This is a genomic window from Streptomyces sp. NPDC033270 (genome assembly GCF_055576575.1).
The window spans coordinates 113,805-168,375 of record NZ_JBVIRA010000021.1; the positions used below are offsets into that span (position 1 = coordinate 113,805).

Sequence of the window (54,571 nt, forward strand, 5' to 3'; positions counted from 1 at the left end):
GCAACTTCGAGGCGGGCGCTTGAGGTTGAGGCTATTGTTGCGCTTCGGCCTCGCCGGCAAGCCCGCGCGGGGCCGCCAGTAGGCCGGGGTGCGGGCGGAAGTCTGCGAACTCGGTGAGCAGTCGGTGCCTGTTGGTCAGCCCACGCGCCCGCTCCACCAGACGCTTTCGTCAGGTCCGCTCCACAAGGCCCTTCGGTCCGGGGGCAAGTTCAGGCTCACCTCTACCCCCATCCTTTTCGCTGCGCTCGGAGGCAGGGCGAATCCCTGCGTCATCACCTTCTTCATTCCGGGCGGCAGGAGCGTTTTGTCCAGTCCGCGGGAATGGTCTTCGCCTTCGAAGATGGCTTCGGCCACCCGCCCATTAGCGTCCTTGGCTCCAATGCCGAGGAACTCCTCAAGATCCACCATGTTGGTCGAGCCGTTGCGGATCGTGACCTCCACAGCCAGTGTTCGGTTGCCCGGTGTAAATCCGCTTTGCCAGTCTTCTTCCATCTTGCGGGGGGTATACGGCTTGGGTGCCGAGACCGTCACCTGCACCCCATTCTTGAAGCACCAGGTGGTGTCGAAACCCACCGGGCCATTACCAGGTGCCGCAGCGGTCTTCGGTTTCGGGGAGGGTGAAGTGCTGGCCTTGGCCCCCGATGAGGTCGTTGTTTGCCGCTGGTCGGCCTGGCACGAGACCTGGTGGAAAGGGTCGGTGGCGGCCACGGCGCCATTGGCGCACCACACGGTGGCCAGCCCCCCAAGGACCGCGCCGGTCAAGCACCTGCCCCGGGTGCCGGCGTAACCCTGCTTCGCCCGCCGGGCCCCGAGAATCCCCAGGGCCAGCGCGGTGGTGGTCAAGATCCCCGCCACCCAAAACAGGACCCGGGCAGGGCCGGTCGAGCCGACGACGCCGAGGGTCGCGAGGATGAGGAGGCCGAGGACGGCGAGGGTGAGGGCTGCGACGCCAAGACCGTTGCGGGGCGGCCCGGGACGGGGAGCAGGCGGTCCGGGGGAGTCCGGCTCGGCCGGGCCCCTGGGAGAGTCGGCACCTGTGTGAGACGGCGGTGATATGTCTCCGCAGGAGGGTCCCACCTGCGGCTTCGGGGAATCTGCCATAGCCACTCCGTTCTTGCGACGTCCGGCCACGTGCCTGCTCGGGCACCGTCGCCGGGCGGTTGCGACCTTTCAGGTGCATGCGTTGCCTGGGGAGAGGGGCAGGAGACGCGACGGGTTGCTTCTATCGGTTGGGCTAGGGACTGTTTGGTGGGTCGGTGACGAGACAACCGGCATTCCGTGGCGCGATCCGCCCCCGGTTCGGGAAGTGGCAGACGGCATACGACCGGCACCGTCGATGGTCGGCAGATGGCAGATGGCAGATGGCAGATGGCAGATGGCAGATGGCACGTGACACAGGGTCCTGCGGGCCGTCCAGACCGACGCCGACGCCGACACCGACGCCGAGGACCGTATCGCCGCCGTGCCTTTCACGCCCCGGCGGTTGGCCCGCTGGTTCCGGCGTGGGGGATCGTGTGCCGGACCCGGCCCGCCCTCGCCGCAGGCAGCGCGTGTCGGCCCGAAGAGGGCCTCGATCCGTTCTCAGGAAGTGCCCCACGAGGCGGGGTGCCGGGCTGCCGGGGCGCCGGGGCCGCCACGGCAGCCGGCGCCACGACTGCTGGGCGCTACTGCACGTCGACGTAGTCGCCGGTCGCCTTGACGGCCGGTGTCGTCGAGGTGCCTGCGAAGTTCCAGCGCCAGTAGCCGTCCACGGACGCGGTGGCCGTGGCCTTCAGGTCACCGGTGCTGGAGGTGTTCACCGTCTGCAGGGTGGAGTAGGTGCTGGTGCCCGCCTTGCGGAACTGGAGCTTGACCGGCTGGGCGGTGTAGCCCGCGTAGATGTCGGTGTCCCAGTTGGCGCGGGTCAGCCTCCCGGTGACCGTGAGGGGTTTGCCGGCGGATATCGGCTCCGGGCCCGCGTTGACGGTCAGCTTGGAGAAGCGCTGGAGTCGGACGGTGGTGTAGGTGTCCCGCACCGCCCGGCTGTCGTCGTTCGCCCACACCTCGACGCCGACCTTCCACGTTCCGGCGTCGGCGTTGGTGAGCCACGAGTCCGGCGCGAAGGTGAAGGTCTTCGAGCAGGTGGCGGTGGTCGCGGAGGAGGCGACGCAGTCCGCCGGGGTGGTGTCCTCGTTCGGCTTGATGTAGCCGTCGGGGTTGTCCGGGTCGGTGCCGCGCCAGAGATGGAAGTCGGCGTCCCAGATGCCCGAAGGGTCGGTGGCGGTCACCGACACCGTGACCGTCTTGTCGGCGAGGCCGATCGCGACGTCCTTGCCGCCGCTCACGGTGACAGCGGTGACCTGGACGTCACCGACGGTCTCGTCCGCGTACGCGGCGGTGGACCCGCCCAGCGTGACGGCAGCGCCGAGTACAGCGAAGATTGCGCGCTTGCGCATGAATCTCCCCAGTGTGCAGAGGAGCCCGCCGGTTGCACGGCGGGCGAGTTGAGGCGCCAACTGTAAGCAGACGGCCACACCTTCACAACGGCTGGTCGATCACGCCCAGCCCCGGCAAAACCGGTTCTGCCCTAGGGGATGGCCCGGTTTGCGAACACCAACCACAAATGCACGTCCTCCAGGCTGCGCCCACAATCGTCGCCCTCACCTGATGGGGCGCCTGACTGCTGGGGCGAAAACCCCGTCCGGATTACCTGTCCTCGGTGGAGTGGGAGCACTCGGCGCGCTTGGCTCCTTGTCTGCGCAGGCCGCACCTTCGCAGTGTCGCGCCGACGCGACATACATCCGTGCATGGTCCGTGGTGGCGGCGGTGTGACCAGCGCGGTCTTCCCTTCAAGGGCCAACGTCATGGCGGCTTTCCCTTTGGCCACAGCCGGATCCCGTTGGTGACGGCGGCGGGAAAGGCGGGAATGCAGGCCGTGGTTTCGGAGAAGGTGGCGCAGTTGCCCGGAAATGTTGCACCGTACAGGGGAGCCACCGCCGCTGCGAACGCAAAGCCGAGCGCTTCGTTGCCTTCACCAGCATCGCCTGCACCCCCATCTGCTACCGCAGAATCACCGAATGAGATGCGTCAGGTGAGAGGGGCAGCTCCTCCGGGAGTGAAGCTGTCGCCAGTCAGGAGTGCGAGTCGCGGCTCGGTGTGGGCGGACGGGCCGCGGGTTGTCGGCTACGCCACGGAAGCGATTCGCGCGGCGGGACCGGACCTGAATGCGGAGGCGCGGCACGCAGCAGCAGAAAGGGCCCGTTAACTAAGTCGTGCCAGGAGAAAATCTTGCGCCCGTCGCGTTGGCTGTCGTCCCGGCGCGGCCGGTAGATCAGCCTTGAGCGGTGGCCGGCTCGACCCGGGCGGGCCCCGCTGTCGAAGTGGCACGTTATCTCCCCGTGGCCATCGGCCCGATGTTGCGCCCCTCACGGCGTGTGGTGCAGGCGGCCTGATGCCTTGCGGTCCCGGAGCGGGAACACGTGCGGGTGCCAATTACCGATGAGGCCCTTGCCTTCGGCAGGATGGGCACCATGACCGAGATCCGCACCCCCCGCCTCCTCCTCCGCCGCTGGTATGACGACGACCTCGCGCCAATGGCGGACATCAACGCGGACCCGCGGGTCATGCACTGGATCGACGACGGCTCGGTGCGCGACCTGGACGACACGGCAGAGGCCATCGAGCGGTGGGAGGAAGAGTGGGACGAGGAGGGCTTCGGCCTCTTCGCCGTCGAGCTGCTTGCCTCGGGTGAACTGGCCGGCTTCACGGGTCTGTCCGTGCCCGAGTTCCTGCCGGAGGTGCTGCCCGCCGTGGCGATCAGCTGGCGGCTCGGCTCACAGTTCTGGGGCCAGGGATACGCGTCCGAAGCAGCCCAGGCCACCCTGGAGTTCGCACTCCAGGACCGTGGCCTCGACCGAGTCATCAGCATCAACCGGGTGGGAGACGACGCCTCCGAGAACGTCATCCGCAAGCTCGGCATGGTGCCGGAACGCGAGACGACGCACCCCGTGTACGGCTATCCGCTGCGCGTTCACGCTATCGATCTCACCGAGTTCCAGGCGTGAACCGGCTGAGCCATCGAATCACCATGAGATAGCCGACCGCTGCCCATACGTTCCCGACCGCATTGATCGCCACGAGGTAGCACGCCCCAGGCGGAAGATGTTCTCGTTTGCCTGCGCTTTCACGGAACTGCGGCCAGAGCCTTGAAAGCGGGCTCTGAACGAAGTTCCGTGAAGTGCAGAGCGCGGGTTCGATTCCGTGACTTGCTCCATGGAGAAGTGGCTCGATCGGCCACCGCCTCGAATCGTGCCGGCGGTCCGGCACATGCCCTCCTCGGTGGCTGAAGAGTTGAAGCGTCATGCGGAAAGTCTCCCGCCGGCAGCGGCGGAGCACACCTATGCCTCCGTCTTGCGGGAGGCAGAAAAGTCCGTGGTGACTTTGGCGCGGTGGTTCGGACATTCCTCGCCGGCCGTCACGCTCGGTTACTATGCTCACTTCATGCCGGAGGCCGGAGGCAAAGGGCGCGCCGTCGTTGACGGGCTGCTCGGAAGGGAGGGGATCGGCATGTCATGTCAGTCGACACTCCCAGATTTCCCCCAGGGCTCATTGCGGACGATCCCCTGAGGTGCACCCCCTTGATGGCCGGCCGTGGAAGCTAAGGAAGATGACCAGTGGAGTCTGAGAAATCGTTGAGGGAGGTCGTCGCAACCCGCTATGTCACGCCCTTGCGTGAGGGCGGATCGCTTCCGGGAATCGTCGAGGGCGACGATCTCGGTACCTACATCATGAAGTTCACCGGTGCCGGGCAGGGCCGCAAGACCCTCGTCGCGGAGGTCATCTGCGGGCAGCTGGGCCGTCGGCTCGGGCTGCGGGTGCCGGACCTGGTGCAGATGCAGCTCGATCCCGTCATCGGGCTCGGCGAGCCCGACCAGGAGGTCCAGGAGCTGCTCAAGGCCAGCGGGGGGCTGAACCTGGGCATGGACTACCTCCCCGGGTCGCTGGGCTTCGATCCGCTCGCCTTCGAGGTCGGTTCCCGTGAGGCGGGGCGTGTGGTGTGGTTCGACGCGCTGATCAACAACGTCGACCGGTCCTGGCGCAACCCCAATCTGCTGGTCTGGCACGGCGAACTGTGGCTGATCGACCACGGTGCCGCCATGATCTGGCACCACAACTGGCCGAGCGCGGAGAAGGCCGCGGCCCGGCCCTACAACGCCTCCGACCATGTGCTGGCCACCTTCGGCCCGGACATCGAGGCGGCGGCCGCCGAATTCGCGCCGCAGATCACCGAGGAGCTGCTGACCGAGATCGCGGCGGACGTCCCGGACGAATGGCTGACGGACGAGCCCGGCTTCGACTCGCCGGACGTGCTGCGCCAGGCGTACGTCAAGACGCTGCTGGCCCGCGCGCAGACGATCAGCGACCACATCACCATCGGGGAGCCCACCAAGGACAAGCCCTCGCAGGCCCCGGAATGGCTGGCCGGAAAGTTGCCGCGGAGGGCAGTGAAGTGACCGGTCTGCACAACGGACGCGATGTTTTCGAGTACGCCCTGCTCAAGGTCGTGCCCCGGGTGGAGCGCGGCGAGATGATCAATGCCGGGGTGGTCGTGTACTGCCATGCCCGGCGCTTCGTCGAGGCCAGGACCCATCTGGACGAGGCCCGGCTGCTGGCCCTGGACCCCACGGTCGACGTGGCCGGCGTACGGGCCGCGCTCGGTGCCGTCGAGGGCATCTGCGAGGGCGGCGAACGGGCCGGGCAGGCGGCCGGCGACGACGCGGGGCGGCGTTTCCGCTGGCTCATCGCGCCGCGCAGCACCATCGTCCAGCCCGGACCGGTGCACACCGGCCTGACCGCCGACCCCGCGGCGGAGGCGGAGCGGCTGCTGGAGCTGCTGGTGCGCTGACGTGGCGGACGCCTCGGCACGGGCGCCCGGTCTGCCGTAGGGCGGGCCGGGCGCCTGCTGTGTATGGCAAGAACCCATGTACGTGGCGAGGGCTCGTAGGCATAGCGAGGGCCCGTATCTATGGCGAGAACGCGCCGTGGCCCGGTGCGCGTCGAGGTGAGGTCGGCAACGGCGCGGTGGTGGGGCGTTGACAGCGCGTGGCGGGGCTTCTAGCGTCAGCCCTGCTCAGGCTACTAAGCGGTTGCTCACCTACGGGATCGGTGCGGCGGACCGCTTGTCGAGGTTTCGAGGGTGAGGAGAACCCGCATGTCCACCACCGAGCAGCGCGTCGCCATTGTGACGGGCGCGGCCCGCGGTATCGGCGCGGCCACCGCCGTACGCCTGGCCGCCGAGGGCCGTGCCGTCGCCGTACTCGACCTCGACGAGGCGGCCTGCAAGGACACCGTCGAGAAGATCACCGCGGCCGGCGGCAAGGCCATCGCGGTCGGCTGTGACGTCTCGGACGCGGAGCAGGTGGAGGCGGCGGTCACCCGGGTCGCCTCCGAGCTCGGCGCGCCGACCGTCCTCGTCAACAACGCCGGTGTGCTCCGCGACAACCTGCTGTTCAAGATGAGCGAGACCGACTGGGACACGGTCATGAACGTGCATCTGCGGGGCGCGTTCCTGATGTCCCGCGCCTGCCAGAAGCACATGGTGGACGCCGGGTTCGGCCGGATCGTCAACCTCTCCTCCAGCTCGGCGCTCGGCAACCGCGGCCAGGTCAACTACTCGACGGCCAAGGCCGGTCTGCAGGGCTTCACCAAGACGCTCGCCATCGAGCTCGGCAAGTTCGGCGTCACCGCCAACGCCGTCGCCCCCGGCTTCATCGTCACCGACATGACCGCGGCCACCGCCGAGCGCGTCGGCATGGGCTTCGAGGACTTCCAGGCCGCGGCCGCCACCCAGATCCCGGTGCAGCGGGTCGGCCGGCCCGAGGACATCGCCAACGCGATCGCCTTCTTCACCGGTGACGCGGCCGGCTTCGTGTCCGGCCAGGTCATGTACGTCGCCGGCGGCCCGCTCAACTGACCGCCGCACCACCCACCTCAGGAGCACAGGACATGACCGAGCAGGACAGCGGGCTCCCCGAGCCCTCCGGCAAGGTGGCGCTGGTCACCGGCGCCAGCCGCGGAATCGGCTACGGCATCGCCGAGGCCCTGGTGGCCCGCGGCGACCGGGTCGTCATCACCGGCCGCAACGAGGACGCCCTCAAGGAAGCCGCCGAGAAGCTCGGCGCGGACCGGGTGATCGGCGTCGCCGGCAAGGCGCACGACGAGGCGCACCAGGCCGTCGCCGTCGAGCGCGCGATGGAGGCCTTCGGCCGGGTCGACTACCTCGTCAACAACGCGGGCACGAACCCGGTGTTCGGCCCGATCGCCGACCTCGACCTCAATGTCGCGCGCAAGGTCTTCGAGACCAATGTCATCTCCGCGCTCGGCTTCGCCCAGCGCACCTGGCACGCCTGGCAGAAGGACAACGGCGGGGCGATCGTCAACATCGCCTCGATCGCCGGGCTGAACGCCTCGCCGTTCATCGGCGCGTACGGCATCAGCAAGGCCGCGATGGTGAACCTCACGGTGCAGCTCGCCCATGAGTTCGCGCCCGTGGTGCGGGTCAACTCCATCGCGCCGGCAGTGATCAAGACCAAGTTCGCGGCGGCGCTCTACGAGAACCGCGAGGAGGAGGCGGCGGCCGGCTACCCGATGGCGCGGCTGGGCGTCCCGGAGGACATCGGCGGGGCCGCGGCCTTCCTGCTGTCCGGCGACTCGGGGTGGATCACCGGTCAGACGCTGGTCGTCGACGGCGGTCTGTTCCTCAACGCCGGGGTCTGACGGCCGGGCGGGCCGCGAGGCGGCCTTGCCTTGGTGTGCGCTCCAAGAGGCAGAGTCCGTGGTGCCGGTCCCTTTCGGGGCCGGCACCATCCGCGTCGGCGGACCTGTCAGGGAGGCATGCCATGCACTACCGCACGCTCGGCGGCGATCAAGGGCCCCGGATCAGCGCCGTCTGCCTGGGGACGCTGCCGTTCGGCACCACCGTCGACGAACCGACCTCGTTCGCGATCCTGGACCGCTTCGTGGCGGCCGGTGGCACCTTCATCGACACCGCGAACCACTACGCCTGCTGGGTGCCGGGCGCCACCGGCGACGAGAGCGAGCTGCTGCTCGGCCGCTGGCTGCGCAGCCGTGGCGCGGCCGGCCGCACGGTGCTGGCCACCAAGGTCGGTGCCCGGCCCGATCCGGCCCGCGGTGCCCGGTGGCCCGCCAACGCGGAGGGCCTGTCCGCGGCGGCCGTACGCGCCGCCATCGAGGGCAGTCTGCGCCGGCTGGGCACCGACCGGGTGGACCTGTACTACGCGCACCTCGAGGACCGCGCAGTCCCTCTGGAGGAGACCGTCGAGGCGCTGGCCGGCCTCGTCCAGGACGGCAGGGTGGGCACCCTCGGTGCCGGCGACCACCGGACCTGGCGGCTGGCCGAGGCCCGGCACACCGCAGCCGGGCGCGCCCTGCCCGGCTTCAGGGCCGTACAGCGGCGGCACACCTATCTGCGGCCGCGCCAGGACCTGCCCTCCGGCCACCATGTGGAGACCGACGAGGAGCTGCTCGACTACGCGGCGGCGCACCCCGATCTGACGCCGGTCGGGTATGGGACGCTGATGGGAGGGGCGTACGCGCGTGCCGACCGTCCGCTGCCGGAGGCCTACGACCACCCCGGTTCGGTGGCGCGGCTGCGGGTACTGGCGGAGGTCGCGGCGGAGTGCGGGGCCACCGTGAACCAGGTGGTGCTGGCCTGGCTGATGGGCGGCGAGCTGCCCGTCGTGCCCGTACTGGGCGTGAGCTCGGTGGCGCAGCTGGACGAGGGGCTGGCGGCGCTCGACCTGCGGCTGGACCCCGTCCAGCGGGCCCGGCTCGACACCGCCTGACGCGGGCCGGCCACCGGCCGCGGGCCCGCGCATCGGCCCGCGGACGGCGTTGTCAGTGGTCGCCGGTAGGTTCTGTGACGGAGAACGCAACGCACACCGGAGGTTGTTGACGTGGTGACCGACATGCTGCCCGAGTCCTGGCGCGGGGTACTCGGCGAGGAGTTGGAGAAGCCCTATTTCAAGGAGCTCATCGACTTCGTCGAGCAGGAGCGGGCCAACGGCCCGGTCTACCCGCCCCGCGAGCAGGTCTTCGCGGCGCTGGAGGCGACGCCCTACGACCAGGTGAAGGTGCTCATCCTCGGGCAGGACCCGTACCACGGCGCGGGGCAGGGCCACGGCCTGTGCTTCTCCGTGCAGCCCGGTGTCAAGACGCCGCCGTCGCTGCGGAACATCTACAAGGAGATGAAGGAGGAGCTGGGCCACCCGGTCCCGGACAACGGCTATCTGATGCCCTGGGCCCAGCAGGGCGTGCTGCTGCTGAACGCCGTCCTGACGGTCCGCGAGGCCGAGGCCAATTCCCACAAGGGCAAGGGATGGGAGAAGGTCACCGACGCGGTGATCCGCGCGGTGGCCTCCCGGCCCGACCCGGCGGTCTTCGTGCTCTGGGGGAACTACGCCAAGAAGAAGCTGCCGCTGATCGACGAGGAGCGGCATGCCGTGGTGCAGGGCGCGCACCCCTCCCCGCTGTCGGCGAAGAAGTTCTTCGGCTCCCGCCCCTTCACCCAGATCAACGACGCGATCGCCGCGCAGGGGCACGCCCCGATCGACTGGCGGATCCCTGACCTGGGCTGAGTCCTGGAGGCCCGCGCAGTGCCCGTCCGTGCGGTCCGCCGGGCGGGCCCGGCCACCCGGTGCGTCGCGCACACCGCGCGAAGGTTTCCAGCGGCGGTTAGCGTCGAGGCAACAGCAGTGACGGTGGTGAGCGAACCCCGGGAGTGCGCGGTGATGGACAAGCGGCGGGAGGCGACGCCCGAGGACGGCGTGCTGACCCGGATCGGCCAGGCGATCATGCTGCATCGCGCGGGTGACCGGGAAGAGGCCCGCAACCGCCTCTCGGCGCTGTGGCACGAGATCGGGCCGCACGGAGACGCCTTCCACCGCTGCACCCTCGCCCACTACATGGCCGACACCCAGGACGACCCCAGGGACGAGCTCGACTGGGACCTGAGAGCCCTGGAGGCCGCCGAGGGCTTCGTCACCGAGCGGCCCGACCGGGGCGGCGGATCCGCTCCCGGGGAGTCGAGCGTCGCCGACGGGCCGGGCCCGCGGCACCCCCTCGTCGCGCTGCGCGCGTTCTTCCCCTCGCTGCATCTCAACATCGCGGCCGACTACGCCGCACTGGACCGGACGGCCGACGCCCGCGCCCAGTTGCTGCGCGCCCGGGCGTCGGCCAACGCCCTCGCCGACGGCGAGTACCGCCAGGGGCTCAGGGACGCGATCGAGCGTCTGGAGCTGCGGATCGACCGCGCGGCCGGGCGAACGGCGTAGCGGCCGTCCCGGAGATCTCCGCGGGACCGCGTCGACCTCCGCGGGCCCCGCCCTACGGGCGGACGACGGGACTGTGCGGACACCCCCCAGGGCCTGTCCGACCCTGCCCCATCGGACACCCCCTAGGGTCTGTCCGATGGGTCATGGCCGGGTCCGCGGCGTCTGGCACGGTACCTCGCGGCGTTGCCGAAACGTCCCGAGAGCTCCGCTATCGGGTCGCTCCGGCGCCTTGCGATGCACCGCACCAGACGCCGCGGCCTGTCCGACCCTGCCCCATCGGACACCCCCTAGCCCCGCAGCATCCCGTCGAGGAGCTCCGCGCACGAGGCGCGCAGTGCGGCGCGGGTGGGGACGGCGGCGTGGAACTGCCCCGCCGTGCAGGAGAAGAGCACGCCGTCGCACCAGGCGACCACGCTGAGCGCGTGCCGTTCCGGTTCGCCGGAGCCGGCCGCCGCGAGCATCGCCACCATCGGCTCACGGAAGGCCCGGCCCGCCCGGTCGTAGACCTCCCGCAGTTCGGGCCTGCGGGTGGCCTCCAGGGCCAGTTCGTAACGGGCGATGAGCAGCTGCCGGTGCCGGGAGAGGTAGCGGTGCAGCGCCAGGGACAGGGCGTCGGCGGCCGCACCCGCCGCTGTGCCGTCGCCAGCCCCTTCCGGGGTCTTCGGCATCTCGTCCGGTGCCAGCACCGCCGCCTCCCGCTCGGCCAGCCGGCGTACCGCCGTCTCCAGCAGGGCCGCCCGGGTGCGCGCGAGATTCGACGTCGAGCCCGGTGGCAGCCCGGCCGCCTCGTCCACGGCCCGGTGGGTCAGCCCGCGCATGCCGCGTTCGGCGAGCAGAGCGAGCGCCGCATCGGCGATCAGCTCAAGGCGGGAGGCGGAGCGGGGGGCCGGGACGGGGGAGCTGCGGGCGTTCATGGCAGGTCAGCCTAGCGCTTGGACTACGGGTGTAGTCTCCTGTGTGGAGCGGCCACTACACCTGTAGTCGCGCACTGTGGACCGGGGAGGCGGCATGCGGCAACCCACCGCGATCGTGATCGGCGGCGGCATCGGCGGGCTCACCGCCGCGCTGGCACTGGGCCGCCGCGGCTGGTCGGTCACCGTCCTGGAGCGCGCCGCCGCGGCGGGCTCCGGGTCCGGCCACCAGGCCGCGGGCGCGGCCGGCGCGCGGCGCGACGGCGCGGGCATCGGCCTCGCGCCGAACGCCCAGCGCGCCCTGGACACCCTCGCCGCGGGCGACGCGGTACGCGCGACGGCCGCCCGCCAGGCCTCCGGTGAGCTCCGCCTCCCCAGCGGCCGGCGGCTGGCCCGTACGGACGACGCCGCCGCCGTCCGGCGGTTCGGCGGGCCGGTCCTGGTCGCGCACCGCGCCGACCTGATCGCCCTGCTCACCGCGCGGCTGCCCGACGGAGCGGTGCGCACCGCTTCCCCCGCCGCCCTGGTCGACCCGGGCGACCCGGCCTCGCCCGCCCACCCGGCACGCGTACGTATCGCCGGAGGCGAGGGGCAGGAGCTGACCGCGGACCTCGTCGTCGCCGCCGACGGCATCCACTCCGCCGTCCGCCGCACGCTCTTCCCCGGCCACCCCGCACCCCGCTACGCCGGCTTCACCGCCTGGCGGATGGTCGTCCCCGCCCTCGACCGCCCCTGGACCGCGCACGAAACCTGGGGTCCCGGTGGCCTGTGGGGCACCATGCCGCTGTACGACGGCCGCGTCTACGCGTACGCCACCGCGGCCGTCCCACCCGGTGGCCGGGCCGCCGACGACGAGCGGGCCGAACTGCTGCGCCGCTTCGGCGACTGGCACCACCCCGTCCCCGCCGTGCTCTCCGCCGCCGACCCGGCCGCCGTGCTCCGCAACGACGTCCACACCGTGGCGGCGCCGCCACCCGCCTTCCACCGGGGCCGGGTCGCCCTGCTCGGCGACGCCGTCCACCCCATGACCCCGAACCTCGGGCAGGGCGGCTGCCAGGCCATCGAGGACGCCGTCGTGCTGGCGCACCTGGCCGAACCGGACGGCGATCTCGCCGCCGCGCTCGCCGCCTACACCCGGCAGCGGCTGCCGCGCACCATGGAGGTGGTGCGGCGGGCCGAGCGCATCGGGCGCCTCACCACCTGGCGCTCCCGGCCCGCCTGTGCGCTGCGCGCCGCCCTGCTGGCCGCCACCGCCCTTCCCCAAGGACTCCGACGACTGCGTCCAGGGGGGACCCCCACCGCGCCGGATCTCGCGCTGCGGGCCCTGGACGGCATCGCCGACTGGTCGCCGCCGGCCGCCACGTATGCTGCCGAGGCGCGGGGCACCAGGACCGCGGAGCTACCCAAGGAGCACGAGTGAAGATCGGCTGCATCGGACTCGGCGACATCGCCCAGAAGGCGTACCTGCCCGTACTGGGCGTACAACCGGGCCTTGAGATACATCTGTGCACCCGTAACCCGGCCACCCTCCAACGGGTCGGCGCCGCCCACCGCCTGAGCGGTGAACAGCTCCACACCGACCTGGACTCGCTGCTCGCCACGGGCCTGGACGCGGCCTTCGTACACGCGGCGACCACCGCGCACCCGCAGATCGTGACCCGGCTGATCGAGGCCGGCGTCCCGACCTACGTCGACAAGCCGCTCTCCTACGAACTGGCCGAGTCCCAGCGGATCGTCGCGCTCGCCGAGGACCGCGCGGTGGGCCTCACCGTCGGCTTCAACCGCCGCTTCGCGCCCGCCTACGCCCAGTGCCGCGAGCACGCCCGCGACCTCATCCTGATGCAGAAGAACCGCGTCGGGCTGCCGGAGGACCCGCGCACGCTGGTCCTGGACGACTTCATCCACGTCGTCGACACCCTGCGGTTCCTCGTGCCCGGCGAGATCGACCACATCGACGTGCGGGCCAGGATCCGGGACGGGCTGATGCAGCACGTGGTGCTGCAGCTCTCGGGCGACGGCTTCACCGCCATCGGCACCATGAACCGCCTCAGCGGGTCCGCGGAGGAGGTCCTCGACGTGTCCGGCCACGACACCAAGCGCCAGGTCGTCAATCTCGCCGAGGTCATCGACCACAAGGGTCAGCCGAGTATTCGGCGGCGCGGCGACTGGGTGCCGGTCGCCCGCCAGCGCGGCATCGAGCAGATCGTCCAGGCGTTCCTGGACGACGTACGGGCCGGCCGGACGCCGTCCGCGCAGGACGCGCTGCGCACCCACGAGCTGTGCGAACGGGTGGTCACCGACGCGCTGGCGCAGGCCGTCCGCTGAGCGCGCGGACACCCGCGTACGCGCCGGCCAGCACCAGCGCGCCCACGGCCGTGTACACGGCCCAGTCGCCGTACCGGACATACGGGCTGGTGCCCTCGGCGAGCGGCAGGTCGTAGACCGCCGCCGCACTGCGGTCGACGCCGAGCTGTTCGCCGATCCGCTCGCCCCGTGGGCCGTACACCGCGCTGACGCCGGTGAGCGTGGCATGCACCATCGGCCGCCAGGTCTCGGCCGCGCGCAGCGCACCGAGCGAGGCGTGCTGCAGGGGCGCCCAGCTGCCCTGGAACGTCGACGTCGAGGACTGGGCGACCAGCACCCGCGCACCGTCGCGCGCCAGATGACGGCTCATGTCCGGGAAGGCGGTCTCGAAGCACACCAGCGGCCCGATCCGCAGCCCGTGCGCGGAGGCGACCGGCATCACCACCTGGTGGGCGCCGCGTATCCGGTCGGCCGTGGCCGCCTTGCCGACCTTCGTCGCCCAGCCCAGCACCGACCGCAGCGGTATGTACTCGCCGAACGGCACCAGCCGCATCTTGGCGTAGCGGTCACCGGTCGGCCCGTCCGGTCCGATGAGCACCGCGCTCTTGTAGATCCCCGGCCCGCCGTTGCGCGGCGCATCGGCGTTGATCAGCAACTCGGCGCCCGTCCGCCGGGACAGCGCGGCGAGCCGGGCCGCGAGATCGGGGCGGTCCACCGGGTCCCGGTACAGGCTGCTCTCGCCCCAGACGACCAGCCGGACCCCGCGGCCCGCCAGCGAGCGGGTGAGCGCTTCGCTGCGCGCCAGCCGTTCGGTGGGGGTGCCGGTCAGGCCCGGCTGGACGACCGCGATCCGCACCGTGCCCGCGGGGCGGGGGACCGGCGCCCAGTACCAGGCCGCCGTGGCGCCCAGGGCGCACACCAGCAGGCCGGCGACGGCGGGCAGCCGTACCGCCGGGCGGGCGAGCAACTCCGCCAGTGCGGTGTTCACCGCCACGATCAGCAGGCTGACCAGCCACACCCCGCCGACCGACGCCAGCCGCAGCGCGGGCGGCAGCTGCCACTGGCTGGCACCCAGCAGACCCCAGGGGCCGCCCAAGTACTCCCAGGAGCGGACCAGTTCGACCATCAGCCAGCCCGACGGCACCAGCACCAGCGCGGCGGCGCCCCGGCCGGCGCCGGGCGCGCCGCCCAGCAGCGCCCGCACCAGGAGTCCCCAGGGCGCCCACAGCGCACCCAGCAGCAGGGCGAGCACGAGTATGAAGACATGCAGGCTCGGCAGCAGCCAGTGGTGCACGGCCAGCATGAAGCCGGCGCCGCCCAGCCAGCCGTCCAGCGCGGCCCGGCCGTACGTCGGCGCGGAACGCACCAGCAGCAGCCAGGGCACCAGCGCGGCGTACGCCAGCCACCACCAGGACGGGGCGGGAAAGGCGAGGGCCGGCAGCGCCCCGGCGAGCGCCGCGGCCGCCGCGCGCCCCCAAGGGGAGCGCAGCCACCACGCCCGACGGCCGGGCGATCTGTCCATACGGCCTCCCTCGTGCGGGTCTCCGCCGGTCGGACGGCCAGTGTGCGCGGGCGGGCCGATCAAGAAAAGGGGGCGTGGCCAGGACGGCCGATTCGGACCGCCGAGCGTCCGGCAGCCGGGCGTCAGCCGTCCTGGATGTGTACCTCCCGCCACTTCTCCTGCACCACGACCCCGGTCAGCCGCCAGCCTTCCGCGGTGCGGCGGACGGTGAAGTCGTAGCGGCCGGCGCAGGTGTAATTGGGGGCGGTGGCGCCGCCCCCGGTGTCCGTCGCGGGTCCGGCGAGCCGCATCGGATTGAGGTAGTCGGCCCGGACGGTCGCGGTGTCGCCCGGCGCGCCGTCCGTTCTCGCCAGGGTGATCCGGCGGTTGACGATCAGGTGCTGCCGTATGGCGAAGTGCCGCAGCATCTCGGCGAGCCAGCCCGCGACCTGCTCGATGTCGCCCTCGATGCCGCCCGCGGAGCGGTAGTCGGCGCGGCCGTCCGGCGTGAAGAGGGCCAGATAGCCCGGCCAGTCGCCGTCGTCCACGGCGATCGCATAGCCCGTGATCAGCTCGTCGATGGCGAGACGGTCCATGACCGTGGAGTGTTCCGCGCGCTGCGTCATCTCCTCAGTTTTCGGCATGCCGAAGGCCCCCGCCAAGAGGTGGGGGCCTTCCGGTGCGGGGGTCAGTTCACCAGCGCCGATTCGGCGAGGGGATCCCGGCCGGAATCCGTGTCCGCGGCCGCGTCCCGCGCGGTCCGCGCCTCGGCCTCCCGCTCGGCGCTGGAGTCGGTGAACTGCGTCCGGTACAGCTCCGCGTACCGCCCGTCCGCCGCCAGCAGCGTCTCGTGCGTGCCGCGTTCGACGATCCGCCCGCCCTCGACGACCAGGATCAGGTCGGCGGCCCGTACGGTCGACAGCCGATGCGCGATGACCAGTGCCGTACGGCCCTCCAGCGCCTCGGTCAGGGCCTCTTGCACCGCCGCCTCGGAGGTGTTGTCCAGGTGGGCGGTGGCCTCGTCCAGGATCACCACCCGGGGGTGGGCGAGCAGCAGCCGGGCGATGGTCAGCCGCTGCCGCTCGCCGCCGGAGAGCCGGTAGCCGCGCTCGCCGACGACGGTGTCCAGACCGTCGGGGAGCCCGGCGATCAGCTCCTTCAGACGGGCCCGGCGCAGCGCGTCCCACAGCTCGTCCTCGGTCGCCTCGGGCCTGGCCAGCAGCAGGTTCTCGCGGATGGAGTCATGGAAGAGGTGCCCGTCCTGGGTGACCATGCCGAGGGTGTCGCGCAGCGAGGCGGCGGTCAGCTCGCGGACGTCCACCCCGGCCAGCCGCACCGCGCCGGCGTCGGTGTCGTACAGCCGCGGCAGCAGCTGGGCCACGGTGGACTTCCCGGCGCCCGAGGAGCCGACCAGGGCGACCATCTGGCCGGGTTCGGCGCGGAAGGAGACGTCGTGCAGGACCTCTTCGCCGCCGCGGGTGTCGAGGGTGGCGACCTCCTCCAGGGAGGCCAGCGAGACCTTGTCGGCGGACGGGTAGCCGAAGCGCACGGAGTCGAACTCCACCGACACCGGGCCCTCCGGCACCGGGCGGGCGTCCGGCTTCTCGGTGATCAGCGGCTTGAGGTCGAGGACCTCGAAGACCCGCTCGAAGCTGACCAGCGCGCTCATCACCTCGATGTGGGCCCCGGACAGGGCGGTCAGCGGGGCGTAGAGCCGGGTGAGCAGCAGGGCGAGGGAGACGATCGCGCCCGCCTCCAGCTGACCGCGCAGCGCCAGGAACCCGCCCAGGCCGTAGACGACGGCCAGCGCCAGGGCGGAGACCAGGGTGAGCGCGGTGACGAAGTACGTCTGGACCATGGCCGAGCGGACGCCGATGTCCCGCACCCGGCGGGCCCGGGTGGCGAACTCCGCGGACTCCCGGGACGGGCGGCCCATCAGCTTGACGAGCGTGGCGCCCGGTGCGGAGAACCGCTCGGTCATCTGCGTCCCCATCGCCGCGTTGTGGTCGGCGCCCTCCCGGCGCAGATCCGCCAGCCGCCGGCCGACCCGCCGGGCGGGCAGGACGAACACCGGCAGCAGCACCAGCGCGATCAGGGTGATCTGCCAGGACAGGGTGAGCATCACGGCGAGGGTGAGCAGCAGCGTGACGATGTTGCTGACGACCCCCGACAGGGTGTCGCTGAAGGCCCGCTGGGCCCCGATCACATCGTTGTTCAGCCGGCTGACCAGCGCACCTGTCCGGGTGCGGGTGAAGAAGGCGATGGGCATCCGCTGGACGTGGTCGTACACCGTCGTCCGCAGGTCCAGGATCAGCCCCTCGCCGATGCTCGCCGACAGCCAGCGGGTCAGCAGTCCCAGGCCCGCCTCCGCGACGGCGATGACGGCGATCAGTCCGGACAGTTGGACGACCAGGGCGGAGGAGTCGCCGCCCACGATCGCGTCCACCACCCGGCCCGCGAGCAGCGGGGTGGCCACCGCGAGCATCGCGGTCACCGTGCTCAGTACGAGGAACCACAGCAGGTGCCGTCGGTGCGGCCGCGCGAACGCCATGATCCGGCGCAGCGTCCCGCGCGAGAACCGGCGCCGGCCCTGCTGCGCGGTCATCGTGCTGTGCAGCGAATGCCAGGCGGTGACTTCCATGTCCATGGGGTCCTCCAGTGTGCCGGGGTCGTCACGGGATCGCCGTGCGTGACCGGCGACATAAAGAAACCTAGAACCTCAACCAAAATTGAGGTCAAGTCATTCCCCGAGGATCACCCTTCAAGGCCTCGACGGAGCCCGGAAATCCCCGGACCGGCGGTGTGGCTCACAGGGCGCGTTCCCAGACCGTGGGCCCAGCGGCGGCGTCGGGGGCGGTCACCGTCAGGCGTACGGCGGGGCGGCCGTCGGGCAGCGTGGCGGTGGCGTCCACGACGATCTCCAGACGCGTCGGCCGGGCCGCCGTCAGCGTGGCGCGCAGCGCCGTCAGCAGTTCGCGGCCGCATGCGTCGTCGACCCGGGCGTCGACCGGGCCGGTGAACTGCACGGACGGGCGGCTGCCGAGCGCTTCGGCCGCCGCGCCGGCCTCCCGCAGGATGCGCGTACGCAGTCCCGGCGGTGCCTGGGACGGGCCCTGCTGCAGCGCGATGATCGCCGTCCGGATCTCCTGGATCGTCGCGTCCAGCTCGTCGACCGCCTGGCCGACCCCCTCCCGCACCTCCGGCACCACGGCCTTGCGCCGGGCGCTCTCCAGCAGCATCCCGGTGGCGAACAGCCGCTGGATGACCAGGTCGTGGAGGTCGCGGGCGATGCGGTCGCGGTCCTCGTAGACGGCGAGTCGTTCGCGGTCGCGGTGCCGGTCGGCGAGGACCAGCGCCAGCGCGGCCTGGGCGGCGAACTGGGTGCCCAGGGTGCGCTCGGTCTGGCTGAATGGCCGGTCGCCGGGCGCCCGGCACAGCGCCAGGGCGCCCAGTACCCGCCCGTTGCTGCGCAGCGGCAGCAGCATCGTCGGGCCGTAGTGGCGCGACAGCGGGGAGACCGAACGGGGGTCGGTGGCGAAGTCGTCGGCGAAGACCGCGAGCCCGGCGGCTATCCGGTGCACGACCGGGCTCTCCGGCGGGATCCGGCCGCGGTACGCCTCGGTCCGTACGGTGTCCGGCAGCTCGGTGGAGATCGCCACGACCTCCATACCGCCCTCGGCGTGCGGCAGCAGCACCGCTCCGGTGGCCGCCTCGGCGAGCTCGCGGCCCTTCTCCGCGACGACGGTGAGCGCGTTCCCGGTCGTCGAGCGGGTCTCGGGGCCGGCCAGCAGGGCCGTGGTGACGGAGGCGGCGCCGTCGATCCAGCGGGTGCGCTGCCGGGCGGCGGCGTGCATCCGGGCGTTGCCCATCGCGATACCGGCCTCGGTGGCCAGCACCCGCACCAGGTGGAGGTCCTCGTCCCGGAACCCCGGGTCGCCCGGCGCGGCGGACTTCTCGGCGCCCTCCCCGCCGGGCCTGTCGCCGGCGCGCCGGTCCGCGACGTACAGGGCGCCGAACGTCTCGCCGTGGAACGTGATGGGCACCTTGAGGACGTCGTGGCCGGGCGACCGGCCCGGGCCCCGCGGGGAGGGGGCGACGCCGTGGGCGATGAGGTCCTCGGCCGGCCCGTCGCCGTCCGCGTTGCGGATGCCGACGGCGGCGTAGCGCGCACCGGTGAGGGCGGCGGCGGTCTCGGCGATACGGGCCAGCGAGCGGTGCAGATCACGGTCGGAGCCGATCGCCGCCATCGCCTCCAGGAGCTGCGGAAGCCGGGAGATCGGCCCGCCGGCCAGCTCGCGCAGGCTCTGCGCGGTGCGGTCGGCGAGATCGGCTGTGGCATCGGCGGAGCGGTCGGCCGCCGGGTCGGGCGACTTCAGGACACACCTCACTCTTCCGGGCGGTTTGGACAGTCTATTTGCCCTGAAGATGACGATGCGAGCCGATGGGTTCCCGGTGCCGCCTCGCCCGCAGTGGCTGGGTGGTGTTGTCCGGCGTGAGCGCGCCACCGCAGTGCCTGCACGCGGCGACCGGGGTGGTGTCCCGGTCGCAGTCCCGGTCAGGGAAGCTGGAACCTTGAGGGAACCCCTACCTGAACGAGGGAGCACGCGATGGGCACGACCCCGCTGATCGCACTGGACTCGGCCGACCCCCAAGCGGTCGACGGGCGGCAGATCCGTGCGGCCGCCTTCCAGGGCGTACGTCTGGCGTACACGTCCGGGGTCCTGGAGCGGCTCGGCCGGGCGCCCTCGGGGCGCGCCCTGGTCGTCGGCAGCGGGCGCGGGCTGCTGGCGCGCGGGATCGCCGCGCTCGGCTTCCAGGTCACCGCCGTCGATCCCTCCGGGGCCGCGACCGCGCTGGCCCGCGCCGCCGGGCGCGAGGGCCCGGCCGTCGAGTACCGCACCGCGCCCGCGGAGCGGCTCGGCGTCCCCGCCGCCGCGTTCGACCTGGTCTACCTCGCGGACACCCTGGAGGTCACCGAGGACCCCGACCGGGTGGTGGAACAGGCCGCCGGCGCCCTCGCGCCCGATGGTGTCCTGGTCTACGACACGGTCAACCGGACGCCGGTCTCCCGGCTGGTCTACCTCGGGGCCTTCCAGCGGCTGCCGATGACCCGGGTGGTGCCGGCCGGCCGCTACGCCGCGCGCCGGCTGCGTACGCCGGCCGAGGTCGCCGCGCTGCTGGCGCGCCACGGGCTGGCCGACGGCGGCGTCTGCGACTTCGCGCCCCGCAGCGTCCGCAGCCTGCTGACCGGAATCCTGGCGCGCCGCAGCGGCCGGATCGGCGACGACGAGATCGAGGCGGTGGCGGGCTTCGCGCTCGCGCCGGAGCGCCGGCCGTTGGTCACCTATCTCGGCCATGCACGCAAGGGGCGACTTTGAGACAACATGCGGATGTGGCGCACGCCGGGACTTGAGGACGGCGGTCGGCGGGTAAGCCGTAGACAACCATGGGCGCAGTTGCAGAAACGTAGCGGCACCAGCGCTACGCAACCGCACCATCGACGACCCGGGAACGGGCCGGCCCGCCCGGATCGTGCCGGGCGCCCTCCCACACCTTCCGTACGTCTCCGCCGGGAGCGCGTGGTCACCCCGCGTCCCCGGCACGAAAGTGGGTCGGGCCGATGAACGACGCTCCGCACCATCCGAGACTTGTGGGCCCGCACCGCGCGGCGGGCGGCACGACCGTGCTCGAACTCCACGGTGACCTGGACATCCTCGCCGTTTCGGTGCTGTCCGACCGATTGGACGGCATCACCCGCGGCCAGGGTGTCGACCTCGTGGTCGATCTGTGCGCGGTGACCTTTATCGACTGCGCCGGACTGTCGCTGCTCAGCCGCGCCCGCCACCGAACCCGGCAGCGGGGCGGCCGGCTGCGGCTGACCGGCGTCATCGAGGGCGGCTGCGTCGCCCGGCTGCTGACGATGACCGGGCTGACCGGCGACTTCGAGAGCGTGTCCGGCGAGGCGCTCGCACAGGAGGACGCGGCTGCCGAGGCCCCCGACCAGGACCCGGTCGCCCCGTCCACCGGGGCCACCGACATCGCCGTGGTCTGAGGGCCCACCCGGCTCAGGCCGGCAGAGCCGCCTCGATGGCGGCGAGGAGCTCCTCGGCCTCCGGCTCCGTGCGCGGCCGGAAGCGGCCCGCCACCTCGCCCTTGGCGTCGATCAGGAACTTCTCGAAGTTCCACTGGACGTCGCCCGCCGCCCCCTCGGCGTCCTCGGTGCCGGTCAGCGCCGCGTACAGCGGATGCCGGTCCGCGCCGTTGACGTCGGTCTTCTCGAACAGCGGGAAGCTGACGCCGTACGTCGCCGAGCAGAACGTGGCGATCTCCTCGGCGGTGCCCGGCTCCTGGCCGGCGAACTGGTTGCTGGGGAAGCCCAGCACGCTGAAGCCACGGTCCTCGTAGCGCTGCTGCAGCCGCTCCAGGCCCGAATACTGCGGGGTCAGCCCGCACTTGGACGCCACATTCACCACCAGCAGGGCCTTGCCCCGATAGTCGGCGAGCGAAGCGGGCTCACCGGTCAGGGTGCGCAGCGGGATGTCGTACAGGCTCACGGTCATGCTCCTCGTCGCGGTTCCGCGGATAGGGACGTCCATCATCCGTCCCAACAGCCGCGCCCGCCCTGATCTTCCCGGAATCGTCGGTCGGCCATGACACGACCGGACGCAGCGCCCCCGAGCGCCACTCCTTGAGGAGCTGGTCGAAGATCGGCGTCCCCTCCTCGGTGGGGCGCCGCGCCTGGGGAGCGGGCGGTGGCAACGGTGGCAGCTGGTGGGGGAGGGAGATGCGCTGAAAGGGGTGCGAGGGGGGCTTCTTGGCGTCCATGCCCGGACTCAACCGGAAATCGGCCACCGAGTTGCGGGACGCGGCCGGGGCAGTCCGCAGAAGCCCCTTCGGTGGTGACGAGCAGAAGATACGTTCCCGGCGCCGTGGGGCCGGTGCAGATCCCGCCGGCCCCACGGCCCTCACCCGCCCCGTGCGCCCCACCTTCCGGCCCGTTCCGCTCGTGGCGTCCCGTACGGACCGGGCCGGGCGCGCGGGCGGCCCGCGCGGTCAGTCCCTGTCGAGCAGCGACGCGAAGACCTGCGCCAGCGCCGCCTCGGGGTCGGCCACCCGGCCCTCCGCCCGCCACGCCACGAAGCCGTCGGGGCGCACCAGCACCGCGCCCTCGGGCGTCGTGCCGTGCTTCTCGGCCCAGTCGACGCCCTCCTCCGGGGCGAGGTCGTCGTCCGGCTCGGTGCCGATCAGATAGCAGTCCAGCGCTACGGCGAAGCGCTGGACGGCGCCCTTGGCCGCAGTGCGCCACATGTCGCCGTCGGAGCCGGACAGCAGCACGAACGACTTCTCGTAGAGGTCCAGGGTCGAGCGGCGCTCGCTGCCGGCGTGCAGCCACATGTGTGGGGCGCGGGTGCCCGGCTCGCCGGTCAGCCGCAGCTGCTCGGGAACCACCGGGAGCTCGGGGTCGGCGCCGACGACCGCGCCCTCGGGATAGCAGTAGCCGAGGGCGACGGTGAGCACGCCGCGCTGCCGGCCCCCGCCCGCCCCGGGTGCCGGGACGTACCCGGGATGGCTGTGCTCGGCGGACCGGGCCGAGGCGCGCGCGCTCGTCTCGCGCGCCACCGGCCGGCGCTCCGCCTCGTACGTCGCCAGCAGACCGGGGCCCGCCGAGCCGTTCAGGACGGCCGCGAGCTTCCAGGCGAGGTTGTGGGCGTCCTGGATGCCGGTGTTGGAGCCGAACGCCCCGGTGGGGGACATCTCGTGGGCCGAGTCGCCGGCGAGGAAGACCCGGCCGGCCGCATAGTGTTCGGCGACCCGCTCGGCGGCGTGCCAGGGGGCCTTGCCGGTGATCTCCACGTCCAGGTCCAGGGCACCGGTCGCCCGGCGGATGTGGTCGATGCACCGCTCGTCGGTGAAGTCCTCCAGGGTTTCGCCCTGGTCGGGGTGCCAGGGGGCGTGGAAGACCCACTCCGCCCGGTTGTCCACCGGCAGCAGCGCCCCGTCCGCCTCGGGGTTGGTCAGGTAGCAGGCGATGAAGCGCCGGTCGCCCACCACGTCCGCCAGGGCCGGGGCGCGGAAGGTGACGCTCACGTTGTGGAACAGGTCGCCGGGGCCCGTCTGGCCGATGCCCAGCCGCTCGCGGACCGGGCTGCGCGGGCCGTCGGCCGCGATCAGGTAGTCCGCCCGCACGGTGCTCTGCTCGCCGGTCTCCCGGTTCCTCAGGACCGCGGTCACCCCCTGCGCGTCCTGCTCGAAGGAGACCAGCTCGGTGCCGAACCGCAGCTGTCCGCCCTGCTCGCGGGCGCGGCGCACCAGTACGGGTTCGAGGTCGTTCTGGCTGCACAGACACCAGGCGGACGGACTGATCCGGGCCAGGCCACCGCCCGGGTCGATCTCCTTGAATAGCCACTCCTGTTCGTCGCCGGTCAGCGAAGGGGCCTGCAGGATGCCGTGGTTGGCGGCCAGGACCGACGCGGCCTCCCGGATCGGCCGCTCCGCTCCGGCGACCCGGTACAGCTCCATCGTGCGGACGTTGTTCCCCCGCCCGCGCGGGTGGCGTGAGGTGTCCGCGTGCTTCTCGACCAGTAGGTGCCGCACACCCAGACGTCCCAGGAACAACGACGCGGACAGGCCCACCAGGGACCCGCCCACGATGAGTACCGGGACCCGGTCTTCAACGGTGGGGTTCATTCGTGCTCCAGCTCCATGGGCGCATTGAGGGCAGATGGAGCACGAATGCCCGGATGTGACCGTGTTCGATCACGATTCACCTGCATGGCTCACAGATCTCGCGCCACCGGACGGTCCCCGCCACGATCGAATCCGGGACGCCCCGGACACCCGGGCAGCCGCCCACCATCCGGCTCAGTCCTCCGGATCGCACCGGAACTGACGACGCACCACAGGGGCCGTCGGGCCCCGAAGGAGATGCGTAGACGATGACCACGCTGTCGGAACGAATATCCCAGTCCGCCTTCGACGGCTCCCGCCTCCGAGTCGTGCTGCTCCTGGACCTCCACGACGGAGCCCAGCAGCGCTTCCTGGAAGCCTACGAGCACCTGCGCAACCAGGTCGCGTCGGTCCCCGGGCACATGACCGACCAGCTGTGCCAGTCCATCGAGAACCCCTCGCAGTGGCTGATCACCAGTGAGTGGGAGAGCGCGGCGCCATTCCTCACCTGGGTCAACAGCGAGGAACACGTCAAGATGGTCCAGCCGCTGCACAGCTGCGTCCGCGACACCCGCTCGCTGCGCTTCAGCGTCCTGCGCGAGACCTCCAACGTCGCCTCGCTCGCCCCCGAGCCCCCCAAGGGCCGGCTGCAGGCCAACCCCCGCGTCGGCGACGGAGTGGTCCGGCACGCCCTGACCTTCACCGTCAAGCCCGGCAGCGAGGACAAGGTCGCCGAGATCCTCGCCGGCTACACCTCCCCGGAGGCCCGGGTCGACGACACCACCCGGCTGCGCCGCACCTCCCTGTTCATGCACGGCAACCGCGTCGTACGAGCCGTCGAGGTGCAGGGCGACCTCGTCGCGGCGCTGCGCCACGTCTCCCGGCAGCCCGAGGTCCGGGCCGTCGAGGAGGCCATCAACCCCTACCTGGAGCAGGACCGCGACCTCAGCGACCCCAACTCCGCCCGGGTGTTCTTCACCCGCGCCGCGCTGCCCGCCGTGCACCACGTCGCGGCACACGGCAGCCGGCCCGAGGACGTACGGCGCCATGCGCTGCTCTACCCCGCCAAGGAGGGGTGCGGCATGGTGCTGGCCAGGATGCTGGCCCGCCAGGACGAACTGGCCGCCGACGACGAGAACTCCCCGATCGCCGGCAGCACCATCTTCCAGCGCGACGACATCGTCGTCCGGCTGATCGACCTGCGGATCCCCATCGACAGCGACCCCGTGCTGTCGCTCGGCGTGCGCGGCCCCCGCAAGATCGCCGTGCTGCGGCGCCTCCTCGACACCGAGGCGGCCGGCGGCCTGTCCGACGACCGCGAGCTCGCACGCTTCCTGACGCGCTCCGACATGGCCCTGATCACCGATCGCCGGGCCCCGGACGCCTGACCGCAGCCGCCCGCGGCAGATCCCACCCCACTCGACCGACGGCCTCACGCCCCCTGGAGGAATCAGCCATGACCACGGACCGCCCACGCATCGTGGACCTCAGCGAGACCCAGCCCAACCGCCGGCGCGGAGGTGATCTGCGCGCCATGCTGACACCCAGTGCGGTGGGCGCCACGAGCGGCTTCATGGGCATGGCACTCGTCCAGCCCGGCGAGCGCATCGGCGAGCACTACCACCCGTACTCCGAGGAGTTCGTGTACGTCGTCCAGGGCGCCCTCGAAGTGGACCTGGACGGGGAGACCCACCCGCTGCGCCCGGACCAGGGCCTGTTGATTCCCCCCTACATGCGGCACCGGTTCCGCAACGTGGGAGACGTCGAGGCCCGGATGGTCTTCCACCTCGGCCCGCTGGCACCACGCCCCGAGCTCGGCCACGTCGACACCGAGGGCGCCGAGGACAGCACGCCGGCCGTGCCACCCGAACGAACGGAGCCGGTGTCATGACCCGCCGTGTGGCGGTCACCGGCGTCGGCATCGTCGCCCCGGGCGGTGTGGGCGCACCCGCCTTCTGGGACCTGCTGTCCGCCGGACGTACGGCGACCCGCGGCATCACCCTCTTCGACCCGGCGGGCTTCCGCTCGCGCATTGCCGCCGAGTGCGACTTCGATCCCGAGGCCCACGGGCTGAGCCGGGAACAGATCGCCCGCTCGGACCGGTACATCCAGTTCGCGAGGGTCGCCGCCGACGAGGCGCTGCGCGACGCCGGCCTGGACACCGAGAAGGAGGACCCCTGGCGCATCGGGGTGTCCCTGGGCACCGCGGTCGGCGGCACCACGCGCCTTGAGCACGACTATGTCGCCGTCAGCGAGCACGGGCAGCGCTGGGACGTCGACCACCGGCCGGCCGGCCGCTATCTGGAGCGGGCGTTCTCCCCCAGTTCGCTCGCCTCCGAAGTGGCCGAACAGGTCGGTGCGCACGGCCCGGTGCAGACCGTCTCCACGGGCTGCACCTCCGGCCTCGACGCCATCGGGTACGCCTTCCACTCCATCGAGGAGGGCCGGGTCGACGTGTGCATCGCCGGCGCGTCGGACTCGCCGATCTCCCCGATCACCGTGGCCTGCTTCGACGCGATCAAGGCGACCTCCGCCAACAACGACGACCCCGCCCACGCCTCACGGCCGTTCGACGCCCACCGCGACGGATTCGTCATGGGGGAGGGCGGCGCCGTACTCGTCCTGGAGGAGCTGGAACACGCCCGCGCCCGCGGTGCGACGGTCCACTGCGAGATACGCGGCTACGCCACCTTCGGCAACGCGTACCACATGACCGGCCTCACCCAGGAGGGCCTGGAGATGGCCGAGGCCATCAACCGCGCGCTCGGCCACGCCAGGATCGACGCCACCCAGGTCGACTACGTCAACGCACACGGCTCCGGCACCCAGCAGAACGACCGGCACGAGACCGCCGCGGTCAAGCGGTCGCTGGGCAAGCACGCCTACCAGGTGCCGATGAGCTCCATCAAATCCATGGTGGGGCACTCGCTCGGCGCGATCGGCGCCATCGAGATCGTCGCCTGTGTGCTGGCACTGACCCACCAGGTCGTGCCGCCGACGGCCAACTACGAGACCCCGGACCCGGAGTGCGACCTCGACTACGTGCCCCGGACGGCACGGGAGCTGCCGCTGCGTTCGGTGCTCTCGGTCGGCAGCGGCTTCGGTGGATTCCAGTCAGCGGTCGTACTGACCCGACAGGGCGGGAGGGCACGATGAGCTCCCCTAAGGAACGACGCTCCGTCGTCACCGGCATCGGCGTCATCGCCCCCAACGGGGTGAGCACCGAGGCCTTCTGGAAAGCGACCAGGGAGGGCATCAGCGTCCTGGACCGGGTGACCCGCGAAGGGTGCGAGCACCTGCCGCTCAAGGTCGCCGGTGAGGTCCGCGGCTTCGACCCGGCGGATCTGATCGAGGAGCGCTACCTCGTCCAGACCGACCGGTTCACGCACTTCGCCATGGCGGCGGCCAACCTCGCGCTGGACGACGCCCACCTCGGCCGCGCCGACTACAACCACTCGCCGTTCGCGGTGGGGGTCGTCACGGCCGCCGGATCGGGCGGCGGCGAGTTCGGCCAACGGGAGCTGCAACGGCTCTGGGGCCAGGGCTCCCGGCACGTCGGCCCGTACCAGTCCATCGCCTGGTTCTACGCGGCCAGCACCGGACAGATCTCCATCCGTGGCGGCTTCAAGGGGCCCTGCGGAGTCGTGGCCAGCGACGAGGCGGGCGGCCTGGACGCCCTGGCGCACGCCTGCCGCACCATCCGGCGCGGCACCGACGCCGTCGTCGTGGGCGCCGCCGAGGCGCCGCTGGCCCCCTACTCGGTCGTCTGCCAGCTCGGCTACGACGATCTGAGCAGGCTCGACGACCCGGACCGCGCCTACCGCCCGTTCACCGACGGTGCCTGCGGATTCGTGCCCGCCGAGGGCGGCGCGATGCTGGTCATCGAGGAGGCGGTGGCCGCCGGGAACCGCGGGGCGACCGTCCGGGCCGTGCTCTCCGGGCACGCCGCGACCTTCACCGGGGCCTCGCGGTGGGAGGAGTCCCGCGACGGGCTCGCCCACGCGATCCGCGGCGCACTGCAGGACGCGCGGTGCGCCCCGGAGGAGATCGACGTGGTGTTCGCCGACGCGCTCGGTGTCCCGTCGGCCGACCGGGCCGAGGCGCTGGCCCTCGCGGACGCCCTGGGCCGGCGCACCGGCCGGGTCCCGGTGACCGCGCCCAAGACCGGCACCGGGCGGGCGTACTGCGGTGCCCCCGTCCTGGACATCGCGGCCGCGGTGCTCGCCATGGAGAACGGCGTGGTGCCGCCCACGCCCAACGTCGTCGACGTGTGCCACGACCTCGACGTGGTGACGGGCCGGGCCCGGCCCGCCGAGCTGCGGACGGCGCTGGTGCTGAGCCGGGGGCTGATGGGGTCGAACGCGGCGATGGTGCTGCGGCACGCCCCCACGCCCCCCTCGTGAGAAGGAGAACCCCACATGACCGCTCAACTGACCCTCGACGAGCTGGCATCGCTGATGAAGTCGGCCGCCGGCCTCACCGTCGACCCGAAGGACCTGGCCACCCGCGCCGATCTGTCCTTCGCCGAGTTCGGCCTCGACTCGCTCGGCCTCCTCGGCATCGTGGGCGAACTGGAGAACCGGCACGGCCGGCCGATGCCGACCGACGCGGAGCGCTGCAGGACGCCGCGCGACTTCCTCGCCCTCGTCAACACCGACCACGTCCACGCCGACAAGGACAAAGTGCCTACGACAGGAGCCTGACATGCCCGGCCACACCGAGAACGACATCACCATCGCCGCGCCCCTCGACCTCGTCTGGGACATCACCAACGACATCGAGAACTGGCCGCAGCTGTTCAGCGAGTACGCCTCGGTCGAGGTGCTGTCCCGGGAGGGCGACAAGACCACCTTCCGGCTGACGATGCACCCGGACGACAACGGCACCGTCTGGAGCTGGGTCTCCGAACGGGTCATGGACCGCAGGGCCCGCACCGTCCGCGCCCGCCGCGTGGAGACCGGCCCCTTCGAGCACATGGACATCCACTGGAAGTACTCCGAGATCCCGGGCGGCACCTCGATGCACTGGACCCAGGACTTCGCGATGAAGCCGCAGGCCCCGGTCGACGACAAGGGGATGACCGAGCTGATCAACCGCAACTCGCGGATCCAGCTGGAACTCATCCGGGACAAGATCGAACAGCGGGACCGCGAGCTGCGTTCCGCCGCCGTCACCTGACCGTCCGCCGGGCCGTGTCCGCACCGCCACCCGGCGGCAAAGAAGGGATCTCCCCGATGCATCACGCTCTGATCGTCGCTCGCATGGCACCCGGTTCGGCTCCGGACATCGCCGAGGTCTTCAAGGCCTCCGACCGTACGGAGCTGCCCCACCTGGTCGGCGTCTCGCGGCGGACCCTCTTCCAGTTCGGTGACGTGTATCTGCACCTCATCGAATCGGACCGGCCGCCCGGCCCGGAGATCGCCAAGGTCACCGAGCACCCCGAGTTCCGCGCGGTGAGCGACAAGCTGTCCGCCTACGTCAGCGCGTACGACCCGGAGACCTGGCGCAGCCCCAAGGACGCGATGGCCCACGAGTTCTATCGCTGGGAGCGCGACGGCCGCGGCTGACGCGCAGGCGGCGGCGGGGCGATCCCCCGGTGCACGCATCCGCCCGGGAACGGGCCGGGCCGCCCGGCGAGGAGGCTTCTCCTCGCCGGGCGGCCTGCCGTTCACGGGCACGTTCATCTCGCCGTCCGCGTCACGCCGGGACGGTGCACTCGAAGGCGTGCAGATAGGGGTTGACGGGCGTGATGTCGCCGACCTTCAGGCCGGCCGCCGACATCCGGCCGACCAGGCTCTCCTTGGTGTGCTTGGCACCGCCGACGTTCAGGAGCAGCAGCAGGTCCATGGCGGTGGTGAACTTCATCGAGGGGCTGTCGTCGACGAGATTCTCGATGATCACCACGCGGGCGCCGGGGCGGGCGGCGTCGACGACGTTGCGCAGCGTCCGGCGGGTGCTCTCGTCGTCCCACTCCAGAATGTTCTTGATGATGTAGACATCGGCCTGTACGGGGATGTCGTCGCGGCAGTCGCCGGGCACGATCCGTACCCGCGGGGCGAGCGCGCCGCCCTCACGGAGCCGGGGGTCCGGGTTCGCCACCACCGTGGGCAGATCGAGCAGCGTGCCCTGCATCGCGGGGTACTTCTCCAGCAGGCCGGCCAGCACATGCCCCTGGCCGCCGCCGATGTCCGCCACCGACGACGCTCCGGACAGGTCGAGCAGCGCGGCGAGGTCCTCGGCCGACTGCTTGCTGGAGGTGGTCATGGCCCGGTCGAAGACGTCGGCGGAGTCCGGTGCGTCCTCGTGGAGATAGCTGAAGAAGTCCTTGCCGTACAGGCCGTCGAAGACGTTGCGGCCCGAGCGCACCGCCTCGTCGAGCCGGGGCCAGGCGTCCCAGGTCCAGGGCTCGGTGCACCACAGGGAGATGTAGCGCAGGCTGTTGGGGGCGTCCTCGCGCAGCAGCCGGGACATCTCGGTGTGGGTGTACTTCCCGTCCGCGGTCTCCTCGAAGATCCCGTAGCAGGACAGCGTGCGCAGCAGCCGCTCCAGCGGCCGCGGCTCGGCCCGCACCGCGGTGGCCAGCTCCTGCGCCGTGGCGGGCCGCTCGCCGAGGGCATCGGCGACGCCGAGCTTGGCCGCGGCCCGTACGGCCGCCGCGCACGCGGCTCCGAAGACCAGCTCGCGCAGCCGCATGGCCGGCTGGGGGGTGGGACTTACGGTGGTCATTCCGCCTCGATTCTCCCGTGTGAAGTCAGCACAGACGGGCCGGCTCCGAGGTCCGGCACTTGTTGCCGTGGAACTCGTTGCCCCGGCCTTCGGTGTCCCGGTTGGCCAGGTCCACCGGCTCGTTGTCCAGCACCACGTTGTCCCCGATGACATTGCGCTCGTTGAGGGCCTTGACGAAGCTGTGGAAGAGCACGACGCCGCCGGAGAGCGGGGACTTGCCGGCGTTGTCCCGGATGAGGTTGTGGACCACCCTCGCCTCCTCGGTGCCGGTGAGGACGATGCCGGAGCCCTGGAGGAACGGCAGACGGGGGTTGGCGGGGCAGTACTTGTTGTTCTTGGTGATCTCGTTGTTCCGTACGGTCAGGGCACCCGCCCTGGGGCGTGACTCGTCGCCGACGATGAACGCCCCGCCGCAGTTCCCGGTCATGGTGTTGTAGCTGACCGTCAGATTCCTGACGCGCCGGATCGTGACACCGATCCGGTTGTCCGTCATGAGGTTCTGGGAGATGGACGTGCCCCGGGTGTCGGTGGCCCCGCCCTCCTCCTTGACCGTGTTCGCGACGAAAATGCCGGAGTCGCCGTTGCCGACGACCTGGTTGTCCCTGATCAGGCTGGCGGTGGACTTCTCCGTGGCGATGCCCCACACACGGTTCTTCCGCGAGGTCACCTCGGTTACGGTCAGCCGCTCGGTGCCGGAGGCCCAGATGCCGTTCCCCTTGAAGCCGGCGACGGTCAGCGAACGGATGTGGACGTCATGGAGCGGGTGGCCCTTGCTGCCGATGACGCAGATGCCGTTGCCCTCCTGCCCGCAGGCGTTCTCCGCGCGCTTCCCGGTCGGCTTGATCACCGTCTTCCCGCCCGCTCCGACGAGGCGCAGCCGGGACTTGTTGATCAGTACGCTCTCCTGGTAGACGCCGGGCTTGATGACGACGGTGTCACCCGGCCGCGCCCTGTCCACCGCCCGCTGGATCGAATCGCCCGGGCGCACCACATGTCGCGCGCCGTCGCAGGGGGCGCCCGCGCCCAGTCCGCCGGCCATCACCGCTGCGACGCAGCCCATGTATGTCATCTGTCGAAGCGCCATGAGGCGAAGTTATGGGCGATCACCACCGCTCGCCACATGTGGTGACCCGATGGCCACGGTGCGTGCGTCCGCCGGCTTGCGACGCGCTGTCAACTCCGCTGCACGGCCGCCCGCGCGACCGCCCGTCAGGGCCGGTCAGGGCGCCTGCGGGAGCGCTCGCCGCCGTCCTCGGCCGCACCGGGGCACGGAAGGCATTCGGCCGTCCCTGAATCAGCTGACCGGGTAGCGGGCGGCCCGTCGGCCCCGCCCTCCCGAGGCTCGCCGGGCCCGGCGTCCGACGGCGCGTCAGCCGGCCCGTCCGGCCACACCTCGGTGAGGAACGCCGCGAGGCTGGTCGGCAGGAACCACGGTCGGACGCGGAAGACGGTCATGGCAGTCCAACGCGTGGGGGCTGCTCTACGACACCCGGATGGGGCCCGATCACCCATTCGCTGCGCTTGGCTGGCTTCCCACGTTGTCGGCTTTCCCGCCGTGGGGGTTTTTCGCCGTGGCGCCTGCGGCGGGCGGTTGTTTGTCGGGTGCGGCCCCGTGGTGGTTGTTCGCCGTTGCGCCTGCGGCGGGCGTGGGTTGTCGGGTGCGGTGACAGCCCTACGGACTTCGTCCTACGGTCTGTCCCCTCCCGTGGGTGGAGGGTGAACAGGCCGGTGGGGGCGGGCTCCGTCCGTCGACTACCGGCACACGAACGCTGACGTTCACCCCCACCGGTCTCCTTCCCCCCTCCCACGGGAGGGGGCGGACCGCAGGACGGAGTCCGGAGGGCCGCACCCGCTGCCGTAAACGCCCCGCGCAGCGGCACCAGCCCGCCGCAGGCGCAACGGCGCGAAAGCCAGACAAGTCGGCCGCAGCAAAGCGCAGCGGAGGGGTCAGCCGACAACGTGGGAAGCAGCTCAAGCTAGAATTCGGCCGGAACGCGGAGGTTATGCGTGGTACCGAGGCGCAAGGGGCCGCCGCCCTGGCGGGCGGTCCGGTCACGGACCTGCATACCCGTGCGCTCCGGGCCCGGTGCGACGCCCCTGTGCAGGGGCCGTGCGCCGGGGCGCGGGCCGCTCCGTACGGCCCGTGGGCACGCCCGTATTTGCCCGGAGCGCCTCGCCCCCCGCTACTCCTCGCCGCGCCGCGGGGCCCGCCGCCCCGGAACCCGGCTCGCCCGGCCGCCCGGCACCGTGCTCGTGCACCGGCCGACCCGGGACAGCCTCTGGCGCCGGGCACTGCTCTGCGTCGTCGTCACGAATCTGGTGCTGGTCTTCCTGGTGCTCGTCGTCTACCTGGGGCGGCACGCGGGGACGTAGGACGCGGGACGACGCCGGACCCGCCCGCCGCGGCACGGACCCGCCACAGCCACCAGACGTCCCGCCCGAACGACCACACGAGCAGCACCAGCGCCACGGCCACCGCGGCCGCCGCCGAGGCCCGCGGCATGATCCCGGAACCCGCCACGACCAGCACGATCCCCTGGAGCGCCGCCACCGTCTTACGGGCCATGCTGTGCGGCAGGGCTCCGCCGAGCCACGGCAGCGCCCAGGACGCCGCGACGAAGGCGTACCGCATCAGACCGATGGTCAGCACCCAGGCGCCCAGCGGCATCGCGAGGTAGACGCAGAGCACCAGAATGAGGAAGGCGTCGACCTCCATGTCGAAGCGGGCCCCGAGCCGGGTCGCCGTTCCCGTGCGCCGGGCGACCTGTCCGTCGACGGCGTCCAGCAGCAGCGCGACGGTGGCCAGCGCGATCAGCACCGTGACCGGTGCCCGTCCGTCGAAGGAGTCCGCGACCAGCGCCGTCACCCCGCCGACGAGGATCGTCCGGGCCAGGGTGACGCGGTTGGCGGGGCCGAACGACCCCGTCCACGACCGGCGCAGCGCGAGGGTGAGCACGGCCCAGCTGCCCACGGCGAACACGGCACCCGTCAGCCACCCGGCGGCGCCCAGGCCGACCGCCCGGCAGAGCACCACCAGCACCAGCAGCTGCACACCCATTCCGGCCGTGGTGTCCTGCTCCAACCGCCTTGTGCCGTGGCGCTCTTTCACAACAGCCACCGTGCCTCCCGCGACTTGTGGCGCAGTCCAGGGGCGCCGCGTATGGTGACGGCGTCCTCATGATCTCCAGCATCAACGACCCCACGACGTAGCGTCCAGGAGGATCCCGATGCCGCGCGTCGCTTGTGCGTTTTGGCTAAGCGCTCCGGGCCGGGGCGAGCTGCGGCCGATGCCGCTGCCGGAGCCCGGTTCCGATGAGGTGCTGGTGCGGACGCTGTACTCCGGTGTGAGCCGCGGGACCGAGACCCTGGTCTTCCGGGGCGGCGTTCCCGAGAGCCAGTACGGCGCCATGCGGGCGCCGTTCCAGGAAGGCGAGTTCCCCGCACCGGTCAAGTACGGCTATCTCAACGTCGGCGTCGTCGAGGAGGGGCCGCCCGCGCTGCGCGGCCGTACGGTCTTCTGCCTCGCCCCGCACCAGACGCACTACGTCGTCCCGGCGCACGCCGTCACCCTCGTTCCGGACGCCGTGCCCGCCGCGCGCGCCGTGCTGGCGGGCACCGTGGAGACCGCGGTGAACGCCCTGTGGGACGCCGCGCCGCTGGTCGGCGACCGGATCGCGGTGGTCGGCGCGGGCATGGTCGGCTGCAGCGTCGCCGCCCTGCTCGCCCGCTACCCGGCGGTCCGGCTGCAACTCGTCGACGCCGACCCGGCGCGCGCCGCCACCGCCGAGGCACTCGGTATCGACTTCGCGCTGCCCGACGACGCGCTGGGCGACTGCGATCTCGTCGTGCACGCCAGCGCGAGCGAGGAGGGGTTGGCGCGCTCGCTCGAACTGCTCGCCCCGGAGGGCACCGTCATCGAGCTGAGCTGGTACGGCGACCGGCGGGTCAGCCTGCCCCTGGGGGAGGCCTTCCACTCTCGCCGGCTGGTCGTCCGCAGCAGCCAGGTCGGTGCGGTCTCCTCGGCGCGGCGCGCCCGCCGCACCTTCGCCGACCGGCTCGCGCTCGCCCTCGACCTGCTCGCCGACCCCGCCTTCGACGCCCTGATCACCGGCGAATCCGCCTTCGAGGAGCTGCCGTCGGTGCTGCCCCGGCTCGCCTCCGGCGACCTCGCGGCGCTGTGCCATCGCATCCGCTACGCGCCTCCGGGCGCCTCCTAGAGCACGGGCGCGGCACGCCGCGTCCGCCCCACGGCAGGCACCGTCACCGTGGCCATCCATGAGACCGACATCACACCGGAGGAACGCCCGTGTTCAGTATCACCGTCCGCGATCACCTCATGGTCGCGCACAGCTTCCGCGGCGCGGTCTTCGGGCCCGCACAGCGACTGCACGGCGCGACCTTCATCGTGGACGCCACCTTCCGCCGCGCGGCCCTCGACGCCGACAACATCGTCGTCGACATCGGCCTGGCCACCCAGGAACTCGGCCAGGTGATCGGCGAGTTGAACTACCGCAACCTCGACGACGAACCCGCCTTCGCGGGGATCAACACCTCGACGGAGGCCCTGGCCAAGGTGATCGCCGACCGGCTCGCCGACCGCGTGCAGGCCGGCAACCTCGGCGAGGGCGCCCGCGAGCTGGCCGGCATATCGGTCACCCTGCACGAATCGCATGTCGCCTGGGCGACGTACGAGCGCACGCTGTGACGCGGACCGGCGCCGGCGGGGCGTCGGAGCGGGTGGTGCACTTCATCGTGCCCGGTGGCGTCGACGATCCGAAGAAGCCCAGCGGGGGCAACGTCTACGACCGGCGGGTGTGCCGCGACCTCCCGCAGCAGGGGTGGCGGGTGCACCCGTACGCGATGCCCGGCAGCTGGCCACGGCCGGACGCGGTGGCCCGCGCGGGGCTGGCGGGCCGGCTGGCGGCGCTGCCGGACGGTGCGGTGGTCCTGCTCGACGGACTGGTCGCCGGCGGCGTCCCCGAGGTCCTCGCCCCCGAGGCCGAACGGCTGCGGCTCGCCGTGCTGATGCATCTGCCGCTGGGGGACGAGACCGGTCTCGACCCCGGGACGGCGGCCGAGCTGGACGCCCGCGAACGCCGCACCCTGCGTGCCGTGGGGGCCGTGGTGGCCACCAGCGAGTGGGCCGCCCGCCGGCTCGTCGCACACCACGGGCCGGCCGCGGCGCGGGTCCACGTCGCCAGGCCGGGTGTCGATCCCGCGCCCCTCGCGCCCGGCACGGACGGTGCCGGCGCGCTGCTCTGCGTCGCCTCGCTCACCCCGCGCAAGGGCCAGCGCCGGCTGCTCGACGCCCTCGCGGCCGTCTCCGAGCTGCCCTGGAGCTGTGCGTTCGTCGGCGGTCCCGGCGGCGACCCCGGCTATGCCCAACAACTGCCCCGCAGGGCAGAGGAGTTGGGGATCGCCGACCGGGTCGACTTCGCCGGTCCGCTGGCCGGCGCGGAGCTGGCCGCGCGCTATGCCGCCGCCGACCTGCTGGTGCTCACCTCGTACGCCGAGACCTACGGCATGGTCGTCACCGAGGCGCTGGCCCGCGGAATCCCGGTGCTGGCGACGGCGGTGGACGGCGTACCGGAGGCCCTCGGGCGGGCCCCCGACGGCAGTCTGCCCGGCCTGCTCGTACCGTCCGCAAGCCCGGTGGAACTCGCCGATGCGCTGCGTCGCTGGCTCGGCGATCCGCGGCTGCGCGACCGGCTGAAGAGATCGGCACGCGACCGGCGTGCCATGCTGGAGGAGTGGGAGATGACGTCGCAGAGTCTGGCCGGAGCGCTGGAACGGCTTCGGCACGAACCCCGGAGGGCGCGTTGAACGCCGTGGGAAGCGCCCGGTTCGCCGCCGGCTGGCTGGAGTTGCGCGAGCGCGCCGATGCCGTGTCCCGGGCGCCCGAGCTGCTGCGCCCCCTGCGCACCTGGCTCGCGCAGGCGGCCGCGGCCGGGCCGGCGGGGCGCCCACCCGGCCTGGTGATCCGCGATCTGGGCTCCGGCACCGGCTCGATGGCGCGCTGGCTCGCCGTCCGGCTGCCCGGCCCGCAGCAGTGGACCCTCCACGACCACGACCCGGCGCTGCTCGCCCACGCCGGCTCGCGGATGCCCTCAACGGCCGCTGACGGGAGTGCCGTTCACACCGTGACCGAGCACGGCGATCTGACCGCCCTCAGCGCCGCGGACCTCGCCGGTACGTCGCTGGTCTCCGCCTCGGCGCTGCTCGATCTGCTCACCCGCGACGAAGTGGAGGCGCTCGCCGAGGCCTGCACGGGCGCCGGGTGCCCCGCACTGCTGACGCTCTCCGTCGCCGGGCGGGTCGAACTGACCCCGGAGGAGCCGCTCGACGCCGAGCTGGCCGCCGCCTTCAACGACCACCAGCGCCGCGCGGACCGGGGCCGCCGCCTGCTCGGTCCGGACGCGGTCGCGGCGGCCGTCGCCGCGTTCGAGCGACGGGGCGCGACGGTGTCGCTGCGGTCCAGTCCATGGCGGCTGGGGAGCGCCGAGTGCACGCTGATCGCCGAATGGCTGCGCGGCTGGGTCGGTGCCGCGCACGCCCAGCGGCCGGCGCTGGCCCCCCGGGCCGTCGCGTATCTGCGCCGGAGACTGGACCAGTGCGCGGCGGGGGAGTTGGGCGTCACGGTGCACCACACCGATCTGCTGGCGCTGCCCGGTCCGCCGTCCGGGGCCGAGTGATGCACCGGTCGGGCTGGGCGGCGTGGCTGAGGCTGCTGGTGGGCGCGGGTGTGCTGATGGCGCTGGTGTGGCATCTGGGCTCCGCCGCCTTCCTGGCCGGGCTGCGCAGGATCGACGCCGGCACGCTGCTGGCCGCCCTCGCCATCGGCCTGCTGACCACGGTCCTCAGCGCCTGGCGCTGGTGCCTGGTGGCCCGCGGCCTGGGGCTGCGGCTGCCGCTGGGCCGGGCCGTCGCGGACTACTACCGGGCACTGTTCCTGAACGCGGTGCTGCCCGGCGGGGTCCTGGGCGATGTCCACCGCGCCGTCGGGCACCGCCGCGGCTCGGGCGACCTCGGCCGGGGCGTACGCGCGGTGATACTGGAACGCGCCGCGGGCCAGCTGGTGTTGCTCGTCTGCGGTGGCGCGGTGCTGCTCGTGCGGCCCTCGCCGGTCTCCGCCGCACTCGCCCGCGCCCTCGGCTCGCCCGGCGTCGTGCTGCCGGTCTCCGCTCTGTGTGCGGTGGCCCTGGCGGCCGTCGCATGGCGGTATCTGCGCCGGGGGAGCGCACGAGCTCCGCGCGCCGAGGCGCGCCAGGGCCTGCCGTCCCGCGGGGTCTGGCCCGGTGTCGCGCTGTCGTCGGTGGCGGTGCTCGCCGGCTACCTGGCGATGTTCGTCCTGGCAGCCCGTGTCGCCGGGGTCACCGCACCCACCGCCGAGCTGGTGCCACTGGTGATGCTAGCGCTGCTCGCGATGGCGCTGCCGGTCAACATCGGCGGCTGGGGTCCCCGCGAGGGCGCCGCCGCCTGGGCGTTCGGCGCCGCCGGACTGGGCGCCGCGCAGGGACTGACCACCTCCGTGGTCTACGGAGTCCTCGCCTTCGCCGCCGCCCTGCCCGGCGCCATGGTCCTGCTCGTGCGGTGGGCCGCCGGGGCACGCGCCGGCCACCGCCCGCAGTTCGAGCTCGAAGAGCGTGTCCTGGCCGAGCAGGGCGCGCCGCAGCGGCGGACGTAGCGCCTGGCGCATCACCGGCGTACCGGGAAACCGCAGACCGGGGACGCCGTCGCCGAGCAGGACCGGCGCGACGGTGAGGTACAGCCGGTCCAGCGCCCGCGCCCGCACGAACCGCGACACGGTGACGCCGCCGCCCTCGATCAGCACCCGGCCCAGCCCGCGCCGCGCCAGCACCGCCAGCAGTCGCTCCGGGCCGAAGGCGTCCGCATCCGGCAGCCGGAGGACATCGACCCCGGCGCCCAGGGCCTCCCGGGGCGCGGGGCCGGCGCCCGGTCCGAGCACCCACAGCGTCGGCGCCGCACCGTCGGTGAACACCCCGCTGTGCACCGGCACCCGGCCCTGTGGGTCGAGCACCACCCGTACCGGATGCTCGCCCGCACAGGCGCGTACGGTCAGCCGGGGATCGTCCGTCACGGCGGTACCCGCCCCCACCACCACCGCGTCGGCCAGTGCGCGCAGCCGGTGCAGATGGCGGCGGTCCTCCGCGCCGGTGACGTAGTCGGCGTCGCCGGTACGGGTCGCGATGAAGCCGTCCAGACTCTGCCCGAGCTGCGCGAACGCGATCCGCGGACCCGCCAGGCAGAGCGGCAGATAGCGCTCGGCGAGCTCGGCCGCCCCAGGCGAGGCCGGCTGGCCCCAACGCCACCCGTCGTCTCCGTCCGTCACCAGCCCGGCCGCCCGGGCAGCGCCGGCCGTACGGATCCGCAGCAGCCGCTCCCATGCCGCCGTGGCGTCCAGTACCTCGGGCCTTTTTCCGGCCGTCATCTCACCGCCCGCCTTCCGCCGGCGTCCCCAGCAGGGCGGCGTATTCGCCGAATGCCGCCACCAGTCCGGCCAGCAATTCCCTGCCTTTGCGGGCGGAGGCGAGCGAGGGGCGGCCGATGACTCCGGAGGCGGTATAGGCCGACATTCCCAGCGTCAGCAGATGCTTTCGGTCATCGGCGGTGCAATCCGCCGATTCGTAGCCGTCCTTAACCAGTTCGGGGTGGGCGTGCAGGAGGAGGGACGTCTCGATCTCTCCCGCATGCATATCGCTGTGCGCGGAGGTCCGCACCCCGGCCCGGGCGCGCGCCGCCTCCCAGTCCGCCGACTGGGGGAACAGCGCCATCCGCACCCCGCTCCCGGCGGATTCCTGAACCACATTGCGCAGGACGTAATTTCCGCCGTGCCCGTTGACCAGAACCAGGGTGCCGATGCCGGACCGGCGAAGTGAAGCGGCGATGTCGGTGACGACCGCGTGCAGGGTCCGTGCCGAAATGCTGACGGTTCCCGGCCAGTCGGCGTGTTCGTGCGAACAGGACACCGTCAGCGGTGGCAGCAGTTGGACGGGGTGGGCGGCCGCCAGTGCTCCGGCGATGGTGCAGGCGATGACGGTGTCGGTGATCAACGGCAGGTGGGCGCCGTGCTGTTCGAAACTGCCGACCGGCAGGACGGCCGTCACCGGGCGTCGCGCCCGCACGTCCTCGGTGGTGTCCGCCGGCAATAGAGCGGTGGCCGGGGACGGTTGTGGTGGAGCGGTCATGGGCACTGCCGCCTTTCGTCGCCGGCTGACCGGGGCGTCGGCCTCGCAGCATACTTGTCGCATGGGTGAGTAATCTCTGCCGCCCTGATCACCGCGCCGGTACCATCGCGCCATGACGGACCCCGACGAGGTAGTCGGTCCGGGCCTCGGCCCCGACCTCGCTATCGCTCTCGACAATGCCGGCCGTGAAAATGCGGGTGTGGAACGGGTGGTGGAGGTCCGGCTGCCCACCACCTACGGGGAATTCCGCGCGGTCGGCTATCTCGACCGGCGCGGCGATATCGAGCAGGTGGCGCTGGTGTACGGCGAGGTGGCGGGCGAACTGGCGCTGACCCGGGTGCATTCGGAGTGCCTGACCGGCGATGTCTTCGGCTCCACGCACTGCGAATGCGGCGATCAGCTGTCCGCCGCGCTGCGCGCGATCGTGGCGGCCGGGCGCGGCGTTCTCGTCTATCTCCAGGGCCACGAGGGGCGGGGAATCGGCCTGCTGGCCAAACTCCGGGCGATGAAGCTGCAGGACGACGGGCTGGACACGGTCGAGGCGAACATCGCGCTCGGACTGCCCGTCGACGCCCGTGAATACCGCGTCGCGGCGGAGATCCTGCAGGATCTCGACGTCCGCTCCGTGCGGCTGTTGTCGAACAATCCGCGCAAGCGCGCCGCGCTGCTGCGGCATGGCATCACGGTCGCCGAACAGGTCCCGCTGCTGGTGGCGCCCCGGGCGGAGAACATCCGCTATCTGCGCGCCAAACGCGAGCGTCTCGACCACGACCTGCCGCATCTGGACGGCATCCACGGCCTGTCCTGAGGCGGTCGGCATACGAGAGAAGGAAGGGCCCGCGACGCGTGGTCGCGGGCCCTTCCCGTGTGCGCCTGCCCGGCGGCGGACGCCCTATCAGGAGGTGACGGGCGCCGCCGCGGGTGCGGCGGCCCGCTGCTGCGTGGGGACGACGCGCTCCGCGAGGTGGCCGAAGAGCAGCCCGAAGGCGGTCCACAGCGCCAGTTGGACGGCGATCGTCGACAGCCGGAACTGCCACAGCAGAGTGCCGGGGAAGCCGTGCGGCACATTGTCGTAGGACGGCAGGAAGGCGTACGCGACACCGACGGCGACCACGAACGCGGCGCCGGCCGCCACCGTGGCGTACCAGTTGCCCAGCTTGGGTGCCAGGCGCCGGCCGAGGATCGTCGCGCCGACGGCCAGCAGGATGCCGAGCAGCATCATCAGGAAGTACAGGGCGGTGCGCTGGCCGATGGTGTCCGGGTCACCGACGGCCGGCGGATTCGCCGGGTACTTCAGGAACGGTACGAGATAGACCAGCAGTGCGGCGCCGGACAGCAGGGCGGCGGTGGTCCGGGCGCCGAAGCGGCCGATCCGGCCCAGCAGGAAGCAGAAGACCAGTGCGGCGATGCCGCCCAGCGCCACACCGTAGACCAGGACGCCGGTCGCCAGCCCCGCCGTGGACTGCATACCGCGGCTGACGACCTCCACCTCGTGCTCGTGGCCGTGGCTGTGGGCCTCCTCGAACGCGATGGCGGCGTCCACCCGTGGTTCGCCCAGCAGGTAGGCGACCACAAGGGCGACGACACCGGCTGCCAGGCCGGCGAGCAGACCGCGCACCAGAAGATTTCTGATGGTGAGCGAGTTCATGGGTGCCAGGTCCGATCAGTGGCAGGGGAAGCCGAGGAGGTGGCGCCCGTCGTGGACCCACTCGTGCACGTCGGTGCCGGACAGCAGTGAGGTGGCGCCCTGCTCGGCGCCGACGAAGTACAGCAGGACCAGCGCCAGGACGACGCCGAACAGCGCCCAGGGGGCGATCTCCTTGAGGGGGAGCGGAGCGGGGGCGGTGGCGCCGGTGGCCGGGGGTGCGATGGTCTGAGCCATGGCAGGACCTCCTATTAGGGGGAACTCGCGTCCCTAGTCAGTGGAGTGCGGGACGACATTCCGGGTCTGGCTCATCCGGCCTGGCCCTTTTGGGCTGGTAAAAACCGGACATACAGTGGCGCGACCGCGCCGGGATCCCACCGGCTTCCGTCATGTCATCGTCAATACGATCGGGAAGGTACCGTGAACCGGCCACCGGGCCAAGGCCGTAGAGGGGGCGGAGTGGCGCAGGACGGGGCGCGCCCGCCGGGCAACTGCCCAGTACGGATGGCCGGTTGACGGTGGCGGTGGCCGGCGGAAGGAGGAGGCGTGACGACTCGGGTGATGTTGGTCTCACCGGCGGCGGGCGACGCCCAGCGCGAGGTGCGCTTCGATGACGACGGTCCGCTGAGCGAGGCCGGTCTGCGCCGCGCGCGGGCCGCGGCCGGATCGCTGCCGGCCGCCGACCGGGTCTTCGCCTCGCCCTCCGTCCGGTGCCGGGACACCGCCGCGGAACTCGGGCTGCCGGCCCGCTCCGCGCCGGAGCTGGCGGGTTGTGCGATGGGTGCCTGGCGTGGCCGGACGCTGGCCGAGGTCGCCGGCGCCGAACCGGTCGCGGTCTCCAGTTGGCTGAGCGATCCGGACTTCGACGGACACGGCGGGGAGTCGCTGCGGGCGCTGTGCGACCGGATCGCGGGCTGGCTGACCCGGATGGCGCTCGACGCGGGCCGGGTGGTGGCCGTCGTCGAACCGGATGTCGTACGGGCCGCGGCGGTGTGCGCGCTGCGGGTGCCCGCGGACGCGTTCTGGCGGCTGGACGTGCCGCCGCTCACCGCGACCGAGCTGAGCGGCCGCGGCGGGCGCTGGAACCTGGGGCTGGGGCGGGCGCTGGACCGCAGGTGAGCGGGGGTGTGGCCGAAATGCTTCAGAATTCACCTGTCGCTTCATCTACACATAAAAGCGACATAAGTGCAGAATAAAGGTGCGCGGCCCGATGCCACGCGAAACGGCCAGGCTTGCGAGCGAAGGAGGCGAGTCGTATGGCCGACGTCTCACACCACAGGGGAGATCTCGCCGGTCACCCCGACGCTTCTGAGATGCGGGCCCGCTATGAGCGGGTGCTCGGTGGGCGTGATGTCGTACTCGTCGACGGCCCGGTGTTCTTGGTCGGCCTGTACTGCGCCGTCTCGCCGTGGGTCGTCCACTTCGCCGCCGCGCAACCTCCGCTGGTGTTTCACAACCTCATCCTCGGCATCGCGATCGCCCTGCTGGCGGTGGGTTTCACCGTGGCACCCGAGCGGATGTACGGCCTGAGCGGCGCGATGTGCGCGATCGGTGTATGGATGATCATTTCGCCCTGGATCGTCGGCAGCAGTCCGGACGCCGGCGTCATCTGGAACAACCTCGTCATCGGTGTTCTGACGTTCCTGCTGGGCGCCATGTGTGTCGCCGTGGCATCGAGGAGCCGCACCGCCACATGACGTGCGCTCCCCGAACGGGGGCGTGTGACAAGCCGCCGGTGCGCCTTGCCTCCCTCGGGGGCGGGCGGGCCGGCGGCCGCGTGTGCGGGCGCTGCGGGTCGGGCTATCGGCCTCGTGCGCGGCCCTCGGTCGACAGGTGTCCGGCCAGGCCGGCCAGGATCAGCCCGCTCGCGATCAGCAGGCCGTGCGCCAGGGCGATACCGAGGGCCAGGCCGGCGATCGCCGCGGCCTGTGCCAGCCGTGCGGCGCCGCGCGGACAGGTGCGCGAGCGCCCGGCCGGCGGGGTGCGGGTGCGGGACAGGGTTCGGTGCCGGAACGGCTCGGCGATCTCGCCGAAGGGGCGGTCGTCGTACGGGGACAGGGGTGTCTCTCCTCTCCCGGATGGTGCGCGGGGCCGCGCCGTACGGGCGGGGCGCGGGCGAAGGGGGCGTTGCCCCGTTGATCATTTGTAGTTAGGCTTGCCTAACTTGTTGCGGGGCAACCACGTCACCTGCGTGTTGTGCCCTTCCGGGCCCTGCCCGTAACGCCGTTGACCGGAGAGGTGTCGCATCATGTCGTACGAGAAGCAGCCCTTGGACGAGGCCCGGGACGCGCTGGTCCGGATCGCCTACGGCGGCATGGCGGCACACACGCTGGGCGCCGCGGCCCGCATGGGGATCATCGACCTGATCGGGGACGGGGAGCGCGGCCCGGACGAGCTGGCGGCGGAGTGTGCCGCCGAACCCCAGGCCATGGGCCGGTTACTGCGCGCGCTGGCGGGCCTCGGACTGCTCGTGGAGCGGCCCGCCGGGAAGTTCGCCACCACCCCGGCCGGTGCCCTGCTGCACAGCGACCACCCCCAGTCGCTGCGGTCCTTCTCCCGGATGTTCACCGACCCCACCATCCTCAGGGCCTGGGAGCTCCTGGACGACAGCGTGCGTACCGGCCGGCCCTCCTTCGACACCGCCTTCGGCCAGGACTTCTTCGGCTACCTCGCCCAACAGCCACAGCTCTCCGCCGACTTCAACGCCGCGATGGGCCAGGCCACCCGCGACACCGCCGCGCTGGTCCCCGCGGCCTACGACTTCGGCCGCTTCACGGCCGTCGCCGACATCGGCGGCGGCGACGGCACCCTGCTCGCCCCGATCCTGCGGGCGCACCCCGCGCTCCGCGGCATCCTCTTCGACAGCGCGGAGGGCCTCGCCCAGGCCGGTACGCGGCTGGCGGACGAGGGTCTGGACGGGCGCTGCTCGCTCGTCGCCGGGGACTTCTTCGCCACCGCTCCCGAGGGCGCCGACCTCTACCTCCTCAAGAGCGTGATCCACGACTGGAACGACGAGCAGTGCACCACGATCCTGCGGCGCTGCCGGCAGGTGATCCCCGACGACGGCCGACTGCTGATCATCGAGCCGGTGCTGCCGCCCGTCGTCGACCCCTCGCCGTCCGGTGTCGATCCCTCGGGGTCCGGCGTCCTCTACCTCAGCGACCTCAACATGCTGGTCAACGTCGAGGGCCGGGAGCGCACCCGGGACGACTTCGACCAGCTGTGCCGCGCCGCGGGCTTCGCCCTGCGCACCGTCATCCCGCTTCCGGAGCCCAACCGCTTCTGCCTCATCGAGGCCGAGCCGGTCTGATCCGGTGGTGACCCGGGCGGCGCGGCGCACCGGAGCGGGGCCTGCGGGGCCCCGCGCACACGTGCGGCCGCCGCCCGGACTGGGATAATCGGGGTATGGGGTATGTGGCTCTGGGCGACCGCCCCGGAGAGGGAGCATCCCGTGACCGCTGTGCCCGTGGATGATCACGAAGACTTCGCCGACGCCGACCGCGGCTTCATCGCGGAACTCGACCCGCCCGAGGTCACCATGGACGACGGCCGGGTGGTCTGGGACGCCGGGGCCTACGGATTCCTGGCCCAGAACTGCCCCGACACCGCCCACGAGGGCCTGTGGCGCCAGGGCCGGCTGGTGAGCCGCCAGGGCCTGTACGAGGTCACCGAGGGCATCTACCAGGCCCGCGGTCTGGACCTGTCCAATATGACGCTGGTCGAAGGCGACCACGGCGTGATCGTCATCGACCCGCTCCGCTCCGCGGAGACCGCCGCCGCGGCCCTGGAGCTCTACCGCAAGCACCGCGGAGACCGGCCGGTCACCGGCCTGATCTACACCCACTCGCACGCGGACCACTTCGGCGGCGCCCGCGGCGTACTCCCGCCCGGCCACCACCCCGTTCCGGTGCTCGCCCCCGCCGGCTTCCTCGCCCACGCCGTCGGCGAGCACGTCTACGCCGGGACCGCGATGGCCCGGCGCGCCGTCTACATGTACGGCGCCGAGCTCACCAAAGGGCCGGACGCCCAGATCGGCTGTGGTCTGGGCGCCACCCACTCCACCGGCACCATGACCCTGATCCCGCCGACCGTGGACATCACCAGCACCGGCCAGGAGGAGATCCTCGACGGTGTGCACCTCGCCTTCCAGCTCACCCCGGGCACCGAGGCGCCCGCCGAGATGAACTTCTGCTTCCCGGCACACCGGGCGCTCTGCCTGGCCGAGAACGCCACCCACACCCTGCACAACGTCCTGTCGCTGCGCGGCGGCGCCGTCCGCGACGCCCGGGCCTGGTCCCGCTACCTGGGCGAGGCGCTCGCCCTCTTCGGCGACCAGGCGGAGGTCGCCTTCGCCTCCCACCACTGGCCGACCTGGGGCAAGGACCGCGTCCGGACCCTGCTGGCCAACCAGCGCGACCTGTACGCCTATCTGCACGACCAGACCGTGCGGCTGCTCAACCAGGGGCTCACCGGCCCCGAGATCGCCGAGGAGCTGCGGCTGCCGCCGGGCCTCGCGCGGGAGTGGGCCCACCACGGCTACTACGGCTCGCTCAGCCACAACGTCAAGGCGATCTACCAGAGCTACCTGGGATGGTTCGACGGCAACCCCGCCCACCTGTGGGAGCACCCTCCGGTCGAGCAGGCCAAGCGCTATGTGCACACCATGGGAGGCGTCGAGGCCACCGTGGACGCGGGCAAGCAGTACGCCGCCGACGGCGATCTGCGGTTCGCCGCCACCCTCCTGAACCACGCCGTCTTCGCCGACCCCAAGAACCTCCGCGCCCGCCGCGAACTGGCCCTCGTCTACGAACGGCTGGGCCACGGCTGCGAGAACGGCACCTGGCGCAACTTCTACCTCACCGGCGCGATGGAACTGCGCGGCACCCTCGCCGCGCCACGGCCGGGCACCGCCCTCCCCGAAATGGACCGGGCCCGCACCGTCGACCAGCTCCTCGACGCGCTCGCCATCCGCATCGACGGCCCGCGCGCCTGGTCCACCCCGCTCACCCTCGACCTCTACCTCCCCGACGAGGACCGGACCTGGCATCTGACGCTGTCCAACGGGGCCCTGACCCACCTCAGTTCGCCGGGCGCCCCCACCCCGTCCGACGACCGCGGCCCCGACCTGACCCTCACCCTCACCAAGCCCCAACTGCTCGACGTGCTGGCCGGCCAGGGGCCGCTGGAGGCGGACCGGAACGGCGGGACCGGGGCGCTCAACCAGCTCCTGAGCCTCCTCAGCCTCCCCGACCCCACCTTCCCCATCGTCACGCCCTGACCAGCACCGGTCCGCCCGCGGTCGTCAACTTCGCGCCACGGACCGCCCACGCCACCCTCCGCCACCCGACGCCGAAGCTGGGGCAAACTGGGCTGGTGGCGAGCAGCATTCCCGAAGAATCCAGCAGTTTCGTCGGCCGGAGGGCCGAACTACGACAGATCGGCCAGGAGTTGACGGACCACCGGCTGGTCACCCTGACCGGGCCCGGTGGCGTGGGCAAGACCCGCATCGCCATACGAGCCGCGCGCGCGGCCGCGCCACGCTTCCCCGACGGAGTCTGGTGGGCCGAACTGTGGCCCTTACACAACGAAGGGCTGCTGCTGGCCACCGTCTGCGACGCCGTCGGCCTGGCCGACCACACCGCCCGCACCCCCGCGGCGGCGCTGTGCGAATGGCTCGCCGACAAACGGCTGCTGCTGGTCCTGGACTCCTGTGAACACCTCGTCGACGCCTGCCGCGATCTCCTCGCGGACCTGCTGACGGCCGCCCCCCACCTGACCGTGCTGGTCACCAGCCGGCAGCCGCTGGACCTCGTCGGCGAGTGGACCACCGAGATCGGCCCGCTGCCCTGCACCGGCGACAACGACGCGCTGGCCCTGTTCACCGAACGGGCCGGCGCCGCCGCACCCGGCCTGCGGCTCACCGACCCCCGGCACGCGGCGGCCGCCGACACCATCTGCCGGCGCCTCGAAGGCATTCCGCTGGCCCTGGAGCTGGCCGTCGCCCAGCTGGCCGACAGCTCCGTGGAGCGCATCGCCGAGCGGCTGACCTCCCGCTTCGACGCCCTCGACGGCGACCCGCCGACGCGGCTCCCGCGGCACCGGACGCTGCGCTGCGCCATCGGCTGGAGCCATGAGCTGTGCACCCCCCTGGAGCGGCTGCTGTGGGCCCGGCTGTCCGTCTTCCGGGGCACCTTCGACGAGGAGTCGGCGGCCTCGGTCTGTGCCGGCGGCCCGCTCACCGAGGAGGAGGTGCGCACCGTACTGGCCGGGCTGGCCGCCAAGTCGGTGCTCACCCGCGAGGGCCCGCGCTTCCGCATGCTCGACACGCTGCGCGAGTACGGCCGGCTGTGGCTCGGCGAACTGAACGAGACGGCGGCCCTGGCGGACCGGCACGCCGCGTACTTCGTGGCCTTCGTCCGCCGCGCCGAACAGGGCTGGCTGGGGCCCGAACAGGTCGGCTGGTACGGCCGGGTCGCCGACGCCCACGTCGACCTGTGCACCGCCCTGGACCACCTCCTGGCCACCGCCCCGGAGCAGGCCCAGGAACTCAGCGCCTCGATCGGCTTCTTCTGGAGCTGCTGCGGCCATCTGCACGAGGCCCGCGACTACACCGCCCGCGCCCTCGCCGCGCACCAGGGACCGAGCCGGGCCCGTACCCGGGCACTGTGGGCGCTGGGCGTCGCCGTACTCCTGCAGGGTGATCTGTCGCTGGCCGACGCCCTGGGCGCGGAGTGCGCCGACGCGGCGCGGGCGGGCGACGACGCGGAGGAGGTGCTTCAGGCCGGCTACCTGATCGGCCTCACCCATCTGATGGCCGGCCGGCCGATGTCCGCGTACACCGTCGTCGAGCAGGTCCTCGGGGCGCCGCCCGCCACCCCGTTCGACTCACCCGGACGGCTGCGCTGCCACCTCATCCGGATCTTCGCGCTCACCAACCTCGGCAAGCTCGACGAGGGCCGCGCCGAGGCCACCGCACTGCGCCGCGGCTGTGTGGAGCGCGGCGAACACTGGACCCGCTCCTACACCGACTACCAGCTCTCCCTGGTCGCGCTCTTCCAGGGCCGGCCCGCGGAGTCGGCCGGGCACGCCCGCGCCATGCTCGCCGCCAAGCGGGACATCGGCGACAAGTTCGGGATCGCCCTCGGCCTGGACCTGCTCGCCGCCGCCTTGGCGGCCCAGGGCGAGGGTGCCGCGGCCGCCCGGGTCTACGGATGCGGCCAGGCCGTCTGGCGCACCGTCGGGCATCCCCAGCGAGGCACTCCCGAGCTGCGCGCGGTACGCGAGGAGTGCGAGCGGCGGGCCCGCGCGGCGATCGGCGACGACGCCTACGCGGAGCTCTTCCACCAGGCCAGCGAGGAGCGCCCCGAGGTCGCGCTCGCCCGGGTCCTGGCAGGCGACCTGTGAGCGCCGACCCGGTTCAGACGGCGGGCGCGCTGGCCAGCGTGTACAGCAGCTCGTAGGCGGTGGGGATCATCCGGCAACCGTTCCCGCGGCGGGTGGCCAGCGCCACCAGGCCGGTGTGCGACGCCGGGTGGTAGCCGAGGAACGCCTGCTGGCCGAAGGTCGCCCCGACGTGGAAGAGCAACGGGCCGCGCGGGGCCGGGTGCTGGAACCACGTCAGGGTGTGGGTGTTGCGGCGCCGCCAGCCGCGGCGCAGCAACGGGACCTGGACGTCGCGCAGCGGCAGCGCCAGCGGAGTGTCCTCGGGGGAGAGGTGCGCTTCGAGGTAGCCGAGCAGGTCCCCGGGGGTGGCGCGGACCGACCCGACGGCGGCGAAGGCCCCCATGTCGGTGCTGCGCACCGGCGTCACCCCGTTCGCCCGGTGGCCGATGGCGTCGGTGCCGGTGGCCCCCGGGCCCAGAGTGGTGTCCGTCAGCCCGAGCGGGCGCAGTACGCGGTCGGTGAGCAGGGCCGGGTAGCCGGTGCCCGCGGCCTCGGACATCGCCGGGCCGAGCATGGCCAGCCCGAAGTTGGAGTAGCGCCAGCGGGTGCCGGGACGGTTGCGGGGCCGGGTCCGGGCGAAGGTGTGCAGCAGGCGCTCGGTGTCGTAGGTCGCGTACCCGTTGACGGACGGGTGCAGCAGGGCGCCGGGGATCAGGTCGGTGGGGATCCGCGGCAGCCCCGAGGTGTGGGTGGCCAGATGCCGCAGGGTGATCCGCCGCGAGTACGGGTGCGGCAGCGACCGGCCCGGCAGGTACGCGGCGAGCGGATCGTCCAGCGCCAGCACCCCGGCCCTGGCGAGGTCGGCCAGCAGCAGCACGGTGAAGGTCTTCGACAGCGAGCCCACTTCGTAGCGCAGTGCATGCCGCGGGGTGGGCGGGGTCAGGGCCGTGCCGCCGGTGAGCACGGTGCGCAGGCCGCCCCGGGTGACCGCGAGCACCACGTCCGGGGCGTCGATCAGGGTGACCGCGTCCGCGAGGCGGTCGGCGAGCGCGGCGCCGCGTGCCGAGCCCATCAGACGGCGGACATCGCCCGGGAGGTGGCCATCGCGGAGGCGAACGCGGCGACCAGGGTGGGGTGGTGGACCTGGTCGAAGACGTATGCCGGGTCCCCCTCGGGCATCCGGCGCCGGACGGGCATCGCGCCGCAGTCCGACTGCGCGGCGGCGTAGCGCTCCCACAGCGCCGCGTCCAGCGAGGGCCGCGGCAGACAGGCGTCGACGACGAGGAGCTCGCCCAGCAGATCCCAGTGTTCGAGGTCCGCCCAGTCGTTCATCCAGGCCGGCAGGTACCGCGTGAGGTAGTCGGCGACGGCCGGCGGAATGCCCTCGGGGTTCTCGCCCCAGTTCGTGAGGTGGAAGACGGTGTGGGTGATGTCGTAGGCGATGTGCAGCTGCACCGTCCAGGGTTCGGCCAGTTGCCCCAGCCAGGTGCGGGCCACGGCCTGTCCGAAGTCGCTGCTGGGCACGAGGCCCAGCTTGCGTTCCGCGTTGAGCACACCCAGCCGCCGGTTGGGCGACATCTCCAGCGCCGTCCAGGTCCCGATGCGCCGGCAGACCTCCACCCGCTCCTCCAGACCCGGATGACGGTGGCCCAGCTCGTGGAAGGGCGCATAGACCTCCAGCGGCACGGGGGACAGCGGCTCGTCGCACTGGAGGCGGGCCAGTACGTTGCCGCCGTCCAGCAGCTCCCGCCAGGCGAAGTCCAGCAGCTGCCCGGCACGGGTCTTCTGCCGGGACCCGGCCACGCCCTCCCGGAACAGCACCTGCATGTTCATCGCCAGCTCCCCGATGGGCTTGAGCCGTTCGGCGACCGCGCCGTTGGTGGCGAAGTCCTCGGGCGTCAGCCGGAAGCGCTCACGGTGCTCGTCGAGCCAGGACAGCGCCCGGTCGCCGACACCGTGCAGCAGGGCGGGGGATGCGGCCGTCACCATCACGGGGCTGTCTCGCTTTCACAGAGGGTCCGCCCGCCCACCAGCGCCGGCCCGCCGGCCGACGGACCGGCCTCGGCCTCGTCGGCGGCGATCCGGGCGAGGGTGGCGGCGAACGCGGTCACCAGGGTGGAGTGGTAGCAGGCGGTGAAGGCCTCGGACGGATCGCCCGAGGACGGGGCCGCGCCCCTCTCCGGGACGCTGCCGTCGGCCGCCTGCGCTGCGGCCAGTCGCTGCCAGGCCGCCGCGTGGTACGGAGCCGCGGGCAGGCAGGCCGCCACGGCCAGCAGCTCGCCCACCAGGTCCCACAACTCCTCCTCCAGCCAGTTCTCCAGCCAGGAGGGGACCCACAGCCGCAGATAGCCGGCGAGTTCGGGGGACAGCCGTTGCCGGTTGCGGCCCCAGTCGGTGAGGTGGAAGACGTCATGGGTCACGCCGTAGGCCGCCTTGCGGTCCAGTGCCCACGGCTCCGGCAGCCGGCCGAGGCCGGTCAGCGCCAGCACGGCGGCGAAGTCGGCGTGCGGGCGCAACCCGATCCGCCGCTCGGTGTTGAGCACGCCGAGCGTACGGGTGTGGTCCTCGCGCGCCACCCGCCAGCCGCGCAGCCGCATGGTGGTCTGCAGCAGATCGTCGGCCTCGGCATGGCGCAGCCCGGCCTGGGCGAAGACCCCGTAGAGCTCCGCCGGATAGGTGGCGAACGGCTCACCGCGGATCAGCTCGGCGAACAGCTCGCCGTCCCGGGTCTCGTTCCAGGCGAACGAGAACAGACCGCGGGCCGTCTGGCGGATGTCGTCCCGCGGGTGCAGCACCCCGATCAGCTGGGTCAGTTCGGCCAGTTCGCCGAGGGGTTTGAGGGTCAGATTGGGGTCGGCGTCGGTCGTCACGTTCGGAGGCAGGCGGAAGAGCCCGCGCGACTCCTCCAGCCACCCCAGGCTGCCCTGGACCATCTGGTCCAGCAGCCCGGGGTCGCTGTCGGCGGCGGTCACCAGCCCCGCCCGTGGAAGCGCTGGGCGGCCACGACGTGCAGCGCGACCCGTGGGTCGGCGCCACCCATCTGGCGGACGAACGCCAGCCCGCTGTCCAGCCCCAGGGTCTGCGGCACCTCCGGCAGCCGGGCCAGCCAGCGGCCCAGACCGGCCGCCTGCAGCCAGTCCCGCCGGCGTACCGCCCGGACGAAGCCGCGGGACAGATCGTCGGTACGGGTGGCCAGTTGCTCGGCGAGACCCGGTGCCAGTTTGGGCAGTGCGAGCGACGCCAGTTGCGACACCCGGTGGGACAGCTTCGGCCAGGGGTCGAGCCCCACCCATTCGGTGTCGGCGTCGGGCGCCGGCGGCCAGTGCTGTGCGCCTCCCGGCAAAAACGCGTGCGAGGCCTCGACCAGGCCCCGGTAGGTCCACACCGACACCTGCGAGGCATCGGCGCCCGGCGGATAGGCCGCGAGCGCCTGCCGGACCACCGCTTCGTCGTCCGCGCCGAAGGGCGCCGCCCGGTGCTCCACGGCGTACGGCGCGAGCGCGTCGGCGCCGAGCACCCGAACGGCGGCTGGGGTCAGCGCATCTTCTTGCCGCAGAATGCCAGACAACGCATAGGGGTCGCCCTCACCCCGCAGGGCGAGGGCGACCTCTGTTGCGGCATCGGCGATCGCAGCGCTCAGCGGGACTGCTCCCTGCGTCTGCTCAGCCAACGCTCTGTCCCCTCAGCGAGTGTCCGTCTTGGGCCGGGGGGTGGGCGGCGAGAGCAGGAGCAGCGCGGCCAGCAGCAGCACACCTCCGCACTCGCGGGTGTCGCGGAAGACACCGTCGGACTCGGCGGGTTCCAGCAGTCCCTCGACCTCTGCGGCCAGGGTGGCCGTCTCGACGGGCGCTGTGCGGTCAGTAACCATGCGATCAACTCCTTGTGGCGAATGGGATACCAGATTCACATCGGCTTTTATGTGACGCAACGGGAAAAAACGGAACATTAGGCGGTTCGTGTGACATCACGTCATGTGTGACGTCGGCGTTTCCTCCGGTAACTCCCTTCTCTTCAAGGGGAGTTGACGGCGGGCCGGGTGATGCGTGGCGGCTGCCCGGGCGACGGCCCTCAGGGTGAAGCTCGGCGGGTTCGCCCCTCAGGGGCGCGTCCCTCGGCGTGAGCGCCGGATGGATCGGCCGGCCGGTCGCGGACCGGGAGCGCCTGCCGCACGACGCGCTCCCGGCGCTGGAAGATCTCTTCGAGGGAGCGGCCGCCGCGCCCCCACCGCCACCGACCGAGGCAAGGGCAGGGACCCCATGTACGACGCACTCCTGGCAGAGACCGTCACCCTCACCGGCCACGGCGGCGACCTCATCGAGGCGTACGCCGCCCGGCCGCTCGTCCCCGGACCGCTCGGGGGTGTGGTGGTCATCCACCACATGCCCGGCTACGACACCGGCAGCAAGGAGATCACCCGCCGGTTCGCCGCCGAGGGCTTCCTGGCCGTCTGCCCCAACCTCTACAGCCGTGAAGCGCCCGGCGCCGAACCGGACGACGCGGCCGCGGTGGCCCGCGCGCGGGGCGGGGTCCCCGACGCCCGCCTGATCGGGGACGTCGCCGGGGCCGCCCGCTATCTGCGCGGACTGAGCTCCTCCAACCACCGCGTGGGAACCATCGGGTACTGCTCCGGCGGCCGGCAGTCCTTCCTCGCGGCCTGCAGCCTGGATCTGCAGGCCGCCGTGGACTGCTACGGAGGCTTCATCACCCGCCACCCGCCCGAGGACTTCCCGCTCGCCGTCGAGCCGATCGTCCATCTGACCAAGGACCTCGGCTGCCCGCTGCTCGGCCTCTTCGGGGCCGAGGACCAGCACCCGTCCCCGGCGGAGACGGCGGAGCTGGAGAACGCGCTGCGCAAACACGGCAAGGTGCACGCGTTCCATACGTACGAGGGCGCCGGACACGCCTTCTTCGCGGTGAACCGGCCCAGCTACCACCCGCAGGTCGCGCAGGAGGCCTGGCAGCGGGTGCGCGAGTTCTTCGGGCGCCATCTGAGCGGGTGAGGCGGCGAGCTTTCGCCCCCGCTGCCCTAGAGTGCCAAGGTGCCGACGTACAGCATTGGTCAGGCAGCCGGGCTGCTGGGAGTGAGTGCGGAGACCGTCCGCCGGTGGGCCGACGGCGGTCGGTTGCGGATGGACCGGGACGGTGCGGGGAACCGCATGATCGACGGGGTGAGCCTGGCGGCGTTCGCCAAGGAGCGCGCCGCCGGTCTGCATCCGGTGCCGGGCGATGTGCTGACGTCCGTACGGAACTCGTTCGCGGGCATCGTCACCAAGGTGACCATGGACGATGTGATCGCCCAGGTCGAGATCCAGTCCGGGCCGCACCGGCTGGTGTCGGTCGTCAGCCGGGAGGCGGTCGAGGAGCTGGGCATCGAGGTCGGGGTGACCGCCACCGCCCGGGTGAAGTCCACCAGCGTGCACATCGACCGGCCGGGCGACCGGAGTTGAGCCGCCCGCGCGGGGGAGGCCGGGCGCCGGCGCGGCTGCCTCAGTGGCCCGGCAGACTCAGCGGCACAGCAGTGCGGCCCGCAGGTCCAGTTTGTGGTCGAGCCGGGACAGGTCGCGGCCGGTGAGCATCTCTATGCGCTGGATGCGGTAGTGCACCGTGTTCACATGCAGCCGGAGCTTCTCGGCCGTACGCGACCAGGACCCGTGCTGGGCGAGGAAGACCTCCAGGGTCTCCAGCAGCATCCGGTGCGAGGCGGAGCCGCCGCGCGCCAGCGGGCCCAGCACCCGGCTGCAAAAGGCCCTGCGGACATCGGCCGGGACCCCGGCGAACAGGGGGCCCATCGTGCTGAGGTCGTCGACGCGGACCACCCGGGAACCGTCCGGTGCCTCGGAGCGGGCCGCCGCCAGCGCGTAACGGGCCTGCTCCAGTGCGGAACCCAGTCCCTCGGC

53 protein-coding genes and 3 pseudogenes (1 of these 56 running past the window's edge) are annotated in these 54,571 nt (G+C 72.4%); 33 read left to right on the plus strand and 23 right to left on the minus strand.

Translation table 11 applies throughout. The features are described 5' to 3' along the window. Positions 1 to 135: 135 nt before the first annotated feature. On the minus strand, positions 136 to 843 hold the full coding sequence (locus ACZ5XZ_RS26760) for a hypothetical protein (RefSeq protein ID WP_468982361.1): 708 nt from the start codon (positions 841 to 843) through the stop codon (positions 136 to 138). A gap of 424 nt (positions 844 to 1,267) precedes the next feature. On the opposite strand from ACZ5XZ_RS26760, the pseudogene ACZ5XZ_RS26765 reads away from it, so the two are divergent. After that, positions 1,268 to 1,358 (plus strand): annotated as a pseudogene (locus ACZ5XZ_RS26765) (transposase); the annotation flags it as partial. 306 nt (positions 1,359 to 1,664) lie between these two features. On the opposite strand, the gene ACZ5XZ_RS26770 reads toward ACZ5XZ_RS26765, so the two are convergent. Together ACZ5XZ_RS26770 and ACZ5XZ_RS26775 are read right to left on the minus strand one after the other, a co-directional pair. Further along, positions 1,665 to 2,435 (minus strand): calcium-binding protein, encoded by a 771-nt coding sequence (locus ACZ5XZ_RS26770; RefSeq protein ID WP_468982363.1) that lies wholly within the window; start codon positions 2,433 to 2,435, stop codon positions 1,665 to 1,667. An 813-nt stretch (positions 2,436 to 3,248) separates the two neighbouring features. Next, positions 3,249 to 3,332: pseudogene (locus tag ACZ5XZ_RS26775) on the minus strand (transposase); the annotation flags it as partial. A 177-nt stretch (positions 3,333 to 3,509) separates the two neighbouring features. On the opposite strand from ACZ5XZ_RS26775, the gene ACZ5XZ_RS26780 reads away from it, so the two are divergent. From ACZ5XZ_RS26780 to ACZ5XZ_RS26815, 8 genes are all read left to right on the plus strand, one after another. Next, complete coding sequence (locus ACZ5XZ_RS26780) at positions 3,510 to 4,043, plus strand: GNAT family N-acetyltransferase (RefSeq protein WP_468982366.1); 534 nt, start codon at positions 3,510 to 3,512, stop codon at positions 4,041 to 4,043. Positions 4,044 to 4,670: 627 nt separating this feature from the next. After that, positions 4,671 to 5,492: a HipA family kinase gene (locus ACZ5XZ_RS26785; RefSeq protein WP_468982500.1), complete on the plus strand. Its 822-nt coding sequence runs from the start codon at positions 4,671 to 4,673 to the stop codon at positions 5,490 to 5,492. Next, a complete protein-coding gene (locus tag ACZ5XZ_RS26790) occupies positions 5,453 to 5,884 on the plus strand; it encodes a DUF3037 domain-containing protein (protein ID WP_468982369.1) in 432 nt (143 codons plus the stop codon). Before ACZ5XZ_RS26785 ends, ACZ5XZ_RS26790 begins: the two co-directional genes overlap by 40 nt. Before the next feature lie 306 nt (positions 5,885 to 6,190). After that, a complete protein-coding gene (gene fabG, locus ACZ5XZ_RS26795) occupies positions 6,191 to 6,952 on the plus strand; it encodes a 3-oxoacyl-ACP reductase FabG (protein WP_468982371.1) in 762 nt (253 codons plus the stop codon). A 32-nt stretch (positions 6,953 to 6,984) separates the two neighbouring features. Then, on the plus strand, positions 6,985 to 7,755 hold the full coding sequence (locus ACZ5XZ_RS26800; protein ID WP_468982373.1) for an SDR family oxidoreductase: 771 nt from the start codon (positions 6,985 to 6,987) through the stop codon (positions 7,753 to 7,755). A gap of 122 nt (positions 7,756 to 7,877) precedes the next feature. Further along, the gene (locus tag ACZ5XZ_RS26805) at positions 7,878 to 8,843 is read left to right on the plus strand and encodes an aldo/keto reductase (RefSeq protein WP_468982376.1); all 966 of its coding nucleotides are present in this window, start codon (positions 7,878 to 7,880) and stop codon (positions 8,841 to 8,843) included. Positions 8,844 to 8,966: 123 nt separating this feature from the next. Next, complete coding sequence (locus ACZ5XZ_RS26810) at positions 8,967 to 9,635, plus strand: uracil-DNA glycosylase (RefSeq protein ID WP_468982502.1); 669 nt, start codon at positions 8,967 to 8,969, stop codon at positions 9,633 to 9,635. Positions 9,636 to 9,788: 153 nt separating this feature from the next. Beyond that, complete coding sequence (locus ACZ5XZ_RS26815) at positions 9,789 to 10,331, plus strand: hypothetical protein (RefSeq protein WP_468982505.1); 543 nt, start codon at positions 9,789 to 9,791, stop codon at positions 10,329 to 10,331. Positions 10,332 to 10,618: 287 nt separating this feature from the next. On the opposite strand, the gene ACZ5XZ_RS26820 is transcribed toward ACZ5XZ_RS26815, so the two are convergent. After that, a complete protein-coding gene (locus tag ACZ5XZ_RS26820; protein WP_468982378.1) occupies positions 10,619 to 11,245 on the minus strand; it encodes a TetR/AcrR family transcriptional regulator in 627 nt (208 codons plus the stop codon). 94 nt (positions 11,246 to 11,339) lie between these two features. Here ACZ5XZ_RS26820 and ACZ5XZ_RS26825 point away from each other — a divergent pair, with 94 nt between their 5' ends. Then, a complete protein-coding gene (locus tag ACZ5XZ_RS26825; protein ID WP_468982379.1) occupies positions 11,340 to 12,662 on the plus strand; it encodes an FAD-dependent oxidoreductase in 1,323 nt (440 codons plus the stop codon). Beyond that, positions 12,659 to 13,567 carry a Gfo/Idh/MocA family protein gene (locus ACZ5XZ_RS26830; RefSeq protein ID WP_468982382.1) on the plus strand — a complete coding sequence of 303 codons (909 nt, stop codon included), beginning with the start codon at positions 12,659 to 12,661 and terminating at the stop codon, positions 13,565 to 13,567. Before ACZ5XZ_RS26825 ends, ACZ5XZ_RS26830 begins: the two co-directional genes overlap by 4 nt. On the opposite strand, the gene lnt is transcribed toward ACZ5XZ_RS26830, so the two are convergent. The 4 genes from lnt to ACZ5XZ_RS26850 form a co-directional block, all read right to left on the minus strand. After that, a complete protein-coding gene (gene lnt, locus ACZ5XZ_RS26835) occupies positions 13,536 to 15,068 on the minus strand; it encodes an apolipoprotein N-acyltransferase (RefSeq protein WP_468982383.1) in 1,533 nt (510 codons plus the stop codon). The two genes, ACZ5XZ_RS26830 and lnt, sit on opposite strands and share 32 nt — an antisense overlap. Positions 15,069 to 15,190: 122 nt before the next feature. Further along, positions 15,191 to 15,673, minus strand: a complete 483-nt coding sequence (locus tag ACZ5XZ_RS26840) for a nuclear transport factor 2 family protein (RefSeq protein ID WP_468982385.1) — start codon at positions 15,671 to 15,673, stop codon at positions 15,191 to 15,193. 62 nt (positions 15,674 to 15,735) lie between these two features. Beyond that, entirely contained in the window at positions 15,736 to 17,694 is a 1,959-nt protein-coding gene (locus ACZ5XZ_RS26845; protein WP_468982388.1) for an ABC transporter ATP-binding protein, read from the minus strand. Positions 17,695 to 17,854: 160 nt separating this feature from the next. Then, positions 17,855 to 19,435 (minus strand): GAF domain-containing protein, encoded by a 1,581-nt coding sequence (locus tag ACZ5XZ_RS26850; protein ID WP_468982390.1) that lies wholly within the window; start codon positions 19,433 to 19,435, stop codon positions 17,855 to 17,857. Positions 19,436 to 19,654: 219 nt separating this feature from the next. Here ACZ5XZ_RS26850 and ACZ5XZ_RS26855 point away from each other — a divergent pair, with 219 nt between their 5' ends. Further along, positions 19,655 to 20,425, plus strand: a complete 771-nt coding sequence (locus tag ACZ5XZ_RS26855; RefSeq protein WP_468982391.1) for a class I SAM-dependent methyltransferase — start codon at positions 19,655 to 19,657, stop codon at positions 20,423 to 20,425. 242 nt (positions 20,426 to 20,667) lie between these two features. Further along, positions 20,668 to 21,099 (plus strand): STAS domain-containing protein, encoded by a 432-nt coding sequence (locus tag ACZ5XZ_RS26860; protein ID WP_468982393.1) that lies wholly within the window; start codon positions 20,668 to 20,670, stop codon positions 21,097 to 21,099. Between the two features lie 13 nt (positions 21,100 to 21,112). Here ACZ5XZ_RS26860 and ACZ5XZ_RS26865 read toward each other — a convergent pair whose 3' ends face one another. Continuing rightward, positions 21,113 to 21,601, minus strand: coding sequence for a glutathione peroxidase (locus tag ACZ5XZ_RS26865; RefSeq protein ID WP_468982396.1), 489 nt, complete (start codon positions 21,599 to 21,601; stop codon positions 21,113 to 21,115). A 499-nt stretch (positions 21,602 to 22,100) separates the two neighbouring features. Continuing rightward, complete coding sequence (locus tag ACZ5XZ_RS26870) at positions 22,101 to 23,735, minus strand: FAD-dependent oxidoreductase (protein ID WP_468982397.1); 1,635 nt, start codon at positions 23,733 to 23,735, stop codon at positions 22,101 to 22,103. A gap of 248 nt (positions 23,736 to 23,983) precedes the next feature. Here ACZ5XZ_RS26870 and ACZ5XZ_RS26875 point away from each other — a divergent pair, with 248 nt between their 5' ends. The 7 genes from ACZ5XZ_RS26875 (at position 23,984) to ACZ5XZ_RS26905 (ending at position 29,281) form a co-directional block, all read left to right on the plus strand. Then, positions 23,984 to 25,102: a SchA/CurD-like domain-containing protein gene (locus ACZ5XZ_RS26875; RefSeq protein ID WP_468982399.1), complete on the plus strand. Its 1,119-nt coding sequence runs from the start codon at positions 23,984 to 23,986 to the stop codon at positions 25,100 to 25,102. A gap of 68 nt (positions 25,103 to 25,170) precedes the next feature. Continuing rightward, complete coding sequence (locus ACZ5XZ_RS26880) at positions 25,171 to 25,605, plus strand: cupin domain-containing protein (RefSeq protein ID WP_468982402.1); 435 nt, start codon at positions 25,171 to 25,173, stop codon at positions 25,603 to 25,605. Then, positions 25,602 to 26,870: a beta-ketoacyl-[acyl-carrier-protein] synthase family protein gene (locus tag ACZ5XZ_RS26885; RefSeq protein ID WP_468982403.1), complete on the plus strand. Its 1,269-nt coding sequence runs from the start codon at positions 25,602 to 25,604 to the stop codon at positions 26,868 to 26,870. Before ACZ5XZ_RS26880 ends, ACZ5XZ_RS26885 begins: the two co-directional genes overlap by 4 nt. Then, a complete protein-coding gene (locus ACZ5XZ_RS26890) occupies positions 26,867 to 28,117 on the plus strand; it encodes a ketosynthase chain-length factor (protein ID WP_468982405.1) in 1,251 nt (416 codons plus the stop codon). Before ACZ5XZ_RS26885 ends, ACZ5XZ_RS26890 begins: the two co-directional genes overlap by 4 nt. Before the next feature lie 15 nt (positions 28,118 to 28,132). Further along, positions 28,133 to 28,417 (plus strand): acyl carrier protein, encoded by a 285-nt coding sequence (locus tag ACZ5XZ_RS26895; RefSeq protein WP_468982408.1) that lies wholly within the window; start codon positions 28,133 to 28,135, stop codon positions 28,415 to 28,417. A gap of 1 nt (position 28,418) precedes the next feature. Next, the gene (locus tag ACZ5XZ_RS26900) at positions 28,419 to 28,892 is read left to right on the plus strand and encodes an SRPBCC family protein (protein ID WP_468982410.1); all 474 of its coding nucleotides are present in this window, start codon (positions 28,419 to 28,421) and stop codon (positions 28,890 to 28,892) included. Between the two features lie 56 nt (positions 28,893 to 28,948). Beyond that, positions 28,949 to 29,281, plus strand: a complete 333-nt coding sequence (locus ACZ5XZ_RS26905) for a TcmI family type II polyketide cyclase (protein WP_384438712.1) — start codon at positions 28,949 to 28,951, stop codon at positions 29,279 to 29,281. Between the two features lie 130 nt (positions 29,282 to 29,411). On the opposite strand, the gene ACZ5XZ_RS26910 is transcribed toward ACZ5XZ_RS26905, so the two are convergent. From ACZ5XZ_RS26910 to ACZ5XZ_RS26920, 3 genes are all read right to left on the minus strand, one after another. Beyond that, entirely contained in the window at positions 29,412 to 30,440 is a 1,029-nt protein-coding gene (locus tag ACZ5XZ_RS26910; protein WP_468982411.1) for a methyltransferase, read from the minus strand. A 25-nt stretch (positions 30,441 to 30,465) separates the two neighbouring features. After that, the gene (locus ACZ5XZ_RS26915; RefSeq protein WP_468982414.1) at positions 30,466 to 31,524 is read right to left on the minus strand and encodes a right-handed parallel beta-helix repeat-containing protein; all 1,059 of its coding nucleotides are present in this window, start codon (positions 31,522 to 31,524) and stop codon (positions 30,466 to 30,468) included. Between the two features lie 1,224 nt (positions 31,525 to 32,748). Then, entirely contained in the window at positions 32,749 to 33,498 is a 750-nt protein-coding gene (locus tag ACZ5XZ_RS26920; protein ID WP_468982508.1) for a CDP-alcohol phosphatidyltransferase family protein, read from the minus strand. Between the two features lie 169 nt (positions 33,499 to 33,667). On the opposite strand from ACZ5XZ_RS26920, the gene ACZ5XZ_RS26925 reads away from it, so the two are divergent. From ACZ5XZ_RS26925 to ACZ5XZ_RS26945, 5 genes are all read left to right on the plus strand, one after another. After that, positions 33,668 to 34,657, plus strand: coding sequence for a zinc-dependent alcohol dehydrogenase (locus ACZ5XZ_RS26925; RefSeq protein WP_468982415.1), 990 nt, complete (start codon positions 33,668 to 33,670; stop codon positions 34,655 to 34,657). A gap of 89 nt (positions 34,658 to 34,746) precedes the next feature. Next, positions 34,747 to 35,145, plus strand: coding sequence for a 6-pyruvoyl trahydropterin synthase family protein (locus ACZ5XZ_RS26930; protein ID WP_468982418.1), 399 nt, complete (start codon positions 34,747 to 34,749; stop codon positions 35,143 to 35,145). Continuing rightward, positions 35,142 to 36,263: a glycosyltransferase family 4 protein gene (locus ACZ5XZ_RS26935; protein ID WP_468982420.1), complete on the plus strand. Its 1,122-nt coding sequence runs from the start codon at positions 35,142 to 35,144 to the stop codon at positions 36,261 to 36,263. Before ACZ5XZ_RS26930 ends, ACZ5XZ_RS26935 begins: the two co-directional genes overlap by 4 nt. Next, entirely contained in the window at positions 36,260 to 37,132 is an 873-nt protein-coding gene (locus ACZ5XZ_RS26940; protein WP_468982422.1) for a class I SAM-dependent methyltransferase, read from the plus strand. Before ACZ5XZ_RS26935 ends, ACZ5XZ_RS26940 begins: the two co-directional genes overlap by 4 nt. Beyond that, positions 37,132 to 38,124 carry a lysylphosphatidylglycerol synthase transmembrane domain-containing protein gene (locus ACZ5XZ_RS26945; RefSeq protein ID WP_468982423.1) on the plus strand — a complete coding sequence of 331 codons (993 nt, stop codon included), beginning with the start codon at positions 37,132 to 37,134 and terminating at the stop codon, positions 38,122 to 38,124. Before ACZ5XZ_RS26940 ends, ACZ5XZ_RS26945 begins: the two co-directional genes overlap by 1 nt. Before the next feature lie 102 nt (positions 38,125 to 38,226). Here ACZ5XZ_RS26945 and ACZ5XZ_RS26950 read toward each other — a convergent pair. Then, positions 38,227 to 38,889: pseudogene (locus tag ACZ5XZ_RS26950) on the minus strand (RibD family protein); the annotation flags it as partial. Between the two features lies 1 nt (position 38,890). After that, entirely contained in the window at positions 38,891 to 39,646 is a 756-nt protein-coding gene (locus ACZ5XZ_RS26955) for a creatininase family protein (protein ID WP_468982425.1), read from the minus strand. Between the two features lie 112 nt (positions 39,647 to 39,758). On the opposite strand from ACZ5XZ_RS26955, the gene ribA reads away from it, so the two are divergent. Next, positions 39,759 to 40,454, plus strand: a complete 696-nt coding sequence (gene ribA, locus ACZ5XZ_RS26960) for a GTP cyclohydrolase II (RefSeq protein WP_468982426.1) — start codon at positions 39,759 to 39,761, stop codon at positions 40,452 to 40,454. Positions 40,455 to 40,541: 87 nt separating this feature from the next. On the opposite strand, the gene ACZ5XZ_RS26965 is transcribed toward ribA, so the two are convergent. Together ACZ5XZ_RS26965 and ACZ5XZ_RS26970 are read right to left on the minus strand one after the other, a co-directional pair. Then, the gene (locus ACZ5XZ_RS26965) at positions 40,542 to 41,294 is read right to left on the minus strand and encodes a CbtA family protein (protein WP_468982428.1); all 753 of its coding nucleotides are present in this window, start codon (positions 41,292 to 41,294) and stop codon (positions 40,542 to 40,544) included. Positions 41,295 to 41,309: 15 nt separating this feature from the next. After that, positions 41,310 to 41,528 carry a CbtB domain-containing protein gene (locus tag ACZ5XZ_RS26970; protein ID WP_468982430.1) on the minus strand — a complete coding sequence of 73 codons (219 nt, stop codon included), beginning with the start codon at positions 41,526 to 41,528 and terminating at the stop codon, positions 41,310 to 41,312. Positions 41,529 to 41,837: 309 nt separating this feature from the next. Here ACZ5XZ_RS26970 and ACZ5XZ_RS26975 point away from each other — a divergent pair, with 309 nt between their 5' ends. The 5 genes from ACZ5XZ_RS26975 to ACZ5XZ_RS26995 all read left to right on the plus strand — a co-directional run bounded on the left by ACZ5XZ_RS26975 (position 41,838) and on the right by ACZ5XZ_RS26995 (position 48,695). Beyond that, a complete protein-coding gene (locus ACZ5XZ_RS26975) occupies positions 41,838 to 42,410 on the plus strand; it encodes a histidine phosphatase family protein (protein ID WP_468982431.1) in 573 nt (190 codons plus the stop codon). Between the two features lie 137 nt (positions 42,411 to 42,547). After that, a complete protein-coding gene (locus ACZ5XZ_RS26980; protein ID WP_468982433.1) occupies positions 42,548 to 42,988 on the plus strand; it encodes an SPW repeat protein in 441 nt (146 codons plus the stop codon). Positions 42,989 to 43,539: 551 nt separating this feature from the next. Beyond that, on the plus strand, positions 43,540 to 44,601 hold the full coding sequence (locus ACZ5XZ_RS26985; RefSeq protein WP_468982434.1) for a methyltransferase: 1,062 nt from the start codon (positions 43,540 to 43,542) through the stop codon (positions 44,599 to 44,601). 141 nt (positions 44,602 to 44,742) lie between these two features. Continuing rightward, positions 44,743 to 46,569 carry an alkyl/aryl-sulfatase gene (locus ACZ5XZ_RS26990; RefSeq protein ID WP_468982436.1) on the plus strand — a complete coding sequence of 609 codons (1,827 nt, stop codon included), beginning with the start codon at positions 44,743 to 44,745 and terminating at the stop codon, positions 46,567 to 46,569. A gap of 95 nt (positions 46,570 to 46,664) precedes the next feature. Further along, the gene (locus ACZ5XZ_RS26995; RefSeq protein WP_468982438.1) at positions 46,665 to 48,695 is read left to right on the plus strand and encodes an ATP-binding protein; all 2,031 of its coding nucleotides are present in this window, start codon (positions 46,665 to 46,667) and stop codon (positions 48,693 to 48,695) included. Between the two features lie 13 nt (positions 48,696 to 48,708). On the opposite strand, the gene ACZ5XZ_RS27000 is transcribed toward ACZ5XZ_RS26995, so the two are convergent. Genes ACZ5XZ_RS27000 through ACZ5XZ_RS27020 form a run of 5 tightly spaced genes read right to left on the minus strand, consistent with a single transcriptional unit; the run spans position 48,709 to position 52,542 of the window. Further along, positions 48,709 to 49,746 carry a serine hydrolase domain-containing protein gene (locus ACZ5XZ_RS27000; RefSeq protein ID WP_468982440.1) on the minus strand — a complete coding sequence of 346 codons (1,038 nt, stop codon included), beginning with the start codon at positions 49,744 to 49,746 and terminating at the stop codon, positions 48,709 to 48,711. Continuing rightward, entirely contained in the window at positions 49,746 to 50,663 is a 918-nt protein-coding gene (locus ACZ5XZ_RS27005) for a DUF6895 family protein (RefSeq protein ID WP_468982442.1), read from the minus strand. Before ACZ5XZ_RS27005 ends, ACZ5XZ_RS27000 begins: the two co-directional genes overlap by 1 nt. Beyond that, the gene (locus ACZ5XZ_RS27010; RefSeq protein WP_468982444.1) at positions 50,663 to 51,646 is read right to left on the minus strand and encodes a DUF6895 family protein; all 984 of its coding nucleotides are present in this window, start codon (positions 51,644 to 51,646) and stop codon (positions 50,663 to 50,665) included. The genes ACZ5XZ_RS27005 and ACZ5XZ_RS27010 overlap by 1 nt, the downstream gene beginning before the upstream one ends. Then, a complete protein-coding gene (locus ACZ5XZ_RS27015; protein ID WP_468982445.1) occupies positions 51,643 to 52,344 on the minus strand; it encodes a hypothetical protein in 702 nt (233 codons plus the stop codon). Before ACZ5XZ_RS27015 ends, ACZ5XZ_RS27010 begins: the two co-directional genes overlap by 4 nt. Before the next feature lie 12 nt (positions 52,345 to 52,356). Beyond that, positions 52,357 to 52,542 carry a hypothetical protein gene (locus ACZ5XZ_RS27020; RefSeq protein WP_468982446.1) on the minus strand — a complete coding sequence of 62 codons (186 nt, stop codon included), beginning with the start codon at positions 52,540 to 52,542 and terminating at the stop codon, positions 52,357 to 52,359. A gap of 388 nt (positions 52,543 to 52,930) precedes the next feature. Here ACZ5XZ_RS27020 and ACZ5XZ_RS27025 point away from each other — a divergent pair, with 388 nt between their 5' ends. Next, positions 52,931 to 53,674, plus strand: a complete 744-nt coding sequence (locus tag ACZ5XZ_RS27025; protein WP_468982449.1) for a dienelactone hydrolase family protein — start codon at positions 52,931 to 52,933, stop codon at positions 53,672 to 53,674. Positions 53,675 to 53,713: 39 nt separating this feature from the next. After that, complete coding sequence (locus ACZ5XZ_RS27030) at positions 53,714 to 54,121, plus strand: TOBE domain-containing protein (RefSeq protein WP_468982450.1); 408 nt, start codon at positions 53,714 to 53,716, stop codon at positions 54,119 to 54,121. A gap of 57 nt (positions 54,122 to 54,178) precedes the next feature. Here ACZ5XZ_RS27030 and ACZ5XZ_RS27035 read toward each other — a convergent pair whose 3' ends face one another. Further along, a protein-coding gene (locus tag ACZ5XZ_RS27035) for a PucR family transcriptional regulator (RefSeq protein WP_468982452.1) crosses the window boundary here: on the minus strand, positions 54,179 to 54,571 show its final stretch. The gene runs 738 nt beyond the window's last position; the window shows 393 of its 1,131 coding nt (coding positions 739–1,131); its start codon lies off the right edge, out of view — the gene reads right to left on this strand; its stop codon occupies positions 54,179 to 54,181.

Bases quoted from the DNA above. Each gene is read 5' to 3' on its own strand.
- ACZ5XZ_RS26800 (WP_468982373.1), top strand. From the start codon at position 6,985: ATGACCGAGCAGGACAGCGGGCTCCCCGAGCCCTCCGGCAAGGTGGCG.
- ACZ5XZ_RS26895 (WP_468982408.1), top strand. From the start codon at position 28,133: ATGACCGCTCAACTGACCCTCGACGAGCTGGCATCGCTGATGAAGTCG.
- ACZ5XZ_RS26980 (WP_468982433.1), top strand. From the start codon at position 42,548: ATGGCCGACGTCTCACACCACAGGGGAGATCTCGCCGGTCACCCCGAC.
- ACZ5XZ_RS26915 (WP_468982414.1), bottom strand. From the start codon at position 31,524: ATGGCGCTTCGACAGATGACATACATGGGCTGCGTCGCAGCGGTGATG.
- fabG (WP_468982371.1), top strand. From the start codon at position 6,191: ATGTCCACCACCGAGCAGCGCGTCGCCATTGTGACGGGCGCGGCCCGC.
- ACZ5XZ_RS26810 (WP_468982502.1), top strand. From the start codon at position 8,967: ATGCTGCCCGAGTCCTGGCGCGGGGTACTCGGCGAGGAGTTGGAGAAG.
- ACZ5XZ_RS26860 (WP_468982393.1), top strand. From the start codon at position 20,668: ATGAACGACGCTCCGCACCATCCGAGACTTGTGGGCCCGCACCGCGCG.
- ACZ5XZ_RS26945 (WP_468982423.1), top strand. From the start codon at position 37,132: ATGCACCGGTCGGGCTGGGCGGCGTGGCTGAGGCTGCTGGTGGGCGCG.
- ACZ5XZ_RS27025 (WP_468982449.1), top strand. From the start codon at position 52,931: ATGTACGACGCACTCCTGGCAGAGACCGTCACCCTCACCGGCCACGGC.
- lnt (WP_468982383.1), bottom strand. From the start codon at position 15,068: ATGGACAGATCGCCCGGCCGTCGGGCGTGGTGGCTGCGCTCCCCTTGG.
- ACZ5XZ_RS26965 (WP_468982428.1), bottom strand. From the start codon at position 41,294: ATGAACTCGCTCACCATCAGAAATCTTCTGGTGCGCGGTCTGCTCGCC.
- ACZ5XZ_RS26790 (WP_468982369.1), top strand. From the start codon at position 5,453: ATGGCTGGCCGGAAAGTTGCCGCGGAGGGCAGTGAAGTGACCGGTCTG.
- ACZ5XZ_RS27020 (WP_468982446.1), bottom strand. From the start codon at position 52,542: ATGGTTACTGACCGCACAGCGCCCGTCGAGACGGCCACCCTGGCCGCA.
- ACZ5XZ_RS26985 (WP_468982434.1), top strand. From the start codon at position 43,540: ATGTCGTACGAGAAGCAGCCCTTGGACGAGGCCCGGGACGCGCTGGTC.
- ACZ5XZ_RS26870 (WP_468982397.1), bottom strand. From the start codon at position 23,735: ATGAACCCCACCGTTGAAGACCGGGTCCCGGTACTCATCGTGGGCGGG.
- ACZ5XZ_RS26820 (WP_468982378.1), bottom strand. From the start codon at position 11,245: ATGAACGCCCGCAGCTCCCCCGTCCCGGCCCCCCGCTCCGCCTCCCGC.
- ACZ5XZ_RS26780 (WP_468982366.1), top strand. From the start codon at position 3,510: ATGACCGAGATCCGCACCCCCCGCCTCCTCCTCCGCCGCTGGTATGAC.
- ACZ5XZ_RS26825 (WP_468982379.1), top strand. From the start codon at position 11,340: ATGCGGCAACCCACCGCGATCGTGATCGGCGGCGGCATCGGCGGGCTC.
- ACZ5XZ_RS27000 (WP_468982440.1), bottom strand. From the start codon at position 49,746: ATGGGCTCGGCACGCGGCGCCGCGCTCGCCGACCGCCTCGCGGACGCG.
- ACZ5XZ_RS26920 (WP_468982508.1), bottom strand. From the start codon at position 33,498: ATGGGTGTGCAGCTGCTGGTGCTGGTGGTGCTCTGCCGGGCGGTCGGC.
- ACZ5XZ_RS26875 (WP_468982399.1), top strand. From the start codon at position 23,984: ATGACCACGCTGTCGGAACGAATATCCCAGTCCGCCTTCGACGGCTCC.
- ACZ5XZ_RS26840 (WP_468982385.1), bottom strand. From the start codon at position 15,673: ATGACGCAGCGCGCGGAACACTCCACGGTCATGGACCGTCTCGCCATC.
- ACZ5XZ_RS26910 (WP_468982411.1), bottom strand. From the start codon at position 30,440: ATGACCACCGTAAGTCCCACCCCCCAGCCGGCCATGCGGCTGCGCGAG.
- ACZ5XZ_RS26845 (WP_468982388.1), bottom strand. From the start codon at position 17,694: ATGGACATGGAAGTCACCGCCTGGCATTCGCTGCACAGCACGATGACC.
- ACZ5XZ_RS26885 (WP_468982403.1), top strand. From the start codon at position 25,602: ATGACCCGCCGTGTGGCGGTCACCGGCGTCGGCATCGTCGCCCCGGGC.
- ribA (WP_468982426.1), top strand. From the start codon at position 39,759: ATGACGGACCCCGACGAGGTAGTCGGTCCGGGCCTCGGCCCCGACCTC.
- ACZ5XZ_RS26905 (WP_384438712.1), top strand. From the start codon at position 28,949: ATGCATCACGCTCTGATCGTCGCTCGCATGGCACCCGGTTCGGCTCCG.
- ACZ5XZ_RS26815 (WP_468982505.1), top strand. From the start codon at position 9,789: ATGGACAAGCGGCGGGAGGCGACGCCCGAGGACGGCGTGCTGACCCGG.
- ACZ5XZ_RS26955 (WP_468982425.1), bottom strand. From the start codon at position 39,646: ATGACCGCTCCACCACAACCGTCCCCGGCCACCGCTCTATTGCCGGCG.
- ACZ5XZ_RS26880 (WP_468982402.1), top strand. From the start codon at position 25,171: ATGACCACGGACCGCCCACGCATCGTGGACCTCAGCGAGACCCAGCCC.
- ACZ5XZ_RS26970 (WP_468982430.1), bottom strand. From the start codon at position 41,528: ATGGCTCAGACCATCGCACCCCCGGCCACCGGCGCCACCGCCCCCGCT.
- ACZ5XZ_RS27005 (WP_468982442.1), bottom strand. From the start codon at position 50,663: ATGGTGACGGCCGCATCCCCCGCCCTGCTGCACGGTGTCGGCGACCGG.
- ACZ5XZ_RS26890 (WP_468982405.1), top strand. From the start codon at position 26,867: ATGAGCTCCCCTAAGGAACGACGCTCCGTCGTCACCGGCATCGGCGTC.
- ACZ5XZ_RS26855 (WP_468982391.1), top strand. From the start codon at position 19,655: ATGGGCACGACCCCGCTGATCGCACTGGACTCGGCCGACCCCCAAGCG.
- ACZ5XZ_RS26805 (WP_468982376.1), top strand. From the start codon at position 7,878: ATGCACTACCGCACGCTCGGCGGCGATCAAGGGCCCCGGATCAGCGCC.
- ACZ5XZ_RS26900 (WP_468982410.1), top strand. From the start codon at position 28,419: ATGCCCGGCCACACCGAGAACGACATCACCATCGCCGCGCCCCTCGAC.
- ACZ5XZ_RS26925 (WP_468982415.1), top strand. From the start codon at position 33,668: ATGCCGCGCGTCGCTTGTGCGTTTTGGCTAAGCGCTCCGGGCCGGGGC.
- ACZ5XZ_RS26770 (WP_468982363.1), bottom strand. From the start codon at position 2,435: ATGCGCAAGCGCGCAATCTTCGCTGTACTCGGCGCTGCCGTCACGCTG.